Annotated in this window: 44 protein-coding genes (1 of these 44 running past the window's edge); 20 read left to right on the forward strand and 24 right to left on the reverse strand. The window is 68.1% G+C overall.

Annotated features, from left to right (window positions below):
• Positions 1 to 264 precede the first annotated feature (264 nt).
• Entirely contained in the window at positions 265 to 792 is a 528-nt protein-coding gene (locus tag V3B48_RS07690) for a GNAT family N-acetyltransferase (RefSeq protein ID WP_049422378.1), read from the forward strand.
• Between the two features lie 26 nt (positions 793 to 818).
• Here the strand turns inward: V3B48_RS07690 and V3B48_RS07695 are convergent, their stop codons facing one another.
• Complete coding sequence (locus V3B48_RS07695; protein WP_032128686.1) at positions 819 to 1,469, reverse strand: DUF480 domain-containing protein; 651 nt, start codon at positions 1,467 to 1,469, stop codon at positions 819 to 821.
• Between the two features lie 101 nt (positions 1,470 to 1,570).
• On the opposite strand from V3B48_RS07695, the gene V3B48_RS07700 reads away from it, so the two are divergent.
• The 4 genes from V3B48_RS07700 (at position 1,571) to plsB (ending at position 7,227) form a co-directional block, all read left to right on the forward strand.
• Positions 1,571 to 2,494 carry a 5'-nucleotidase, lipoprotein e(P4) family gene (locus V3B48_RS07700; protein WP_032128687.1) on the forward strand — a complete coding sequence of 308 codons (924 nt, stop codon included), beginning with the start codon at positions 1,571 to 1,573 and terminating at the stop codon, positions 2,492 to 2,494.
• Entirely contained in the window at positions 2,491 to 3,216 is a 726-nt protein-coding gene (gene pyrF / locus V3B48_RS07705) for an orotidine-5'-phosphate decarboxylase (RefSeq protein ID WP_032128688.1), read from the forward strand. The genes V3B48_RS07700 and pyrF overlap by 4 nt, the downstream gene beginning before the upstream one ends.
• 424 nt (positions 3,217 to 3,640) lie before the next feature.
• Positions 3,641 to 4,591: a hypothetical protein gene (locus tag V3B48_RS07710; RefSeq protein WP_107432560.1), complete on the forward strand. Its 951-nt coding sequence runs from the start codon at positions 3,641 to 3,643 to the stop codon at positions 4,589 to 4,591.
• On the forward strand, positions 4,591 to 7,227 hold the full coding sequence (plsB, locus tag V3B48_RS07715) for a glycerol-3-phosphate 1-O-acyltransferase PlsB (protein ID WP_032128690.1): 2,637 nt from the start codon (positions 4,591 to 4,593) through the stop codon (positions 7,225 to 7,227). Before V3B48_RS07710 ends, plsB begins: the two co-directional genes overlap by 1 nt.
• A 100-nt stretch (positions 7,228 to 7,327) precedes the next feature.
• Here the strand turns inward: plsB and V3B48_RS07720 are convergent, their stop codons facing one another.
• Entirely contained in the window at positions 7,328 to 7,531 is a 204-nt protein-coding gene (locus V3B48_RS07720) for a YdcH family protein (RefSeq protein WP_049461553.1), read from the reverse strand.
• Between the two features lie 91 nt (positions 7,532 to 7,622).
• Here V3B48_RS07720 and ttcA point away from each other — a divergent pair, with 91 nt between their 5' ends.
• From ttcA to V3B48_RS07735, 3 genes are read left to right on the forward strand one after another with little or no spacing between them, the layout of a single operon-like run.
• Positions 7,623 to 8,543 carry a tRNA 2-thiocytidine(32) synthetase TtcA gene (gene ttcA / locus V3B48_RS07725; protein ID WP_180837745.1) on the forward strand — a complete coding sequence of 307 codons (921 nt, stop codon included), beginning with the start codon at positions 7,623 to 7,625 and terminating at the stop codon, positions 8,541 to 8,543.
• 36 nt (positions 8,544 to 8,579) lie between these two features.
• A complete protein-coding gene (locus V3B48_RS07730; RefSeq protein ID WP_005411825.1) occupies positions 8,580 to 9,485 on the forward strand; it encodes a recombination-associated protein RdgC in 906 nt (301 codons plus the stop codon).
• Between the two features lie 59 nt (positions 9,486 to 9,544).
• On the forward strand, positions 9,545 to 10,324 hold the full coding sequence (locus V3B48_RS07735) for a SprT family zinc-dependent metalloprotease (protein WP_032128692.1): 780 nt from the start codon (positions 9,545 to 9,547) through the stop codon (positions 10,322 to 10,324).
• Between the two features lie 329 nt (positions 10,325 to 10,653).
• On the opposite strand, the gene V3B48_RS07740 is transcribed toward V3B48_RS07735, so the two are convergent.
• Positions 10,654 to 11,520 carry a methylglyoxal synthase gene (locus tag V3B48_RS07740; RefSeq protein WP_049422383.1) on the reverse strand — a complete coding sequence of 289 codons (867 nt, stop codon included), beginning with the start codon at positions 11,518 to 11,520 and terminating at the stop codon, positions 10,654 to 10,656.
• Positions 11,521 to 11,687: 167 nt separating this feature from the next.
• Between V3B48_RS07740 and V3B48_RS07745 the strand changes: the two genes are divergently transcribed.
• Positions 11,688 to 14,096, forward strand: coding sequence for an ATP-binding protein (locus tag V3B48_RS07745; RefSeq protein WP_197616749.1), 2,409 nt, complete (start codon positions 11,688 to 11,690; stop codon positions 14,094 to 14,096).
• Here V3B48_RS07745 and V3B48_RS07750 read toward each other — a convergent pair.
• The 3 genes from V3B48_RS07750 to V3B48_RS07760 form a co-directional block, all read right to left on the reverse strand.
• A complete protein-coding gene (locus V3B48_RS07750) occupies positions 14,082 to 15,527 on the reverse strand; it encodes an FAD-dependent oxidoreductase (protein ID WP_014035469.1) in 1,446 nt (481 codons plus the stop codon). The genes V3B48_RS07745 and V3B48_RS07750 overlap by 15 nt on opposite strands.
• An 88-nt stretch (positions 15,528 to 15,615) precedes the next feature.
• The gene (gltB, locus tag V3B48_RS07755) at positions 15,616 to 20,070 is read right to left on the reverse strand and encodes a glutamate synthase large subunit (RefSeq protein ID WP_329893474.1); all 4,455 of its coding nucleotides are present in this window, start codon (positions 20,068 to 20,070) and stop codon (positions 15,616 to 15,618) included.
• A 175-nt stretch (positions 20,071 to 20,245) separates the two neighbouring features.
• Positions 20,246 to 20,635: an I78 family peptidase inhibitor gene (locus V3B48_RS07760; RefSeq protein ID WP_004133799.1), complete on the reverse strand. Its 390-nt coding sequence runs from the start codon at positions 20,633 to 20,635 to the stop codon at positions 20,246 to 20,248.
• A 111-nt stretch (positions 20,636 to 20,746) separates the two neighbouring features.
• Between V3B48_RS07760 and V3B48_RS07765 the strand changes: the two genes are divergently transcribed.
• Positions 20,747 to 21,802, forward strand: a complete 1,056-nt coding sequence (locus V3B48_RS07765; RefSeq protein WP_329893475.1) for a DNA topoisomerase IB — start codon at positions 20,747 to 20,749, stop codon at positions 21,800 to 21,802.
• Here the strand turns inward: V3B48_RS07765 and V3B48_RS07770 are convergent.
• Positions 21,780 to 22,088, reverse strand: coding sequence for a hypothetical protein (locus tag V3B48_RS07770; protein WP_329893476.1), 309 nt, complete (start codon positions 22,086 to 22,088; stop codon positions 21,780 to 21,782). The genes V3B48_RS07765 and V3B48_RS07770 overlap by 23 nt on opposite strands.
• A gap of 194 nt (positions 22,089 to 22,282) precedes the next feature.
• Here V3B48_RS07770 and V3B48_RS07775 point away from each other — a divergent pair, with 194 nt between their 5' ends.
• Positions 22,283 to 23,389: an SDR family oxidoreductase gene (locus V3B48_RS07775; protein ID WP_329893477.1), complete on the forward strand. Its 1,107-nt coding sequence runs from the start codon at positions 22,283 to 22,285 to the stop codon at positions 23,387 to 23,389.
• Between the two features lie 33 nt (positions 23,390 to 23,422).
• Here the strand turns inward: V3B48_RS07775 and V3B48_RS07780 are convergent, their stop codons facing one another.
• Together V3B48_RS07780 and V3B48_RS07785 are read right to left on the reverse strand one after the other, a co-directional pair.
• Entirely contained in the window at positions 23,423 to 24,490 is a 1,068-nt protein-coding gene (locus V3B48_RS07780; protein WP_329893478.1) for a serine hydrolase domain-containing protein, read from the reverse strand.
• 144 nt (positions 24,491 to 24,634) lie between these two features.
• Positions 24,635 to 25,582, reverse strand: coding sequence for an AraC family transcriptional regulator (locus tag V3B48_RS07785; RefSeq protein WP_121504992.1), 948 nt, complete (start codon positions 25,580 to 25,582; stop codon positions 24,635 to 24,637).
• Between the two features lie 127 nt (positions 25,583 to 25,709).
• Here V3B48_RS07785 and V3B48_RS07790 point away from each other — a divergent pair, with 127 nt between their 5' ends.
• The 5 genes from V3B48_RS07790 to V3B48_RS07810 all read left to right on the forward strand — a co-directional run bounded on the left by V3B48_RS07790 (position 25,710) and on the right by V3B48_RS07810 (position 32,156).
• Positions 25,710 to 26,102 (forward strand): hypothetical protein, encoded by a 393-nt coding sequence (locus V3B48_RS07790; RefSeq protein ID WP_223224697.1) that lies wholly within the window; start codon positions 25,710 to 25,712, stop codon positions 26,100 to 26,102.
• Positions 26,092 to 27,312: an MFS transporter gene (locus V3B48_RS07795; protein ID WP_329893479.1), complete on the forward strand. Its 1,221-nt coding sequence runs from the start codon at positions 26,092 to 26,094 to the stop codon at positions 27,310 to 27,312. Before V3B48_RS07790 ends, V3B48_RS07795 begins: the two co-directional genes overlap by 11 nt.
• A 17-nt stretch (positions 27,313 to 27,329) precedes the next feature.
• Positions 27,330 to 29,585 (forward strand): TonB-dependent receptor, encoded by a 2,256-nt coding sequence (locus tag V3B48_RS07800; protein WP_329893480.1) that lies wholly within the window; start codon positions 27,330 to 27,332, stop codon positions 29,583 to 29,585.
• 105 nt (positions 29,586 to 29,690) lie between these two features.
• Positions 29,691 to 30,077, forward strand: a complete 387-nt coding sequence (locus V3B48_RS07805; RefSeq protein WP_004133922.1) for a BlaI/MecI/CopY family transcriptional regulator — start codon at positions 29,691 to 29,693, stop codon at positions 30,075 to 30,077.
• A gap of 3 nt (positions 30,078 to 30,080) precedes the next feature.
• Positions 30,081 to 32,156 carry a M56 family metallopeptidase gene (locus tag V3B48_RS07810; protein ID WP_285302660.1) on the forward strand — a complete coding sequence of 692 codons (2,076 nt, stop codon included), beginning with the start codon at positions 30,081 to 30,083 and terminating at the stop codon, positions 32,154 to 32,156.
• Between the two features lie 162 nt (positions 32,157 to 32,318).
• Here V3B48_RS07810 and V3B48_RS07815 read toward each other — a convergent pair whose 3' ends face one another.
• The 3 genes from V3B48_RS07815 to V3B48_RS07825 form a co-directional block, all read right to left on the reverse strand.
• A complete protein-coding gene (locus tag V3B48_RS07815) occupies positions 32,319 to 32,633 on the reverse strand; it encodes an I78 family peptidase inhibitor (RefSeq protein WP_088023101.1) in 315 nt (104 codons plus the stop codon).
• 66 nt (positions 32,634 to 32,699) lie between these two features.
• A complete protein-coding gene (locus V3B48_RS07820) occupies positions 32,700 to 33,725 on the reverse strand; it encodes a ribonuclease H-like domain-containing protein (RefSeq protein WP_285302659.1) in 1,026 nt (341 codons plus the stop codon).
• Positions 33,722 to 36,211 carry a DEAD/DEAH box helicase gene (locus V3B48_RS07825; protein ID WP_329893481.1) on the reverse strand — a complete coding sequence of 830 codons (2,490 nt, stop codon included), beginning with the start codon at positions 36,209 to 36,211 and terminating at the stop codon, positions 33,722 to 33,724. The genes V3B48_RS07820 and V3B48_RS07825 overlap by 4 nt, the downstream gene beginning before the upstream one ends.
• Before the next feature lie 212 nt (positions 36,212 to 36,423).
• Here V3B48_RS07825 and V3B48_RS07830 point away from each other — a divergent pair, with 212 nt between their 5' ends.
• Positions 36,424 to 36,942, forward strand: coding sequence for a hypothetical protein (locus V3B48_RS07830; protein ID WP_012509660.1), 519 nt, complete (start codon positions 36,424 to 36,426; stop codon positions 36,940 to 36,942).
• Positions 36,943 to 36,981: 39 nt separating this feature from the next.
• Positions 36,982 to 37,656, forward strand: a complete 675-nt coding sequence (locus V3B48_RS07835; RefSeq protein WP_329893482.1) for a hypothetical protein — start codon at positions 36,982 to 36,984, stop codon at positions 37,654 to 37,656.
• 70 nt (positions 37,657 to 37,726) lie between these two features.
• On the opposite strand, the gene V3B48_RS07840 is transcribed toward V3B48_RS07835, so the two are convergent.
• The 9 genes from V3B48_RS07840 to V3B48_RS07880 are packed head-to-tail and all read right to left on the reverse strand — an operon-like array spanning position 37,727 to position 50,090.
• A complete protein-coding gene (locus tag V3B48_RS07840) occupies positions 37,727 to 39,547 on the reverse strand; it encodes a hypothetical protein (RefSeq protein ID WP_329893483.1) in 1,821 nt (606 codons plus the stop codon).
• Positions 39,544 to 41,712 (reverse strand): hypothetical protein, encoded by a 2,169-nt coding sequence (locus V3B48_RS07845; RefSeq protein WP_329893484.1) that lies wholly within the window; start codon positions 41,710 to 41,712, stop codon positions 39,544 to 39,546. The genes V3B48_RS07840 and V3B48_RS07845 overlap by 4 nt, the downstream gene beginning before the upstream one ends.
• Positions 41,709 to 42,830 (reverse strand): BatA domain-containing protein, encoded by a 1,122-nt coding sequence (locus V3B48_RS07850; protein WP_329893485.1) that lies wholly within the window; start codon positions 42,828 to 42,830, stop codon positions 41,709 to 41,711. The genes V3B48_RS07845 and V3B48_RS07850 overlap by 4 nt, the downstream gene beginning before the upstream one ends.
• A complete protein-coding gene (locus V3B48_RS07855) occupies positions 42,827 to 43,723 on the reverse strand; it encodes a DUF58 domain-containing protein (protein WP_329893486.1) in 897 nt (298 codons plus the stop codon). Before V3B48_RS07855 ends, V3B48_RS07850 begins: the two co-directional genes overlap by 4 nt.
• 7 nt (positions 43,724 to 43,730) lie before the next feature.
• Positions 43,731 to 44,714, reverse strand: coding sequence for a MoxR family ATPase (locus tag V3B48_RS07860; protein ID WP_279913122.1), 984 nt, complete (start codon positions 44,712 to 44,714; stop codon positions 43,731 to 43,733).
• Between the two features lie 16 nt (positions 44,715 to 44,730).
• Positions 44,731 to 45,438 carry a DUF4159 domain-containing protein gene (locus V3B48_RS07865; RefSeq protein WP_329893487.1) on the reverse strand — a complete coding sequence of 236 codons (708 nt, stop codon included), beginning with the start codon at positions 45,436 to 45,438 and terminating at the stop codon, positions 44,731 to 44,733.
• Positions 45,438 to 46,772, reverse strand: coding sequence for a TldD/PmbA family protein (locus V3B48_RS07870; RefSeq protein WP_019336350.1), 1,335 nt, complete (start codon positions 46,770 to 46,772; stop codon positions 45,438 to 45,440). Before V3B48_RS07870 ends, V3B48_RS07865 begins: the two co-directional genes overlap by 1 nt.
• Before the next feature lie 21 nt (positions 46,773 to 46,793).
• A complete protein-coding gene (locus tag V3B48_RS07875) occupies positions 46,794 to 48,428 on the reverse strand; it encodes a TldD/PmbA family protein (protein WP_032128710.1) in 1,635 nt (544 codons plus the stop codon).
• A gap of 30 nt (positions 48,429 to 48,458) precedes the next feature.
• Positions 48,459 to 50,090, reverse strand: a complete 1,632-nt coding sequence (locus tag V3B48_RS07880; protein ID WP_329893488.1) for a TldD/PmbA family protein — start codon at positions 50,088 to 50,090, stop codon at positions 48,459 to 48,461.
• A 744-nt stretch (positions 50,091 to 50,834) separates the two neighbouring features.
• Here V3B48_RS07880 and V3B48_RS07885 point away from each other — a divergent pair.
• Entirely contained in the window at positions 50,835 to 51,449 is a 615-nt protein-coding gene (locus V3B48_RS07885; RefSeq protein WP_329893489.1) for a DUF938 domain-containing protein, read from the forward strand.
• Here V3B48_RS07885 and V3B48_RS07890 read toward each other — a convergent pair whose 3' ends face one another.
• The 3 genes from V3B48_RS07890 to V3B48_RS07900 form a co-directional block, all read right to left on the reverse strand.
• Positions 51,450 to 52,772: a type II toxin-antitoxin system HipA family toxin gene (locus V3B48_RS07890; protein ID WP_071228824.1), complete on the reverse strand. Its 1,323-nt coding sequence runs from the start codon at positions 52,770 to 52,772 to the stop codon at positions 51,450 to 51,452.
• Between the two features lie 3 nt (positions 52,773 to 52,775).
• A complete protein-coding gene (locus V3B48_RS07895; protein WP_004134030.1) occupies positions 52,776 to 53,033 on the reverse strand; it encodes a helix-turn-helix transcriptional regulator in 258 nt (85 codons plus the stop codon).
• Positions 53,034 to 53,190: 157 nt separating this feature from the next.
• Entirely contained in the window at positions 53,191 to 56,877 is a 3,687-nt protein-coding gene (locus V3B48_RS07900) for an indolepyruvate ferredoxin oxidoreductase family protein (RefSeq protein WP_329893490.1), read from the reverse strand.
• A 168-nt stretch (positions 56,878 to 57,045) separates the two neighbouring features.
• Between V3B48_RS07900 and V3B48_RS07905 the strand changes: the two genes are divergently transcribed.
• Positions 57,046 to 57,671, forward strand: partial view of a hypothetical protein gene (locus tag V3B48_RS07905; RefSeq protein ID WP_032128715.1) — the 5' portion only. 10 nt of this gene lie beyond the right edge of the window; only the first 626 of its 636 coding nucleotides appear in the window; the start codon lies at positions 57,046 to 57,048; its stop codon lies beyond the right edge, outside the window.

Raw genomic sequence — 57,671 nt, forward strand, 5'->3', positions numbered from 1 at the left:
GGACACGCCGTAAACCCGTCCATGGGGGCTCGGCCGCGGCTTGCTCGTGTGCGCTGTCCTGCGCACACGGCAAGACCGGGGTTGGGCGTCCTGCCCAACCCGCCCGCGGCATGCCTCGGGCCCATGCCGCGGACGGTCCCGCCCAGCCCACCCGTCCGGCCTCTGACAGGTTCCGTGCGCGCCAGCCACGGAAAAGAAAAAAGAAAATCAAAAGCAACAGCCGGGGGTTGAGGCAGAATCGGGGTTTCGGCTGGAGGTCTGCGCGTGCATCCAATTGAAAGTGAACGCCTGCGCCTGCGTGCGATTGAACCTGATCGCGATGCGGCGCCGATGCTGGCGCTGTTGAATGATCCGGGCTTCGTGCGCTTCATTGGTGACCGCAATGTGCGCAGTGAAGAACAGGCGCGTGAGTACATCGCGCTGCGGGTGCTGCACAGCTATGCGTTGAATGGGTTCGGCATGTATGCCATCGAGCGGTTGTCCGATGGGGCGTGGCTGGGCAATGCCGGGCTGGTGCGCCGCGATGGCCTGCCGGGGCCGGACATCGGCTACGCGGTGCTGTCTGAATTCGCCGGGCAGGGCTATGCCGGTGAGGCGGCGCGGGCGGTGTTCGCGCATGCGCGCGCTGAGCTGGGCCTGCAGGATCTGTACGGCATCACCGATCTGGACAACGTGGTGTCCGGGAAGATCCTGCTGGGCCTGGGCATGCAGGAGCGCGGGGTGATCCAGTTGCCGGGCATCGAAACGCCCAGCCGGCTGTACGCCACCTTGGGTGCGGCTGACGTCGGGTAGTGCCGGCCGCTGGCCGGCACCCACCATCAGCCGCGCAGTTCGGCCAGCTGCGCCTGCAGCTCGGCCACGGCCGCTTCCAGCTGGGCCACGCGCTCGGCCAGGCCCGGATCGGCCGCGTCGCTGCCACCGCCGCTGCTGGCGTATTTGGCCGCAAGCGCCGCGCCGTCCACTTCACCGCACAGCAGGTGCATGTAGCGGTCTTCGCGCTGGCCGCTGGCGCGCGGCAGCACCACCAGCAGCGCGCGCTGCTGCAGGCGCTCGATGGCGTGGCGGGCTTCGTCGGCGTCGGCGAAGCGGTGCAGTCGCTCGCTGCGCGTGACCAGTTCGCCCAGGGTCTGCGGCCCACGCAGCAGCAGCATCGCCAGCAGCACGGTCTGCTGCCGGGTCAGGTCCAGCGCGGCCTGCAGGCGGTGCTCGTAACGGTCTGCGCGCGAGGAGAAGTGCTGGCGGGCCAGGCCCAGTGTTTCCAGCTGGCGCAGCGCGTGCTGCACGCTACCGGCATCGACGTTCATCACCGGCTCGCGGGCGGTCTTCTGGTTGGCGGCCGATTGGGCGGCGTTGACCGTCAGCGGATAGGTGTCCGGGGTGGTTGCCTCCTTCTCCACCAGGCAGCCCAGCAGGCGGGCCTGCACGGCGTCGAGCAGGGGGACGTCGGGGGTCTGGGTGGAATCGGTCATGGCGGCCTCCGGAAGGGCAACGGGTCAACCGCCAAGCATAGCCGTCCAGGGACCGCCTTTGCCGGTAAAATGCGCCGGTATATCTGATTGCCGGTGAATCCATGCGTCGTCCCGTTTCCCTGTCCCTGACCCTGCTCGCCACCGCGGCGCTGGGCCTGTCCGCCTGCAAGCGCGTGGATGCGCCCGCCGCCGAAGCCGCTGCACCGGAGGCCCCGGCCGCCGCTGCCAAGGCCGACGGCGCGCTCGATGCCACTGCCAACGACAATCTCAATGCGGTGCTGTGGATGCAGCGCGCGCAGGAGTACAAGGCGATCACCGAGCAGACCTACCGTGCCGCCGCCGACCACCTGGATGCCGCGCTGAAGGAAGCCCACTGGGATGCGCTGGTGCCGGAAGAACGCGGCAACGAGGCCAAGGGCCTGAAGCCGGCCGTGGTGCTGGACGTGGATGAGACCGTGCTGGACAACTCGCCCTACCAGGCGCGCCTGGTGCGCGACGGCAAGGAATACGACGAGCTGACCTGGGACCAGTGGGTGGCCGAAAAGAAGGCCAAGGCCATTCCGGGCGTGGTTGATTTCGCCAAGGCCGCCAACGCCAAGGGCGTGACCCTGCTGTACATCTCCAACCGCGCCGTGCACCTGAAGGACGCAACCCTGGCCAACCTGCGCGAGCAGGGCCTGCCGGTGGCCGATGACAGCGTGTTCCTGGGCCTGGGCACCGTGGTCGAAGGCTGCGAGCAGGCCGGCAGCGAGAAGAACTGCCGCCGCCGCCTGGCCGGGCAGAAATACCGCGTGCTGATGCAGTTCGGCGACCAGCTGGGCGATTTCGTCGAAGTGACCGCCAACACCAACGACGGTCGTGACGCGCTGCTGCAGCAGTACCACGACTGGTTCGGCGAGCGCTGGTGGATGCTGCCGAACCCGACCTACGGCGGCTTCGAGCCGGCGCAGTTCAACAACGACTACAGCCAGTCGCGCCAGGCCCGTCACGACGCCAAGCGCGCTGCGCTGGACTACGCACCGTGAGCCGCGCGCCGCTGCCGCTGCGCGATGACGAGCGCCTGATCTTCGCGCTGGACGTGCCTGACCGCGTGCAGGCGCTGGAGTGGGTCGACCGCCTCGGCGACAGCGTGGCGTTCTACAAGATCGGCATGGAACTGCTCGCCTCCGGCGAGTACTTCCAGGTGTTGGACGAGCTGGCCCGCCGCGACAAGCGCGTGTTCGTCGACCTGAAGTTCTTCGACATCCCGGCCACCGCCGCGGCGGTGATCAAGCGCCTGTCGCAGTGGCCGGTCAGCTACGCCACCATCCACGGCTGGCACCCGGCGATGATGGAAGCCTGCGCCGCCGCCAACAGCAGCGACATGCGCCTGCTGGCGGTGACCGTGCTGACCTCGATGGGCCGCCCGGACCTGGCGCAGATGGGCATCGACCGTGAGCCGGTGGACGTGGTGGTCGAGCGCGCGCTGGCCGCGCAGGCGGCCGGTATCGATGGCGTGATCGCCTCGGGCCAGGAAGCCGGCCCGATCCGCGCCGCTACCGGCGCCGGGTTCTCGATCGTCTGCCCGGGCATCCGCCCCGGTGGCCCGGTCGGCGATGACCAGAAGCGTACCGTTGGCGTGGCCCAGGCCTTTGCCGATGGCGCCGATGCCATCGTGGTCGGTCGCCCGATCCGCCTGGCCGCCGATCCGCAGGCTGCGGCCCGGGCCATCCAGCAGGAAATCGCGTCGGCGTTGGCTACGCGCTGAGATTCCGCTGCGCAGTCTGCAGGCCCGAACGCCATCCCGACCCGCGCGGGATGGCGTTTTTGCATCCGCCGAAGGACCGGTTGTGCCCGAATCGCCGCAAAACCTGCCGTAGATTTCATGGCCCCGGCGCAAGGCATCAGGCTACCCAATAAAATCAATGATTTATATGACACTACGTGAAGTATTGCCTTAACTTGAGCGGCAGCGTAGGATCGCCGCCATCCGGTCCTCGGACCGGACATGTGCCACAACACTGTCCACCGGCCCTGCGCCGGCTTGAAGAGCCTGTGATCCTCGTGATCCCGGCTCTTTTTTTATTCCGATCAGTGACTTGCACAAGCAACTGCGGAAACCGTGACGTCCCGGCTTGCCGCTGTCACCTCGCAGGCCGCAAGATGCGGACCGGTCCGGGGAGTCCGAGTGCATGAGCGTGGCAGTGCGAGGAAGGTCTGCGCGTGGATGGGGGCTGGCAGTCATGCTGCTGGCCGTGGCCGCGTGCCGTGAACCGGCCAACGATCCGGCCAGGCCGGCAGCCGAACCGGTTGCGGCGGTGCAGGCGATGGCCCTGCGCCTGGCCGAGGACGATCTGGTCGGCTATGCAAAGCTGTCGGTTCCGCCCAGCCAGTACCAGCGCCTGCAGCAGGCCTGGGCCGAGGGCCACAGCCAGTGGCCGCTGACCGAGCTGCCGCTGGGCGACCAGCTGCTGCCGATGCTGGCCGCACTGCGCACGCCCAATGCCGGTGCCGAACTGCAACGCAGCTTCGACCGCCAGCTGGCCGGCCAGGCCGGTGCCGTGCGCCAGGCCGCGCAGTCGATGGGCAACTTCGGCGTGCAGTACCTGCGCCACCAGAAGGGCTATACGCCCGGCCAGCAGGCCCATTACATCGCCCTGGTGGAAACCCTTGCCAGCTGGGCGCAGGGCGCGCCGATCAGTGACCGTGCGCGTGCACGCAGCACGATCGCCGCGCTGGTTGGTGCCGCCGGCAAGGTTGGCTTCGACGATGAGGCCGGCCTGCAGGCCGCGGGCATGGAAGGCAGCCTGCAGCAGCTGGCGCCGTTCATCCATACCCTCAAGGCGGTGTTGGGCAGCTACGGGTTGGGCGTGGATGACGCACTGCGCAGCGTGCGCGGTGAACTGCTCTCGGTGGAGGGCGACAACGCGCTGGTACGCCTGCACTACGACCTGGCGGGGCGTGAGATGACCCTGCAGCTGCCGCTGAGCCGCCGCGAGGGCCACTGGTACCTGACCCGAACCCTGGCCGACACCGACGCGCTGCTGCGCAAGGCCGACGCGGCCCGCGCCGCTGCGTCGCCGTCACCGGCTGAAGCCCCCGCCGAGGGTGGGGAAGCGGCAACGCCGCCGCCTAAGCCATAATGGCGCCGATGTCGAAACAGAACCCGCTGCCGTTCCCCGGCGAAGAATCCCAGTCGACGCCCGCCGATACGGTGCCGGCGTCCCCCTCGACCGGTACCGGCCCGAACCCGGTACCGCCGCCCGCGCATGCGCGTCCGGCCGGCCGCCGCCCGCTGTGGGCTCGCCTGCTCGGCCGCCTGGTCGAGCCGTGGCTGTCGCTGAAGATCGAACCGGAAGACCCGGGCCAGTACAACGATGGCCGCCCGGTCATGTACGTGCTGGAAGACTACGGCCTGTCCAATGCGCTGATCCTGGACAAGGCCTGCCGCCAGGCCGGCCTGCCATCGCCGTTGGTGCCGCTGGCCGGTGACCCGACCGGCCGCAAGCGCGCCTACCTGGCGTTGTCGCGGCGCAGCTCCAGCAACTCGCTGATTCCCGAGCAGCGCGGCGCCAAGACCCATTCGGACTCGCTGGCCAAGGTCCTGCAGGCACATCGCGTGCGCGATGACCTGGACGTGCACCTGGTGCCGGTGTCGATCTTCGTCGGCCGCGCGCCGGACAAGCAGAGCGGCTGGTTCGCCGTGCTGTTCTCGGAAAACTGGGCGCTGGTCGGCCGCTTCCGCCGCCTGCTGGCGGTGCTGCTCAACGGCCGCAGCACCATCGTCCGCTTTGCCCCGCCGATCTCGCTGCGCAGCACCGTGGACGAAGGCCTTGAGCCGGAGCGCACGGTGCGCAAGCTGCAGCGCGTGCTGCGTACCCATTTCCGCCGCATCCGTGAATCGGTGATCGGCCCCGACCTGTCGACGCGGCGCCTGCTGGTCGACCAGGTGCTGGCCGCCGAACCGGTGCGCGAAGCGATCGCCGCACAGGCCAAGCGCGACAATTCGAAGCCGGCCGATGCCTGGAAGAAGGCGCACGCCTACGCCTGGGAAATCGCCGCGGACTATTCCAGCCCGGTGGTGCGCTCGGCCAGCTTCATGCTCAGCCACGTGTGGAACCGCATCTATGCGGGCGTGCTGGTGCACCACCTGGACAAGTTCAAGGCCGCCGCGCCGGGCCATGAAGTGGTCTACGTGCCCAGCCACCGCAGCCACATGGACTACCTGCTGCTGTCGTACCTGCTGTACGACCGTGGCATCGTGCCGCCGCACATCGTGGCCGGCATCAACCTGAACCTGCCGGTGGTCGGCACCCTGCTGCGCAAGGGCGGTGCGTTCTTCATCCGCCGCTCGATCCGTGGCAACGCGCTGTACTCGGCGGTGCTCAGCGAATACGTCGCGCAGCTGGTGGCCGGTGGCTACTCGCTGGAGTACTTCGTCGAAGGCGGCCGCTCGCGTACCGGCCGGCTGCTGCAGCCCAAGGGCGGCATGATCTCGATGACGCTGCGTGCGTTCCTGCGCCAGCCGCGCAAGCCGGTGCTGTTCCAGCCCATCTACATCGGCTATGAGAAGCTGATGGAAGGCGGCAGCTACCTGGACGAACTGTCCGGCCGGCCGAAGGAAAAGGAATCGATCTGGTCGCTGCTGTGGGGCATCCCCAAGGTGCTCAAGCAGAACTACGGCCAGGTGGTGGTGAACTTCGGCGAACCGATCGCACTGAACGACGTGCTCGCCGAGAAGGCGCCGGAGTGGAAGGGCGAGGCGGTCTCCGAGGACGAGAAGCCGGCGTGGCTGTCGACCACGGTGGATACGCTGGCCGAACGCATCCAGGTGCGCATCAACGGTGCCGCCGACGTCAACCCGATCAACCTGCTGGCGCTGGCCCTGCTGTCCACGCCGAAGCATGCGATGGGCGAGGCCGACCTGATCGCGCAGATCGAGCTGTGCAAGACCCTGCTGGTCGAGATGCCGTACTCGGACCGGGTGACGGTGACCCCGCACTCGCCGGAGCGGATCATCGCCCATGCCGAGGAAATCAACGTCCTCACCCGCATCAAGCACCCGCTGGGCGACGTGCTCAGCGTCAGCGGCGATACCGCAGTGCTGCTGAGCTACTTCCGCAACAACGTGGTGCACCTGTTCACCGCCTCGTCGTGGGTGGCCTGCTGCTTCCAGAACAACCGCCGCATGAGCCGCACCGGCCTGGTCCAGCTGGGCCGTACGGTATATCCGTTCCTGCAGGCCGAGCTGTTCCTGCCGTGGAGCGAGGACGAGTTCGCCCAGCGCATCGACCGGACCATCGACGTGTTCGTGCGCGAAGGCCTGCTGCAGAACGTCAACGATGACGATGGCGGCATCCTGGCGCGCAACACCGGGCAGACCGACGAGGTGTTCCGCCTGCGTGCGATCGGCCATTCGCTGCAGCAGGCGTTCGAGCGCTATTACATCGCCATCTCGGTGCTGGTGAAGAACGGCCCGGGCGTGCTCGGCGCGGCCGAGCTGGAAAGCCTGTGCCAGCAGGCCGCGCAGCGGCTGAGCCTGCTCTATGCACCGGCGGCACCGGAGTTCTTCGACAAGTCCCTGTTCCGCGGCTTCATCCAGAAGCTGCGCGAGCTGCGCCTGGTGTGGCCGGACGAGAACAGCAAGCTGCTGTTCGACGAACGCCTGGACGCCTGGGCCAAGGATGCCAAGTTCATCCTCGGCCGCGAGCTGCGCCACACCATCGAAAGGGTCAGCCCGGAAGCGGCCCGCCCGGACGAGCCTGCGCCGCAGGATTGAAGGCAGCGCCGGGCGATGCCCGGCGAACGGCATGCCAACCAAGGTTGGCATCTACCGTGGCGAAGCAGTAGATCCACGCCATGCGTGGATGGGCCACCGCTCAGGCCGGTTCGTCGGGAATCTGCAGGCTTTCCAGCTTGGCGATGCAGTCCTTCAGCTGAAGCTTGCGCCGCTTCAGGCGCTTGGCTTCCAGCTCGTCCTCGCCATTGGCGGCCATGCGGGTGATCTGTTCATCCAGCAGGCGGTGCTCGGCGCGCAGGGCGGCGAGGTGCTCGACGATCTCGGCGGGGCTGTAGGTGTCCACAGCCTCCGAGCATACACAGCGATGATGACTGCCGGGAGAGGGGAATTCCGACCCCCGGCCGTGGCCGCTCCGAGCCGTTAGAATGGAACCCATGAGTGCCGTGATTTCCCTTCCCGATCCCCAGCCGCGCATCGCCCGTGATCCGCGCGTGGCCGAGCGCGAGCAGCACAAGCTGGCCAAGCGCCTGCGCCGCCAGGTCGGCGAGGCGATTGCCGACTTCGGCATGATCGAGGCCGGCGACAAGGTCATGGTCTGCCTGTCCGGCGGCAAGGACAGCTACACCCTGCTGGACGTGCTGCTGCAGCTGCAGAAGAAGGCGCCGGTGCCGTTCGAGCTGGTGGCGGTGAACCTGGACCAGAAGCAGCCGGACTTCCCCGAGCACGTGCTGCCGGAGTACCTGGCCGGGCTGGGCGTGCCGTACCACATCATCGAGCAGGACACCTATTCGGTGGTCAGCCGGGTCATCCCGGAAGGCAAGACCATGTGTTCGCTGTGCTCGCGGCTGCGTCGTGGCGCGCTGTACAACTACGCCGAACTCCATGGCTTCACCAAGATCGCGCTGGGCCACCACCGCGACGACATGGTGGCCACGTTCTTCATGAATCTGTTCCACCACGCCAAGCTGTCGGGCATGCCGCCGAAGCTGCGCAGCGATGACGGCAAACACGTGGTGATCCGGCCGCTGGCCTATGTGCGCGAAAGCGACATCGTCGAGTACGCACAGGCACGCCAGTTCCCGATCATTCCCTGCAACCTGTGCGGCAGCCAGGAGAACCTGCAGCGCCGCCAGGTCGGCCTGATGCTGAAGCAGTGGGAAAAGGACCACCCGGGCCGCATCGAGCAGATCGCGCGTGCCATGGGCGAAGTCCGGCCCTCGCAGCTGGCCGACACCACCCTGTTCGACTTCATGGCGCTGGGCCGTCGCGACGACGCGCCGCTGCCCGACGCCCATGCCTGGCTGGCCGGCTCCCCGGCCGACGCCGACGCAGATCCCGAGACGCCCACCGTTTAAGGTCGGTCGCCCTTCCTCTTTGCCATCCGGAATTCCATGTTCTTTCGCAACCTGACGTTCTTCCGTTTCCCGACCACCACCGATTTTTCCGAAGTCGACACCCTGCTGCCGCACGCGCTGCTGAAGCCGGTCGGCGCGCTGGAAATGAATTCGCGCGGCTTCATCTCGCCGTTCGGTCGCGAGGAGAAGGAGCTGCTCTCCCACCGCATCGCCGAACACCTGTGGCTGACCGTGGGCGGCGAGGACAAGATCCTGCCGGCGGCGGTGGTCAACGACCTGCTCGAGCGCAAGCTGGAGGAGATCGAGGAGAAGGAAGGCCGCCGCCCGGGTGGCCGCGAGCGCAAGCGCATGAAGGACGACCTGCTGCATGAACTGCTGCCGCGCGCCTTCGTGAAGTCCTCGCGCAACGACGCCTTCATCGACCTGCAGCACGGCTACGTGGCGGTGGATACCTCCAGCCGCAAGACCGGCGAGTACTTCATGTCCGACATCCGCGGCCTGCTCGGCAGCTTCCCGGCGATGCCGCTGAATGCCGAAGTCGCGCCGCGCTCGATCCTGACCGGCTGGATCGCCGGCGAGCCGCTGCCGACCGGGCTGAGCCTGGGCGAAGAGTGCGAGATGAAGGACCCGGTGGAAGGTGGCGCGGTGGTCAAGTGCCAGCACCAGGAACTGCGCTGCGACGAGATCGACAAGCACCTGGACGCCGGCAAGCAGGTGACCAAGCTGGCGCTGATCTTCGAAGACAACCTGTCCTTCGTGATCGGCGACGACCTGATCGTGCGCAAGCTGAAGTTCCTCGACGGCGCCCTGGACCAGCTGGAGCATGCCGACGAAGACGGCCGCCGCGCCGAGTTCGACGCCCGCTTCGCCCTGCAGAGCGCCGAGATCCGCCGCCTGTTCCTGTTGTTGGAAGAAGCCTTCAAGCTCAGCAAGGCTGACTGAACAGGCAGCCCGACGGCCGCCGGTCATCCGGCGGCCCGAAGCGGCGCTATGCTGGGCGCATGAGCCGTCTGCTGCGCCGCCTGATCAGCCCGACCCCGCCCGCCACCGTACAGCGCGACACCGTTCGCCTGCGCCTGGAGGATGCCGAGATCGAGGTGCTGCGCGTGCGCGATCCACGTGCGCGCCGCATCAAGCTGAGCGTGGACGAGCGCGGCGCACGCTTGACCCTGCCGCCGCGCGCAAGCCTGGTGATGGGCGAACGCTTCCTGGAACAGCATCGCGACTGGCTGGCGCTGCAGCTGCGCCAGTACCAGGGCCAGGGTCTGCCGGCACCGCTGCAGCCCGGCGAAGACGGTGTGCTGCCCCTGCGTGGCGAACTGCTGCCGCTGCGCTGGCAGGAAGGCCGCTACGCGCGGCTGGAGATCGACGCGCACGGCGCCTGCGTGCAGTGGCCGACCCGCGGCGGTGATGCCACCCTGCGCCGCCTGCTGCGCGAGTTCTACGAAGCCCAGACCCGCGCCGACGTCGGCCGCTGGCTGCCGAAGTACCTGCCCACCCTGCCGCGCGCACCCAGTCGCCTGCGATTGAAGGTGATGTCCTCGCAATGGGGCTCGCTCGCCCCCGATGGCAGCATGGCACTGGACCTGGCCCTGGTGCTCGGTCGTTCGGAAGCGTTCGAGTACGTGCTGGTGCACGAGCTCTGCCACCTGATCCAGCCGAATCACTCACCCGCGTTCTGGCACGAAGTGGAACAACGCTTCCCCGCCTGGCGCGAACAGCGCGATTACTTCCAGCTGGAAGGGCGCCGCTTGAAAGCTATGCTCCGCCAGCTGCTGTAGAGCCGAGCCTATGCTCGGCTAACGCGCGTAGCGCGGATATTCAGCCCTCGCGATCAACAGCAGCCGAGCATGGCTCGGCTCTACAAAAGCGCGCGCAGCGCGCGACCCGCTTTCGCTCCTGCTCTTCTTTCTTTCTTCCGTGGTGGGCACACCGGAAACTGTCGAAGGACGGGATGGGTGGGATTGCGGGGGTGTCCGCGGCATGGATGCCGCGGCCAAGCCCCCATGGATGGGTTCACGGCGTCCCCCGCAATTCCACCCATCCCGGCCAACCTCATGACCGCGCAGGCCCCACCCACCACGAGGGGCTCAGCCGTTGGCCGAAACCCTCACCCCGCCCGCAACGCCGCCGCCGCCGCCCACCGCGCCGCCACCCGCGGCGCCGTAATGCACACCGCCTGATCGGTCACCGTCGTCACCGCGCGCTCCAGCAGCTGGATATCCGCCTCATGCTGGCGCGCCACATGCGGATCCTCGAAGAAGATCGCGCGCTGGCAACGCCCCTCCAGCACCCGGTCGGCAATCTGCGCATCACCGCCCATCGGGCCGCTCTGGTAGCGCGTCACCCACGGCGTATCACGCGGCCAGCCCCGGCTCCAGGCCAGCTCGTTCAAACGCTGGCCGGTGGTCCCGGTGGCCACCCGCTCACCGAACCGGGCCAGCACATCGAAGTGCTCATCGGCGAAGGCCAGCATCGCCGGCTTCATCGCATCGTGCGCGATCAGCGCCAGCGTCTGGCCTTCGAACGCATGCAGGTCGTCGGCGCCGGCATCGGCTGCCAGCCCGGCGTGGACGCGCTCCACCTCCACCCAGTCGCGTGCGGTGGCCACGGTCGAAATGAACGGCTTGCCGTGGATCACGCACTGCCGCTTGAGCGCGGTTGCTTCCGGAAACACCGAGGATGGATCGACCGGGTCGATCAGGTAGATCGCGCCATCCAGTGTCCGATCCGGACCCATGCCAACGACTTCGGCGACCAGCTTCATCAGGCCACCCTCGCGTCCGTAGGGATAACGGTGCAGGCCCGCGTACCCGGTCAGGAAGCCCTGCCGTTCGATCGCGTCATGGGTGCGGCCGACCGCATGCAGCGACACGCCCAGCTCGCGCAGGCCGGCCTCGCTGCTGCGCAGCCAACGGAACAGCGCAGCGCGCGCGTCGTGGTGATGAAGACGGTTGGCAGCCAGGCCGATGCGCATCGAACGCTCCGCAGGTACGGGTGAAGGCGGCAGTGTATGTCGGCATTCCCCCATCTGGATGCTTTTACAACTTTCTTCATTGCCGTCGGCCCGCGCGTCGATAGCGTGGCAGGCAGCGGTACCGCAGCGCGGCCGTTCCTTCCGCCCGCGAGATGAGGATGCCTACCGTGAATGTCGCCGGCTTCCCGGCAGCCATTGCTGTCATGGCCAGCCTGCTGCTGCCTGCCGCGGCCTCCGCCACGGGCTGCAGCACACCGCTGCGCATCGCCTGGCCGTCCGACCGTGCTCCTTTGTCGTCCAGCGAACAGGGCGAAGCCCGGGGGCTCGGCGCGGCGTACCTGAAGCTGCTGGGCGGGCAACGGCCACTGCAGCTGTTGCCCGTGCCGGCCACCAGCGTGGACCGGGACGAGCTGCCGGCCGGCACCCAGGCGCTGCTGGGATGGCCACGCTCGCAACTGCCTGCCGGATGGGTGGTCAGCACGCCCTACCTGCAGCTGCCACAGGTGATCGTGCGCCGGGAGGATGCGCCGCCGGTGCTGGGCCTGGAAGATCTGCGTGGACGCATTGTGGCCAGCCCCAGCCGGATGCCGCTGCAGGGGCTGCTGGCCGAGCAGGCAGCGGGTGCACAGCTGCTGCCTCCGGCAGCGCTGGACGATGCACTCCCGCTGCTGGGCACCGGATTGATCGATGCGGTGGTGGCCAACCTCGGCGACGTCGAGGCGGCGTTGCGCCGCTACCAGGGCGATGCACTGCTGATCGCCGCGCCGGCCGGTTTCGATGATGCCCTGGTGCTGGCGGCCACGCCCGCCTGCGCCGATGTCATCGCCGGCTTCGAACAGGCGCTGTCGCAGCTGACCGATACCGAGCGCGATCAGATCCGCGCGGCCTGGCTGCCGGACCGGCCGCGCAACGCTCCGTCATCGTCGCCCCTGCGCTGGCTGGTGCCGGCCTCGCTGATCCTGCTCGCCCTGGCGCTGGTCCATGCCTTCGGCTACTGGCGGGTCCATCGCGAGAGCGTGCGCCGCCGAGGGGTGGAGCAGCGCCTGCAGGAGGTGACCGCGAACCTGCCGGCGGTGGTCTACCAGGCGCGTCGTTCGGCGGGCGGCCACTACAGCTTTCCGCAGATCGCCGGGGACGTGCAGGCCCTGTTCGGAATCAGCGTGGAGACCGCGCGGATCGATCACCAGCGGTTGTTGGCCGCGGTCCACCCGGATGACCGCAACCAGGTGATGGCCTGCGTCGAGATGGCTGCATTGGCGCGTGGCCCGATCGACGTCACCTTCCGCACCCGCTCGCCACAGGGCTGGCGATGGGTGCGCTCGCATGGGCGGCCGTTGTCCTGCGACGACAGCGACGTCGAGTGGAGCGGCTACTGGATCGACGTCAGTGAGGTGCAGTCACGTACCCGCGCGCTGGCCGAAGCGCGCCGCGAGGCCGAGCAGGCGGCACAGGCCAAGGCGCACTTCCTGGCAACGATGAGCCACGAGATCCGCACCCCGATGAGCACGCTGCTGGGCATGCTCGAACGGCTGGCGGGCAGCAGGCTCGAGGCGCGCCAGCAGCAGGTGCTGGCCACCGTCGATGATGCCGCGCGGATGCTGCGGCAGATCCTCGACGATGTACTGCACAGCCAACGCCTGGAGGGCGCACCACTGCAGCTGCGGCCCACCGACCTGGCGGCACTGGTGCGCGCGGTGCAGCAGCTGCTGATGCCGGTGGCCGCCAGCCGAGGCCTGCACCTGCAGGTGGTGCTTGATCCGGAGATGCAGCCGGGATCGCTGGCTGATGGCCTGCGCCTGCGCCAGATCCTGTTCAACCTGGCCGGCAACGCGTTGAAGTTCACCCGGCACGGCCACGTGGAACTGCAGGTGCAGGTACTGCAGCAACGTGACTGGGGCCAGCGGCTGCGCCTGCAGGTAAGCGACAGCGGCGTGGGCATCAGCGAGGAGCGCCAGCAGGCGGTGTTCGCTGCCTATACCCAGGCGGAGCGCTCGACCACGCGGCGCTTCGGCGGCAGTGGGCTGGGCCTGGCGATCTGCCGTGAGCTGGCGATCTCGATGGGGGCGGAGCTGCAGCTGCGCAGCTCGCCCGGGAAAGGCACCACGGTGTGGCTGGATCTGGACCTGGATGCCTGTGAGGCACCCGTGGCCGAGCCCGCGCCGGCGGTTGCGGACGAGCGTCCATTGCCGGCGGCGCGCGTGCTGATGGCTGAAGACCATCCCACCAACCTGCATCTGCTGGAGCAGCACCTGTGTGCGCTCGGGCTGCAGGTCCACGCCTGTACCGATGGACGGTCGGCGCTTGAAGCATGGCAGGCGCAGCCGTTCGACCTGGTCATCACCGACTGCCACATGCCGGGCATGGATGGCTTCGCGCTGGCACGGGCGATCCGTGCCGATGCCTGCCCGGCGCGTGCGCAGGTGCCGATCATCGCGCTCACCGCCAGCGTGATGGAAAGCACCCGCGAAGCCTGTCGTGCGGCTGGCATCGACCACTTCCTGGCCAAGCCGGTGGAGCCGCACGCACTGCGGGCGCTGCTGGCGGCATTGCTGGTACCGGACTCAGTGGGCCAGTAGCCGCACGATGCTGGCGGCGGCATCGCGGCCTTCGGCCACGGCGGTCACCACCAGGTCAGCACCGCGCACCGCGTCACCACCGGCGAACAGGCGCGGATGCGCGGTCTGGAACGGCAGGCGGTCCTTGCCACCGGCCACGATGCGGCCGTTGGACTGGCCTTCCACGCCCAGCTCGGCCAGCCACGCCGGCACGCTCGGCGAGAAGCCGAAGGCGATGATCACCACGTCCGCTTCCAGCAGCGATTCACTGCCTTCGATCGGCACGGCGTTCTGGCGGCCGTTGGCATCGGGCTCGCCCAGCCGGGTTTCCACCACGGTCACGCCGATCACTTCATCGTCGGCGCCGGCTTCGATCGACAGCGGCTGCCGGTTGAACAGGAAGCGCACGCCTTCTTCGCGGGCATTGGCCACTTCGCGCGCGCTGCCGGGCATGTTGGCTTCGTCGCGGCGATAGGCGCAGGTGACCTTGGCCGCGCCCAGCCGCACCGCGCTGCGCACGCAGTCCATGCCGGTATCGCCGCCACCGAGCACCACCACGCGCTTGCCGTTGAGGTCGGGCAGGGCAATGGTGTCTTCCCAGCCGGCAATCGGCCGGCCCTTCGGGTCATCGCCGCCAACGATGCGGCTGTTCTGCACCAGGAACGGCAGGGCCGGCAGCACGCCCTTCAGGTCCTGGCCGTCGAGGCCACCATCGGTGTAGCGGTAGGCGCCGGTGCCGACGAACACCGCGTCGTGGCTGTCCAGCAGCTGCTGCACGCTCAGGTCACGGCCGATCTCCACGCCGAGGCGGAACTGCACGCCCATGCCCTCCAGCACTTCGCGGCGGCGATGGATCACGTCCTTGTCCAGCTTGAAGCTGGGAATGCCGAACTGCAGCAGGCCGCCGATCTGCTCGTAGCGGTCATAGACCACCGCGGCAATGCCGGCGCGGGCGAGGCGATCGGCACAGGCCAGGCCGGCCGGACCGGCGCCGATCACCGCCACGCTGTGGCCGCTGGGCTGCACCGCGCCCAGATCCGGGCGCCAGCCGCTGGCCAGCGCGGTATCGACGATGTACTTCTCCACCGCACCGATGGTGACCGCACCGAATTCCTCCAGCGTGCAGCTGCCCTCGCACAGTCGATCCTGCGGGCAGACCCGGCCGCACACCTCCGGCAGCGGGTTGGTGCTGTGGCACAGCGTGGCGGCTTCATGGATGCGGTTCTCCTGCACCAGCTGCAGCCACTGCGGAATGGCGTTGTGCACCGGGCACTTCCAGCTGCAGTAGGGGTTGCCGCAGTCCAGGCAACGGCCGGCCTGGTACTGGGCGTCCTCCTTGCCGAACTTGCCGTACAACTCGCCCCAGTCGCCGGACGTACGCAGTTCCACCGGAATGCGCTGCGGCATGGTGCGGGGCAGGTCGAGGAACTGGAAGGCGTGCTTGCGGCTCATGGCGGGCTCTGGAATGCGGGGGGAACGTTGCCGGCCAGCGGCCGGCACTACGTGATCCTGGGATGCCGGCCAGCGGCCGGCACTACCGTTACGCGGCGCGTCGCAGGGTTTCGGTCAGCGACTCGATGCTGGCGGCCTTCGGTTTGACCAGCCAGAACTTGCCGATGTAGTCGCGGAACTCGTCCAGGATCTGCTGCGCCCAGATGCTGCCGGTCAGCTCGCGATGGCGGCCGATCAGGCGGTGCAGGTGCTGGCGGTAGTTCTCGAAGCCTTCGGCGGACACGCGATGGATGTCGATCAGCTCGTGGTTGTAGCGGTCGACGAAATCGCGGTCGACGTCCAGCACGTAGGCCAGCCCGCCGGTGAAACCGGCACCGAAGTTCAGGCCGACCTTGCCCAGCACCAGCACCACGCCATCAGTCATGTACTCGCAGCAGTGGTCACCGGCGCCTTCCACCACCGCCAGCGCGCCGGAATTGCGCACGGCGAAACGTTCGCCGGCACGACCGGCAGCGAACAGTTCACCGCCGGTGGCACCGTACAGGCAGGTGTTGCCGATGATGGCGGTGCTGCGTGCCTCGAAGCGGGCGCCGCGCGGCGGACGCACCACCAGGCGGCCGCCGGCCATGCCCTTGCCGACGTAGTCGTTGGCTTCGCCTTCCACTTCCAGGTGCAGGCCGCCGACGTTGAACGCGCCGAAGCTCTGCCCGGCACTGCCGCGGAAACGCAGTTCCAGCGGCGCCTCGGCCATGCCCTGGTTACCGTGTGCGCGTGCCACCGCACCGGCCAGGCGGGTGCCGATGCTGCGGTCGGTGTTGTGGATCAGGAAGCGGTGTTCGCCACCGCGCTTGTGTTCGATGGCCGGGGCCAGCAGGCCGTCCATCTGCGTGGCCAGGCTGTCCGGCGATTCGTACAGGCGCTGCGCGGCACAGTGGCTGCCCTCATAGCGGCTGTCGGCCAGCAGGCGTGACAGGTCCACGCGCACGCCGTCGCGCGGCGCCGCCTCGATCTGCCGCAGCAGGTCGGTGCGGCCTACGATTTCTTCCAGCGAACGCGCACCCAGGTACGACAGCCAGCCACGCACTTCCTCGGCCAGCAGGCGGAAGAAGTTCTCCACGCGCTCGGGCTGGCCGGTGAAGTGGTTCTCGCGCAGGCGCTCATCCTGGGTGGCAACGCCGGTGGCGCAGTTGTTGAGGTGGCAGATGCGCAGGTACTTGCAGCCCAGCACGATCATCGGCGCGGTGCCGAAGCCGAAGCTGTCCGCGCCCAGCAGTGCGGCCTTGACCACGTCCAGGCCGGTCTTCAGGCCGCCATCGGTCTGCAGCAACGTGCGCCCGCGCAGGTCGTTGGCCAGCAGTGCCTGGTGTGCTTCGGCAATGCCCAGTTCCCACGGCACGCCGGCGTAACGGATCGAGCTGACCGGTGACGCACCGGTACCGCCGTCGTGGCCGGAGATGGTGATCAGGTCCGCACCGGCCTTGACCACGCCCGCTGCGATCGTACCGACGCCGGCGTGGCTGACCAGCTTCACCGACACCAGCGCGGTCGGGTTGACCTGCTTGAGGTCGTAGATCAGCTGCGCCAGGTCTTCGATCGAATAGATGTCGTGGTGCGGCGGCGGCGAGATCAGGCCGATGCCTGGACGCGCGTAGCGCAGCCGCGCGATCAGTTCGTTGACCTTGTGCCCAGGCAGCTGGCCGCCTTCGCCGGGCTTGGCGCCCTGCGCGACCTTGATCTGCAGCACTTCGGCATTGACCAGGTATTCGGCGGTGACGCCGAAGCGGCCCGAGGCCACCTGCTTGATCTTGCTGCGCTTGGCGGTGCCATAGCGGGCGGGATCCTCACCGCCTTCGCCGGAATTGCTGCGACCACCGAGGCGGTTCATCGCAATCGCCAGCGCCTCGTGTGCTTCTGGTGACAGCGCACCGAGACTGATCGCCGCGGTATCGAAGCGCGGGAACAGTTCGCTGGCCGGCGCCACGTCATCGAGTGGTGTCGGCGCAGCGGCCGGCACCAGTTCCAGCAGGTCGCGCAGTGCAGACGGCGGGCGCGCATGCACCGCATCGCAGTACTGCTGCCAGGCACGCGGATCGCCGCTGCGCGCCGCGCGCTGCAGGGTGGTCACCACGTCCGGGTTGTACATGTGGTACTCGCCGCCGTGCACGTACTTCAGCAGGCCGCCGACATCCACGTCCTGCTGCGCATCCCAGGCCTGCGCGCACAGCTCGCGTGCGTCGGCATCCAGGCGCGCGAAACCGGCACCACCGATGCGCGAAGCGGTATCCGGGAAGCACAGGTCCACGACTTCCGGTTCCAGGCCGATGATCTCGAACAGCTGCGCGCCGCGGTAGCTGGCCACGGTACAGATGCCCATCTTCGAGATGATCTTAGACAGGCCCTTGTAGACGCCCTTGCGGTAGCGGCGGCCGATCTGCGACTGCTCACCGCCCTTGCTGAGCTTGAGGATGCCGCGTCGGCCCAGGTCGAACAGGGTCTGGTAGGCCAGGTACGGGTACACCGCGGTAGCGCCGAAGCCGAGCAGGCAGGCCATGTGGTGCGGGTCGCGCGCGGTGCCGGTCTCGACGATGAGATTCACGTCGCAGCGCAGGCCCAGCCGCGAGAGGTGGTGGTGGATGGCGCTGGTGGCGAGCAGGGCATGCACCATCGGCCGCCCGGCCACCGGGTAGCGGTCGGACAGCAGCAGCATCACCATACCCTCGCGCGCGGCCTGTTCGGCCTCGGCACAGATGCGCTCGATGCCGGCGCGCAGGCCCTCGTCTTCGCTGTAGGACAGGTCCAGCAGGCGGTTGGCCTGCACGTACTGGTCCATCTTCAGCAGCTGGCGCAGCTTGCGCTGGCTCAGCACCGGCGAGTTGAGGATGACGTGGTTCACCGTCTCCGGGCCGGCGTGGAAGATGTTGGTCTCCCTGCCGAGCTGGGTGGACAGCGACATCGCGCAGTCTTCGCGCAGCGGATCGATCGGCGGGTTGGTGACCTGCGCGAACGCCTGGCGGAAGTAGTCATAGAGCGGACGGCTGCGCTGGCTCAGCACTGCCATCGGCGTGTCGTCGCCCATCGAGCCGGTGGCTTCCTGCTCGGTCTCGGCCAAGGGCCGCAGCACCTGCTCCACTTCCTCGCTGCTGAGCTGGTAGAGCTTGTGGTAGCTGCGCAGCGTGCCTTCGTCGAAGGGTTCCTCCACCAGCGAGGGATCGATCAGTTCGGTCTGCAGGTAGGTCACGCCCTGCTGCAGCCATTGCTTGTACGGCGCGCGACCGCGGTTGATGCGATCCACCGCATCGGAGTCGAGCAGGTCACCGCGCTTGAGATCGATGGCCACCATTTCGCCGGGGCCGAGCTTGCCCTTGCGCACCACGCGCTCGGTCGGCACTTCCCACACACCCGCTTCGGAGGCGACCAGGAAGTGGCGGTCGGCGGTCAGCATCCAGCGCGCCGGACGCAGGCCGTTGCGGTCCAAGGTGCACACCGCATAGCGGCTGTCGCAGGCGACGATGCCGGCCGGGCCATCCCACGGCTCGCTGTTGAGCCCATGGAACTCGTAGAAGGCGGCCAGGTCCGGATCCTTGAATTCGAGCGACTGGGTGGCCGGCGGCACCAGGATGCGCAGCGCCTGGATCAGCTCCATGCCACCGGCCACCATCAGCTCCAGCATGTTGTCCAGGCTCTGCGAGTCAGAGCCGTGCATGGAGATGACGGGGTCGAATTCACCGATGTCGAAGCGCGGCGTCTTCCACACCTTGCTGCGCGCCTGCGCCCAGCGCCGGTTGCCTTCGATGGTGTTGATCTCACCATTGTGGGCGAGCATGCGGAACGGGTGCGCCAGCGGCCAGCGCGGCAGCGTGTTGGTGGAGAAGCGCTGGTGGAACACGATCGCGCTGGAGGCCAGCTCGCGGCGCTGCAGGTCCGGGAAGAAGCGGCTGAGCTTGTCCGGCAGCACCATGCCCTTGTAGCTGATCGCATCCGGGGTGAGGGTGGTGACGTAGAAATCGGCATGCTCGCGCAGCTGCTGTTCGCTGCGACGGCGGGCCAAGAACAGCGCCAGTGCGAAACCGGCGTCATCCTGGCCGATGCCCGCGTCGACGAACACCTGCTCGATGCGCGGCAGCGTGTCGCGCGCCAGCTGGCCGCAGACGCTGTCATCGGTGGGCACCTCGCGCCAGCCGGCGACCTTGCAGCCGACCGCTTCCACCTGCGCCTGCAGCTGCGCGCGGCAGGCCTGCGCCGCGTCGGCGTCGTGCGGCAGGAACACCAGGCCGGCGGCGAAACGCGCAGCGACCGCGATGCCGGCTTCGCTGGCCAGCAGTTTCAGGAACGCATCGGGGCGGCGCAGCAGCAGGCCGCAGCCATCGCCGGTCAGGCCATCTGCGGCGACACCGCCACGGTGGGTCATGCGCGAAAGCGCGGCGATGGCGGTATCAACCAACAGGCGCGATGGTTGATCGTCGAGCTGGGCGACCATGCCAAATCCACAGGCATCGCGCTCGGAGCGCGGGTCGTAAAGCCCTTGGCGGTTGCGGGGGGCCATCTCTACCTCGATGCGGAATGAATTGAACGGGGACACTCAAGCCCGCTCAATCCCTGGAGCGCATCGTGAGGCCACCGGATGCCTCGACTAGATCACAGGTTGCTGCAACGCCGCAATACACGGTTGCAGGTGCAACAGAACGCGCCGGCAACCCAGTGCCGGCGCGGGGCCGGACTCAGCCGCAGCGCGCGCCGCTGACGGCGCCCTTGGCGTCCACTTCGATGTTCAGGCGGTCGCCGAGGAACTCCATCGTGGCCACGTCGTTGGGCTTGAGCACGCGCACCTGGTTGGCGCCGGCATCTTCCTGCGCCTGCTTGCCCAGCGCGTCGGTGTAGGTCTGGCCGACCAGGCTCTGCACCTGGCTGGCATCGCAGGTGCCGACCGGCGGAGCCTCGGTGGCCTTGCCGGCTTCGTCGGCCGGCGCCTTGGCGGCTTCGGCGGCCTGCTGGGCGTGGGCCGTGGCCGAATCCTGTTCATCCAGCGCCGGTGCCTGGCAGGCGGTCAGCGCCAGCACGGCCGGCAGCAACAGGGCGGAGAGCGAACGGGCGCGAATCGGGAACGACATCATGACTCCGGAAGGGGTTGTGAAGACCCGAGCATAGCGGCGAACCGGCCCTCACGTGTTTGTCTTGTGTTATCGACAGGATCGCGGCATGGCGACGGCGACACTACCGACATGCCAACCCCCTCCACCCCCGAACGACAGGCCGCGCGCGCGGCCGGCCTGCGCTATGTCGATGACACCCAGCCGGGCATCAGCCGGCGCCGCGCCGGCAAGGGTTTCAGCTACCGCGATGCCGATGGTCACGCGATACGCGACGCCACCACCCTGCAACGCATCCGTGCGCTGGCGATTCCGCCGGCGTATACCGCCGTATGGATCTGCGCCCACGCCAACGGCCACCTGCAGGCCACCGGCCACGATGCACGCGGACGCAAGCAGTACCGCTACCACGCCGACTGGGCCAAGGAGCGCGACGCCGGCAAGTTCGACCGCATCATCGCCTTTGGCGAGGCCTTGCCCACGCTGCGGCGGCGGTTGTCGCGGGATCTCAAGCGACCTGGGTTTCCGCAGGAAAAGGTGCTGGCCATGGTGGTGGCGCTGTTGGCGGACACCCTGGTGCGGGTCGGCAATGAAACCTATGCACAACAGAACCGTTCGTTCGGACTGACCACACTGCGCAACCGCCACCTGGAGCTGCTGCGCGGCGGCCGGGTGCGCATGCGCTTCCGCGGCAAGTCCGGGCAGCTGCAGGAGGTGACCGTGGGCGACCGCAGGCTGGGGCTGCTGGTGCGGCGCCTGCAGCAGCTGCCGGGGCAGGCGCTGTTCCAGTACCGCGATGATGACGGTGCGCTGCAGCCGGTGGATTCCGGCGCGGTGAACGACTACCTGCGCGAGGTGATGGGCGAGGACTTCACTGCCAAGGATTTCCGCACCTGGGGTGGCACGGCGGCGGCGGTGCAGGCGTTTGCCGCCACCGAACTGCCGGAACCGGCCAGTCAGCGCGCGCTGGCGCAGGCGCAGCGCGCGGTGGTGTGCGAAGTGGCATCGCTGCTGGGCAATACCCCGGCGGTGTGCCGCAAGGCCTACATCGACCCGTGCGTGTTCGCCGGCTGGGAACGCGGCGAACTGGCCACGCTGGCCGGCCTGCGCGGGCCGCGCCAGTGGGAACAGGCCACCCTGCGCGTGCTGCGCAGGGCGCGCAGGCTCAGCCGCAGTAGATTGCGGTGATGTTGTTGGTGCGGCCCTTTTCGATGGTCAGGCGGTCGCCGCCTTCGTGCGCCGGTGGCACCCGCGGGCCGTCGTGGCGCAGCACCCGCACATGCAGGCTGTCGCTGTCCACGCGTGCGCGGGCCACGGTGGCATCCGAAGCGGCCAAGCCCAGTGCGCCGCGCACCATGTCGCTGTGGCACTGCCCGGAAATCACGCCGTCGATCGGCTGCACCTGGGCCATCGGTGTGCTGCTGCAGGCGGCGAGGGCGAAGCAGACGGCGGTGGTAGCGATGGCATGTTTCATGGCGGCGTTCCTTGTGTGGTTGCGTGCAGCGTGCGACGTCGCACGTGGTGGCGGAATGAATACCGTGCACATCGTGGACACGGTGCGCTCACTGCCGCCAACAGCATAGGTGGAGACACTGCAGGCGCGGCGGATGCCGCCCCGGGTAGTGCCGGCCGCTGGCCGGCAACCCCATTCCCCCCGAGGAGACCTGCATGGCCACCGCCAAGAAGACCCCCGCCCGCCGCAAGGCATCGCCGAAGGTGCGCAAAGGCAGCACCGCAACCAAGACCGTCGCCGACCCCGATCGCCCGCGCGTGGTGAAGACCGCAACCCGCAAGGCGGCCGCCAGCGATCCGCGGGCAGCGCGCGTCGCGGCCCGGCAGCGGCGCCTGCAGGACCAGGAAAAGGCCAAGGATGTGCGCGCGGCGAAGAAGGCGACAAAGAAGACCGCGACCCAGGCAGGTGCACGCCGTCAGCCGGAGGCGATGCCGGCGCAGCAGCTGGCCAAGCCAGGGCACGAACACGAACTGGAGCTGGCGCCGCGTTTCCTTGCACCGGACTACACCGGCAGCGGCAAGCTGCAGGGCATGCGTGCGATCGTCACCGGTGGCGATTCCGGCATTGGCCGTGCAGTGGCGGTGCTGTTCGCACGCGAAGGCGCCGATGTGGCGGTACTGCACCTGGACGAGGCTGAGGACGCGGACATCACCCGCCAGCACGTGGAGCGCGAAGGCGGCCGCTGCGTGGTGATCGCCGGCGACGTGCGCGATCCGCGCTTCTGCAACAAGGCGGTCAAGCAGGTGGCCAAGGCGTTCGGCGGCATCGACATCCTGGTCAACAATGCCGCGTTCCAGCTGCATTGCGAGCGGCTGGAAGACCTGGAAGACGCGCATCTGCAGGAAACCCTGCAGACCAACATCGGCGGTTACATACAGATGGCGCGCGCGGTACTGCCGCATCTGGGCGAGGGTGCCAGCATCATCAACACCGGTTCGGAAACGGGAATCTTCGGCAGCAAGGCGCTGATCGATTACTCGGCCACCAAGGGCGCGATCCATGCGTTCACCAAGGCGCTGGCCAGCCAGCTGCTGCCGCGTGGCATCCGGGTCAACTGCGTGGCGCCGGGGCCGGTGTGGACGCCACTGAACCCGGCCGACAAACAGGCCGAGGACGTCGCCGAGTTCGGCAAGGACAGTGACATGGGGCGGCCCGCACAACCCGAAGAACTGTCGCCCGCCTATGTGTTCCTGGCTTCGCCGGTCTGTGCCAGTTACATCAGCGGGGTGATCCTGCCGGTGATGGGCGGGCCGCGGGGGTGAGCCGACGGTAGTGCCGGCCGCTGGCCGGCAGCCTCAGGGCACGGTCACCGCAGGCGCATGGAGATCGGCAATGCGCGGAATGAACTGCTGTGGATTGGCGCCGACCAGATTGGTCAGCACCACCACCGCCACGCCGCGCTCGGGATAGACCACGAAGGCCGAGCGCGCACCGCCGATACCCGCCACCTGAAGGTCGGGCGATGCGCGCAGCACCGGCCAGCCACCCGCCCATGGGCCGGCACGGCCATCGGTGAGGCGCTCTGCGGTCCACATCCTCTTCCGAGCTGCATCCTGAAGCAGGCGCCCGTCGGTCAGCGCGACCAGCCAGCGCGCGGTGTCGTCGGCGGTGGTGAGGATGCCGCCGCCGGCCCACAGCGAAGGCGGCATGTCGTAGAACCAATGTGACAGGCGGGACGGTGCATCCGCAGCGTCGGTGGCACGCGGGGCCAGGCTGTACATCGTCGCCGCATCCGGAATCAGGTCGTAGCTGTCGCCGAAGGTGGTGCGGGCCATGCGCGCGCTGCTGAACTGGCCGGTGGCGAGGAAACGTTCGTAGGGCATGCCGGATTGCTGCGCGATGATCCGTGCCAGCAGTACGTAGTTGGTCTGGTTGTAGGCGAAGCGCTGCCCGGGTGCGGCTTCGACCGGCCGCGCAGTGACGGCTGTCCACGCCTGCGCTTCGGAGCCACCACCCAACAGCCCGTTCGCATCAAGGATGTCCGGAAGGCCTGAGGTATGCGCAAGCAACTGGCGTACGCGTACGTCTCTCCACGCTGGTGGAAGATCATCCAGGTAACGCGAGGCCGGCGCGTCCAGATCCAGCTGCCCCTGCTGGGCCAGCTGCGCGGCAGCCACGCCGGTGAACGCCTTGGTGGCCGAATTGAGCGGAAAGCGGGTGTCGCGCGAGGCAAGCACACCGTTCTCGACATTGGCCAGGCCGTAGGCCTCGGACAACACGATCTGCCCGTCTTTGATCACCGCGACCTGCAGCCCGGGAATGCGCTGCTCCAGCATGATCTGGCGGATCAGGCGGCGGGTCTGGTCGTTGGCCTGGTCCTGGCTGGCGGAGATGGCGGCGAAGGGCAGGGCAGTGATGAGCATGAGCATGACTCGAAGCGTTGGGCGGAACATGCGGGATTCCGGCGGGGCGTCGAGGATCGGATGCAGCGGGTGCGTAAAAGGTTTAAGCAGTACCTGCGCTGCGTGGCAGGTACTGGTTGTGCGCGCGGGGCGTGCCTGCTGCGGCTAGCGGATCCGGGAAGGAGACCTTCCGAACTGCCGCTTGAACGCGGCACTGAAGCTGCTGGTATGGGCGTACCCGGCCACGCTGGCCGCCACGTCCACTGACACCCGTCGTTGCAGCAGGGCATCGTGCGCCCGCTGCAGGCGCAGTGCACGCAGCCAGGCGGCGATGCTGCTGCCGTGCAGCTGCTGGAAGGTGCTTTGCAGGTCAACGGCGTTCGTACCCAGCCTGCGCGCCATCTGGTTGATGGTCAGGCCATCGGCCTCGCCGCTCTGCAGCCACTGTTGCAACTGGTCCACGCAACGCCGCAGATGTGCGCTGGGGGCAGGCGCCTCGCGTTCGGCGATCACGGATCGAACCACGCTGGCCGCGACTTCCAGCGCAAAGCTCTCGCGTTGCAGGCTGGCCAGCAGAGGCGGCTCCGCCGTTTCCGCCCCGAACAACGCTGCGGCCCGCCGCAGCAGTGGCGCAGGCGGTTGCCACGCCTGGTTGCGTGCGTGGCTCAGTCGCAGGCGGGTGAGTCCGGCCGATGCAATGCCATCGAGCTGGCGCGACAACCAGTCCTGGCCGAGGTGCAGGCTGACCTTGGTTTCCTCGCGACCCGCCTGCCAATGGCGCTGGAACGCTTCCTCCTCACGAAGGTGGACCAGCATCGCCGGGCTCCCGGTCCGGCGGCTGTCCATCTGCAGGCGCTGGTTGGCGATGACCACTTCGGCCTGCCCCTGCAGCAGGAAGCTGGCGGTGAGGCCCGCAGGCAGGCAGTTCTGGCTGCGGCCGCCGACCATGTCCTGGCTGCGGCTGAGGTAGAGCACCAGGCCGCTGTCCATCGACTGCACCTGCTGCCAGCCGGCCAGCACCGGCAGCGCATCGGGGAGGCCCGATTCAAAGTCGACCCGGCCGCCCAGCGCGTGGGCGGCGCTCATCAGTTCGGCGCAGGAATAGACCTGCATGCAAGGCACCCGCGAATGCTGTCGTGCCTAAATTTTCTTTCGTCGCGCCTAAACTTTCAATGGTATTGCAAATTATTCTCATTTGCGGGGGCTCGCTGCCCCTTTCCCCTGTTCAGTAAGAAGGTCGATGGCGATGGGTCTGGTGATCAACGAGGCGGTGGTGCTGCGTGCCGTCTTCCATGGCGCGGTGGATGCGCACCAGATCCGGTACTGGCTGGACCGTGTGCAGGCGCTGATCGATGCCCACCGTCCCTTCTACTTCGTTGCCAGCACCGCGCCCGGTGCCACCTTCTGCGACGATTACCGTGCCCTGCAGGCGGTCTGGTACAAGCAGTACAAGGCCGCCTTCCGGCAGTACTGCCGGGGCCTGGTGCGCATCGCCAGCGATGCCGCCGAGCAGCAGCGGCTGGACACTCCGGCGCTGCATGCGGCCTGGGCCGTGCCGTACTTCGTCACCGCCGATGCCGGCGCGGGCATGCGCTGGATTGGCGAGCACCTGGAGCAGGCCGATGCGCACTGAGCGCACCGCTGCTTCGCCATTCGGCCTGGGTGTGATCGTCGCGCTGTACATGGCACATGCCTTGCCCCTGTATTTCTACAACGTGGCGGTACCGGCCATCCTGCGCAGCCAGGGCGTGGATCTGCGCTGGATCGGCATGTTGTCGCTGCTGTACCTGCCGTGGGCGCTGAAGTTCCTGTGGGCGCCGCTGGTCGACCGCTGGCACCTGCCCGCCCTCGGCCGCCGCCGCAGCTGGCTGTGGCTGACGCAACTGTTGCTGCTGGCCGGGATCCTGGTGCTGGCGTTCACCGGCCTGGATCATGGCCTGGTCGTGTTCGTGCTGGTCGGCATGTGGATCTCGACCATTGCCGCCACCCAGGACATCGCCATCGACGGCTATACCGTGGAGGCGCTGGCGCCGGCCGAGCACCGGCTGGGCAGCATGGCGCAGAGCGTGGGCGTGGCCCTGGGCAGCATGATCGGTGGCGCCGGTGTGCTGTGGCTGTTTGAAACCCGCGGCTGGAGCGTGGCCCTGCTGAGCCTGGCGGCAATGAGCGCACTGACCCTGCTGGCAGTTCAGCAGATCAATGAAACGCCGGCCAGGCCCGACGCGCCGCGGCCGAGCATCCTGCGTGCGCTGCGTCGCCCCGAACTGCGCTGGGCGCTGCTGCTGATCGTGCTGTACCGGCTGGTGGAAGCGCCGGCCATGGCGATGATCAACCCGCTGCTGGTCGACCAGCAGTTCAGCCTGACCGAGATCGGATTGCTGATCTCGGTGGGCGGTGCCGGTACCGGCATGCTGGCTGCGGTGGGCACCGCCTGGCTGCTCAAGCAGCGCCGGGCCGAGCAGTTGCTGATGCACGCTGGCTGGTGGCGCACCGTGTTCTATGTACTGCTGGCGTTGATGCTTTACAGCGGTGCGATGGCGACGTCACGGTGGGGCCTGGGCGCGCTGGTGATCGCGCTGCTGGCGCTGCGCTATGTGGCGATGACCAGCCTGTATGCCCTGTTCATGCGGGTCAGTTCGCGTGCCCAGGCCGGCACTGACTTCACCCTGCTGGTGTGCTTCGAGCTGCTGGTCAATTTCATCGGCGGTGCATTGTCCGGCTTCCTCGCCAAGGGCCTGGGCTACCCCATCTACTACATCGCGCTGGCGGCAGTTTCGGCGCTCGGGTTGCTGCTGTGCCGGCCGCTGATGCGCCGCTTCGCAGCACCCACGAACTCCCCCTGATACGCAACGAGGACACCATGCGGCATACCGCAGCAACCTTTCCGCTGGCGATGCTGGCGTTGGCCATCAGTGGCCAGCTGGCGGCGCAGAATACGTCCGCTACGGCTGGCACCCGGCAACTGGATGCGGTGAGTGTCACCGCCGTGCGAGGCGCACGCAGCGTGGCCGAGATCGCCGGCACCGTGTATGCCATCGAGCGCGAGCAGATTGCCCAGCAGATCACCGCCGGGCGCAGCACCGCCGACATCCTCGGCCAGCTGGTGCCATCGCTGGCGCCGGCCAGCGGGACCACCAGCAACTACGGCATGACCATGCGCGGTCGCAGTGTGCAGGTGATGATCGATGGTGTGCCGTTGACCGGCGCACGCGATGGGTCGCGTCAGCTCAACAGCATTTCGCCAACCATGATCGAGCGCATCGAGGTGATCTCCGGCGCCACCGCGCTGTATGGCGCCGGTGCCAGTGGCGGCATCATCAACATCATCACTCTGCAGCCCGGTGAGCAGCCGGTGCAGCTGGCCAGCCAGTTCGGCCTGCGCAGCCCCTCGCATCTGTCCAGTGACACGCTGGCCTGGAACGCCGCGCAGACCATGACCGTGCGCGGCGATCAGTTCAGTGGCGCGTTCGGCGTCGCCTATGGCCGGCAGGGCGCATCGCTGGATGCGCATGGCCGCCGTGTCGGCCCGGAGATCGCGCAGACCGATCGGCAGGACACCGAGACCCGCGAACTCAATGCGCGCTTCGACTGGACCCCGACGGACAGCCAGCAGTTGAGCGTGGGCGTGCGCTGGTTCGACGATCAGCAGGACAGTGATCATGGCCCCGACTATGGCCCGCGCCTGGCTGCGCTGTTCAACCCAGCATTCACGCCCAGCCACCAGGCGCTGCCCGGCCTGCTGCTGGAGGCGCAGCCGCGTACCCGGCACCAGGGAGTGAATGCGCAGTACCGCAACCGCGATGTACTGGGCGGGCAGGAACTGAGCGTGGAAGCCTATTACCGCAACGAGCAGGGACGCTGGTTCCCGTCGGTGTCGACGCTGGTGCACCCGGCACTGCGCGGTGGCTTCGCCTATGTGGCGATGCAGTCCAATACCGATATCGATGTGTGGGGCCTGCGCACGGCGCTGCACAAGGGTTTCGACGTGGCGGGCCGCAGCCTGCAGCTGTCGTACGGCGTGGACCACGAGCGCGAGCAGGACAGCCAGCGCGGGCAGATGTATGACATCAACCGCTTCATCGCCAGCAACGGTCTCGATTACCAGCCCACCGCGCAGTACGCGATGGGGCCGGACGTGCGCGTGGATACCACTGGCCTGTTCCTGCAGGCCGACCATTCGCTGAGTGAGCGCTTCAGCGTGCAGGCCGGCGTGCGCCACCAGATCCTGCGCAACCGCGTAGAAGACTCGCTTCCCTACACCGAAGCGATCACCGCCGATGCCGTTGCCGGGTATCAGCCGCACCTGCTGCGGGGCGGCCGCGTGCGCCACTCGCAGACCCTGTTCAATGCCGGCGTGGTGTACCGGCTGGATGCATCGCAACAGCTGTTCGCCAACGTCTCGCAGGGCTTCAGCCTGCCGGACACCCAGCGCATGCTGCGCGATGTACCGGCAAGCTTCGTCATCGACAGCCGCAACGTCGGCCCGATCAAGGTCGACAGCTATGAGCTGGGCTGGCGCCGCAGCGATGCATCGCTGCAGAGCGCGGTGACCGCGTTCTACAACCGCTCGGACAAGACCGTGCAGTTCAACCGCGACTACAGCGTGTCGGTGGCCGACACCGATGAGCGCGTGTGGGGCGTGGAGGCCAACCTGCGCTACACACCGACGGCGCAGCTGGAGCTGGGCGCAAGCCTTGCCAGCACCCGGGGCCAGTACCGCGATGCTGCCGGACGTTGGCGTGAGCTCAATGCGTTCCGCGTTTCACCCTTGAAGGCGGGTGTGCATGGGCAGTGGCGCTTCGCCAATGACAGCCTGCTGCGCTTGCAGGGACAAGTGGTGGGCGGGACCGATCGTGCCTGGCGCGATGCACCACTCGCAGCGATCAGTCCCAGCATCCGCGCTACCCCGGCGGCGAAGGTCCACGGCTATGCGGTGTTCGACCTGATCGGCGAGCTGCCGCTGGCAGGCGGCCGCTTCAGTGTCGGCATCTACAACCTGGCCGATCGTGACTACCGCACGGTCTATGGCCAGCAGGCCGAGGCGACCTACGGGAAGATGTCCAGCCTGCCGGCGGCAGGGCGGACCTTCTCGATCGGGTATCGGGTGGAGTACTGAGGGGCACGCCCCCCCTACCGTTCGTCGGCCCATGACTTCCGGGGGGTTGACTACAGTTGTCGTCACACTGAAAGTGGCGACACGTGTAGTCAAGGGAGTGGTGTCATGCGTGGCAAGACGATCGGGGACCAGGAACTGGCCCTGCTGCAGTACATCGATGAACATGCGCCGGCCAGCGTCGGTGAGGTCGCCAGTGGCTATGGCGAGGCCCGTGGCCTGGCCCGGTCCACCGTGCTGACGATGATGGAGCGGCTGCGGGCGAAGGGGTATCTTCGTCGCCAGCAGCAGGACGGCGTCTACCGCTACCAGGCCACGCGTGGCCCGGAAAGCGTGCTGCAGGGTGCGGTGGCCCAGTTCGTCGACAACACCCTGCAGGGCTCGGTGTCGCCGTTCGTGGCCTACCTGTCGCAGCGCCAGCAGGTCAGCGACAACGAGCTGGCCGAGCTGGAAGCGCTGGTCGCCGAACTCCAATCGCGCCGCCACGAGGGCTGAGCCATGGACACCACGATGCTGATCCCGTTGTTGGAACGGCTGGGCTGGACCAGCCTGCAGACCGTGCTGCTGGTGGCCCTGGTGTACGGCGTGTGCCGCGCGCTGCCGTCGCTGTCGGCGGCCACCCGCTGCCGCCTGTGGTGGCTGGTGTCGCTGCAGGCCGTGCTCGGCCTGTTCTGGAGCCAGCCGCTGCAGCTGGCCTGGCTGCCGGCACCGCAGGCGGTGGCGATGACCGCCACTGACGTTGCCGCAGATCTGGTCTACCCGCTGGCGCCGGAAGCCTCGGCGCAGCTGCTGGCGACGATGCCGGTGCCTGCAGCGAACGTGCCGGCAGTGGCGTGGTGGGCCGTTGCACTGGCTGCGCTGTGGGCATCCGGTGTGCTGCTGATGGCCCTGCGCACCTTCGGTGAGTGGCGCCGCTGCCGGGCGCTGCTGGCCGCCGCCTATCCCTGCGAGGACGAGGCGCTGGTGCAGGCGCTGCAGCTGGCCTCCGATGCCCACGGCGTACGCCCTGCGCCGCGGCTGTGGATGAGCGCGCAGGTGGACGCACCGCAGCTGGTCGGGCCGTTCCGCCCGGTGCTGCTGCTGCCGGCCGGCGACAACGCCCTGCAGGGTGATGCGCTGGACCTGGCACTGACTCACGAACTGCAACACCTGCAGCGGCGTGACCTGCAGTGGGGCCTGCTGCCCGCACTGGCCCAGCACCTGTTCTTCTTCCACCCGCTGCTGCGCCTGTCGGTGCGCGAATACGCACAGGCCCGCGAAGAAGCGGTGGATGCGGCCGTGGTTGGCCAGCATGGCGCGAGCCGTCAGGCCTATGGCCGCCTGCTGTTGCAGCTGGGCGTGGCACCGCAGCCACACCTGGGCGTGGCCAGCGCCGCGCCGAACACCACCAGCCTCAAGCGTCGCCTGCTCTCGCTGCAGCCGCGCCGGGCCTGCCCGCGCATTCTGGCGATGGCACTGACCGCCGTCGTGGTGCTGGTGGGCGTGGCACCGATGCGGCTGGTCGCTGCGCCAGTGCCACCGGCACCGCCCGCGCCGCCGGCCGCACCGAAGGCCGTGGTGCCGCCGCCGCCGAAGGCTCCGAACGCGCCGCCCGCAGCGCCTTCGGCCGCGCGCGTTCCGGCCGTGCCGGTGGCGCCCGCGCCGCCTGCCGAGCCGGCCGATGTCGAGGCGCTGTCAGGCCCGGACGATGCCGATGTGGCGGTCGACGTGGATGTCGATGTGGATACCGACATGCACAGTGAACATTCGACTTCCCACACCACCTCCATCACCACCTACGGGCGCCTGGACCTCGGCAAGTCGCCGTCGCAGGCCTACGTGCTGGTCGATGGTGATTCGACCTTCGCCAATGGCGGCATCGACGATGTAACGGTGGCCCGCAGGCAGCTCGGCAAGGGGCCGGCGCTGTGGTTCCGCCAGGGCGACAAGCGCTATGTGGTGCGCGACCCGATGCTGATCCAGACCCTGCAGCGCGCCTACAGCGGCGCCGCAGACCTCGGTCGCCAGCAGAGCGAACTGGGCCGCCAGCAGAGTGCGCTGGGTCGCCAGCAGGGCGAACTCGGCAGGCAGATGGGCGAGATGGGCCGCCTGCAGGGCGAGGAGGCGCGTCGCATCGCACTGGCCGCCACCGAGGCTGCGCGCAGCGCGATGGCCGCGCATGACATCAACCGCGAAGCGGCGGCGGAAGCGGCGAAGGCGGCGCGCGGTGCGGCCCACGATGCGGCTGCTGCCGCGGAAGCGGTGAAGGCGGTGCGTGGCTTGACCGTAGACGTGGCCGGTGTGCGTGAGGCGGCGCGCAGCGTGACCAACGACATGGCGGGCGCGCGTGAGGCCGCCGCCGAGGCACGTCGTGCGATGCAGGAAGCCCGCAGCGAGGCCGCGCAATCCGGCCGCACCCGTGACATGCAGCGCCTGGCCAGCCAGCAGTCTGAACTGGCCAGCCGACAGGCGGCACTGGGCAGCCAACAGGCCGCGTTGGGCGAGCGTCAGGCACGCGTGCATGCGCAGGCGTCGCAGCAGGCACAGCAGGTGATCGCGCGCGCACTGGCCAGCGGCAAGGCCGAGCGCCTCTGAGCGGTAGTGGCGGGCGCGGGGCGGGCGGGGGGGGGGGGGGGGCGGCCCCCCCCCCCCCCCGCGCCGGGCAAAACCCCCCGGCCCGCCCGATCGCGGCGGCCCGCCCGGCGGGGGCCGGCCCCGGGGGGCCCCCCCCCCCCCCCCGCCACTACCCTGAGGCGATCAACCGCAGCTGGCGCGCTCGATGCGGTTCTGCGCATCCACCTGCACGGTCACGCGGTCCTGGCGGAAGTCCATGGTCACCGCCATGCCCGGCTTGACCACCCGTGCACCGCGCGCGCCGCTGTCAGCCACCAGTTTCTTGATCGTGGCTTCGTCGGCGGTCTTGCCGGTGAAGGCATCCAGCGCCTCCGGCCTGCATTCGTGCGCGGCATCGGCCACGGGCGCTGGCGCGGGATCGTGGGTGGTGCTGCTGCCGGCGTGACTGCAGGCGGCCAAGGGCAGGATGGCGAGCAGGACCAGGGGATTGAGGCGCATCGTCGGGCTCCAGGCATGGATGGTGGCGGCAGTGTCACCGCTGCCACCGTCAGGCTGCGTCAACGCCTACTGCCCGACCAGCGCCAGGGTTTCGCGCTCACGTTGTTCTTCCCGTACCAGCCGCTGCAGCAGCAGGGCCAGGGTCACCACGTCCTGGTGGTTGTGGTCGGCCACCCGGCGCAGGTTCACCGCGTCGCCGCCGCGCAGGAAGCGCAGCCATGCGCCCGGCGCTTCAGAACCGGGCAGGTCGTCCTCGCGCACCACGCGCAGCAGCTGGCGCTCGATGGTGGACAGCTTGCAGTTCTCCCACGTGCCGCGATAGCGGCGACGGGTCGGATAGAGCAGGTCGACGTGATCCAGCGCGCTGATCGGGCAGCGCTGGCGGGCCAGCCGGTAGCGCGCCTTCAGCAGCGGCGCATCGTAGCTGCGGCCGTTGTAGCTGCAGAACACGGTGGACGGCTGCAGCCAGCGGGCGAAGGTGGCCAGCATCGCGTCCTCGGCGGCCATCGTGGCCATCAACAATTGGCGGATGCGCAGGCCTTCGCCGCGTTGCGGGCACGCATGCCAGTCGGCGGCCCCGATCATGAAGGCGCGGGTGCCGGTGCCGCCGGCCAGGCCGGTGGTCTCGGTATCGAAGAACAGCAGGTCGAGCGGGGATACGTGTTCGCCTTCGCGGCGGGCGAAATCCAGTGACAGCGGCTGTGCCGGAATGGGCTGCGGCTGCAGCGATTCGATCAGGAACAGGCCCGGTGCGATCTCCTCACCGGGCAGCTGGCGATCCTGCGCGCTGGCGCGTGCCGGCGCGGCTCCACCCCGCGAACGCAGGCCGAGCAGGCGATGCAGGCTGCCCACTTCCGGCCGACGCAGCGGTGCGGGTGCCGGTGTGGAGGCCGCTGCACCGGTCGGCTTGTGGCGGATTTCCTGTTCGACCCAGGCGAACACCGAACGCTCGGCCGGTGGTTGCCGCGCATCGTTGGCGGCAACCGGTGCCGCAGGTGCTGCGGGCGGCGGCTCGGGCGCAGCCGGCGTGACTGCCTTCGGGTCACCGGCCTGCTTCCGCAGCAGGCGCAGCTTGTCCAGGCTCAGGCTCACGGGGCCAGCAGCTCCATCGGGTCGCGGGTGGTCACCACCACGTCGGGCACGTGCTGGCAGGCCTCGGCATCGAACAGGTCCAGCACACGCAGCGCCAGCGCGCGCGGCGAGGTGTCATCCTCTTCCTGCGCGGCCAGCACCGGGCCGACACAGGCCGGGCAGCCGGCCTTGCAGTCGCAGCGCTGCACCAGTTCGCGCGCGCGCTGCACCAGCTCGGCCTGGCGCTGCCACAGCGGTTCGCTGAGGCCGACGCCGCCGGGGAAGTTGTCGTACAGATACACGGTGGGCACGAACTCCTGCAGCAGTTCCACCACACCGGGATCACCTTCGCTGCCACGCAGCTGGCCACGGCCGCTCTGGTCGGCAATCGCGAACCAGGCACCATCGCCGTTGCCCACGGACTTCTGCAGGTCGCGCGCATCGGCCATCACCGCCACGGTGGCGACGATGTGCAGCGCATACGCGGCGCCGAGGAAGCCATCCAGCGCATCCTGCTTGCTGGCGAACGCGCGCAGCAGCAGCGCCTGCGGCAGCTGCCACCACACCGCAGTGGTGTGCAGTTCCTGGTCGGGCAGGTTCACCGGGCCGTAGCCGATGTTCTCGTGGGTGTAGTAGCGGATCTTCTTGTAGCCGGCCACGCGGCGCACCACGTGCACTTCGCCATGATGCGAATCCCCCCGGCCGGCCACGCCGCCGTCGAAGCGGTCCAGCACCTTGAGCTTGGTGAAGTCGATGCTGTCGGTGTAGTAATCCACATGCGTGCGGGTGACATAGGCCTTGCGGCCGTCCCAGTCGAGCGTCTCCACCTGGTAGGGCGTGGACTGCACCATGTGGATGGCACCTTCATACAGGGTGAGTGCGGCAGCGGAATAGTCGACCTCGGCGATGATCTGCTGGCGGCCATCGCTGCGATCGACCACCACGAAGTTGCCATCGGCCACCGCACGCAGGCTGACTGCGTTCGCCGGATAGCTGTCGGCGATCCATTCCCAGCGTTCGCCTTCGCGGTGGATCACCTCGGTTTCAGCCAGCGCTTCCAGGAACACTTCCGGATCGATCGGGCCGAAGCCATCGCCGACCCGGAACGGCAGCTCGAAGGCTGCGCAGCGGATGTGGTCGAACAGGATCAGCGGCTGGTCCGGCGCGATGCGCGCGTGCTCGGGCGAGGCCTCGGCGAAGAAGTCCGGATGCCGCACCACGTACTGGTCCAGCGGCTGCGAGCTGGCCACCATCACTCCCAGTGCCGGCTGCTGGCGGCGGCCGGCGCGACCGAAGCGCTGCCAGGTGGCGGCCACGCTGCCGGGGTAGCCGTTGAGGATGACCACGTCCAGGCTGCCGATATCCACGCCCAGCTCCAGCGCCGAGGTGCTGACGATGCCGTCGATGTTGCCGGCGCGCATCGCACGCTCGGTCTCGCGGCGCTCGGTGGGCAGGTAGCCGCCACGGTAGGCGCGGATGCGCGGCGGCTTGCGCGGGTCGTGGTCGAAGATGTCCTTCAGGTACTTGGTCAGCACCTCGACCATCAAGCGGGTCTGCGCGAACACCAGGGTCTTCAGCCCGGACTTGATCGCAATGCGTGCGATGCGGTTGCTCTGCGAGCGTGCCGAGGCGCGCAGGCCCAGGTCCGGATTGATCACCGGCGGGTTCCACAGCAGCACCTGCTTGGGCCCGCTGGGCGCGCCGGATTCGGTGATGGCGGTGACCGGTGCCTCGATCAGCGCCTCGGCATGCGCCTGCGGGTTGCCGATGGTGGCCGAGCACAGGATGAACTGCGGTTGCACGCCGTAGAACGCGCAGATGCGCTTGAGCCGGCGCAGCACGTTGGTGACGTGGCTGCCGAACACGCCACGATAGGTGTGCACTTCGTCGATGACGATGTAGCGCAGGTTCTCGAAGAACTGCGCCCACTTGGTGTGATGCGGGAGGATCGCCTGGTGCAGCATGTCCGGGTTGGACACCACGATGTCGCCGTGCAGGCGGATGGCCTGGCGCGCATCGCCGGGAGTGTCGCCATCGAAGGTGAAGGCCTTCACCCCGAGGTCGCCGGCGCGGTTGAGTTCCAGCAGCTCGGCCACCTGGTCCTGGGCCAGTGCCTTGGTCGGAAACAGGTACAGCGCCTTGGCCTTGTCCTGCATCGCCGCGCTGACCACCGGCAGGGTGTAGCACAGCGACTTGCCGCTGGCGGTGGGGGTGACGATGGCCACGTGCTCGCCGCGCTGGCTGGCGTTCCAGGCCTCGGCCTGGTGGCTGTAGAGCTGTTCGATGCCACGCGCCTTCAGCGCTGCAGCCAGGGCCGGCGGAACCGAATCGGGAATGGGCGCATAGCGGCCTTCGCGGCCGGGAATGGCAAAGCTGCCGGTGATGCGGTCCTGGTAGCGGCGCTGCAGGCGCGCGCTGAGCAGTGCGCCGTCGCGGGCGGGCAGGCCATCGCGGGTGGCGAGCTTCTGCTCGGCGTCGGCGGTGCGCTTGGCGAGTTCGTAAGCCATGGAAGATCGAGCCGGGACGTTTTTCGAGGGGTCACATGGCACCACATTCACGTCTCAGGATGTGAGACACCGCACACGGAGCGCGTGAATCGTTCAGTGCTCGCGTTCCGTGGTATCGCCGCATCTCCCCTGGCTGAACAGCTGCCAGGGGAGCAACGAAATCTGAAGCCGGTATCCGTATCCTTGGGCGCTGGACGCAACCAACAGGGTGGATGGCTGTGGCACGACGTGGAACGCAGGGAGCCGTCCTGGCCAGCATGCTGCTGGCCGGTATCGCGCAGGCGCAGCAGGCCACGCCGGTAGCGGTGCCCGACCCAGCGCCCGAACCTCCTGCAGATGCGCCGGCGGCAACCACCGCGCCGATCTCCACCACCCTGCCGCAGGACAACGTCACCACCCTTGGCGAAGTGCGTGCGCTCAAGCCCGAAGACGAGCCGCTGGATCTGTACCGTTTCAAGAACCCGGTGAAGTTCGGCGACAACCGCTTCAGTCGCGACTGGAGCGAACCGCCGTCGCCGGAGCAGGTCAGCATGGGCGGTGGTTACATCATGATGGGCGTGGTCAAGGGTGTGATGGCGGCGGCCAAGGGGATCAACAAACTCACCGGCGGACCGGCGCAGATCCAGGCCGCCGTGGCGCGGCCACCGCCGGAGCTCAGTGCCGAACAGCAGCAGCGTGCGCTGCGGTTCTCCCAGGAGCAGGATGCCGGCGATGCACCGCCGGTGAAGTAGGCCGGTATATCCTGCCGGCTCCCCACCGGTAGTGCTGCCATGTTCCTGCGTTCGATCTGCCTGCTGGCCGCATCGCTGCCGGCGTCCCCCTTCGCTGATGGCATCGCCGGTGATGGCGCCTGCCGCAATGGCGCGTTTCCCTCTGAACAGAGCCGGTTCGCCCTGGCGCGGGTGGTCGATGCGCCCCGTCTGTACCTGCTTGGCGACATGGACGGCTGCCCGGCGAAGGGCGAACCGGCCTGCCGACAGCGCAGCTATGTGGTCAATGGCGATACCGTGGTGACCGGGCGTGATCTTGGCCGCTACCGCTGCGCGTTCTTCCCGAACAAGGTGGGTGGCAGTGCTGGCTGGGTGGACCGCAGCAAGCTGCAGGCGTTGCCGGTGGTCGTGCCGTCGCTGCAGGATTGGGCGGGCCACTGGAAGGACGGCGACAACGGCCTGCGCATCACCGTGCAGGGCGGGCAGCTGCATGTGGAGGGTGACGCCTACTGGCCCTCCGCCAACCCTACGCCGGAGCAGCGTCCCTACGGGCCGAACATGGGCCAGGTGGAAGCGCGCGCGGCGCCGCGTGGTGCCGATGTCGAGTTTGTAGAGGACACCTGCAAGGTGCGCGTGCATTCGCTGGGGGAGGTGCTGATCGTGGTCGACAACAGCGAATGCGGTGGCATGAACGTGCGCTTCAACGGCGTGTACCGGCGCGCGGGTTCGCGTTGACAAGCGCCAACCAAGGTTGGCATCTACCGGGGCAACCGGAGGGATCCGACCCCGGGATCAATCCTCGGCTTCAGCGTCGCCGTTCCAGCCACCACAGCAGCGATGCGCACAACACGAACGCCAGCCACCACGGCCAGCGTGGGCCTGCCACGGGTTGCATCACTGACGCGTCTGCCGGCGTGCTGGCAGCCAGTGCACGCGTGGTCGCATCGATCATCGCCTGCCGATGCAGCGTCGGTGCATCCTTCGGATCGAACACATAGCGCCAGACAACGATGTCGCCGTGCTGCAGGCGCTGCCAGCCCGGTTCGCGGGGCCACCAGCCAGCGCAGCGCAGCGCCGACGTCGCGCCATCGACGATCAGGGGTACATCGTCGCCACGCCTGTTGAAGACCTGCAGCGGCGCCTGCACACCGCACAGCGTCTGTCGTTCGCCTGCCCAGCCGATCGGTTGCGGTGACCACAGCGCATCAGCGCTGCCCTGTGCACGTGCCAGCGTGGCCACCACGCCGCTCCACAGTTCGCCGTGGCGGTCGTCGCGCCCGGCCAGTACCCAGCGCCAGCTGTCGGTCAGCGGCAGCAGGCCGATGCGGCCCTTGCCGGCAGCGCGCCAGCCACCGACAGCCTTGCCCGTGCCATCCTGCAGCAGGGCGGTGCTGCCCGGTGCCTGCAGCGCGAGTGCTTCCAGCGCAGGCAGGGGAGCATTGTGCGAGCTGCGGTCAGCCTCTTCGCCGTAGCCGGTTGGCAGCGTACCCGCGGCGAGCGGGCCACGCCGTGCGGCGAGGACCGCGCTGTCGCCGTCGCCGGGAAGTTCGAGGGTGCGGCTGCTTCCATCGCCCTGCACCGGCAGGCCCAGATCGCGGAGGCGCTGGCGCGCGCTGGCCGAAGGTGCGCCCGCACCGCGTACCAGCACGCCTAGTCCCTCGCGCAACGCCTGCCGCACGGCAGCCAGCTGGCCGGCACTCAATGCGGCCAGGCTGCGCTCGTCCAGCAACAGCAGATCGCTGCGCGCGAGTGACGCCGCATCCAGCGCGACCGCGCCATCTCCCACGCTGACACCCGCCCCGGTATCGGCCTGCACCTGCACGCGGATGCCGGCATCGGCCGCCCAACGCCGCAGGTACTTCAGCTCTGGACCCGGCGCACTGGCGCGCACCAGCAGGCGCAGCGGTGCGGCCGGCAGGGTCTGCTGCGGCACCGGTACGCTGTCCACCACATGGCCGTCGGCATCGAGCAGGCGCAGCTGGAACACGCTGCGGCCTTCGGCGCGGGCGATGCCGCTGAGCTTCACGCGCCCGTCCTCGGCAACGTCCGTGCGATCAACCACGCTGTCGGCGGGGTCGAGCAGCTCTGCTTTCGCTTTCGCTTTGGCCGCGCCACGCGCCTGTGCCTGGACGTCAAAACGAGCACCGGGAGCGACATCGGCCGGTGGTTGCAGTGCGATCCAGCCGCGCGGCTCCGGTGCGGCCTGCCAACGTACATCCGGTGGCAGCAGCGCGTCACGGTCACGTGCGGCCAGGCCCGCACCGACCAGTGTCAGTGTGGACGCCGGATGCTGGCGCAGCGCGGTGGCCAGGTCGGGAACGCGCTGTGCGCCGGGAATGTCGGCAGCTTCGGGCAAAAGCAACAGCGGGCCTTCGCTGGCCGGGAGCGCGCCGGCCTTGCCGGCATCGGTTCCGAGCACGACCAGCCCGCCTGCGGGTTGCTGGCGGGTGGGCGGTACCAGGCAGAAATACAGCAGCGCGGCGACGATGATCTGCAGTGCGATCACGATCCACCGGCGGCCAGGGTGCGCGGTGTTTCCACGCAGCTGGCGCACGCTGGCGATGACCACGATCAGGGCGAGTGCCAGTGCCAGTGCAATCCACAGGTTCACAGCGGAGGCGTTCATGGCTGCGCCTCCAGCGCATCAAGGTACCGCTGGCCCATCGCATCGGCGGCACTGCGCCGCATCGCCTGCGGCAGCGGACGCTGCAGCGCCCGCCACAACTGTGCACGCAGGCGCTGGCGACAGTCGTGGCAACCGGGCTCGATGCGCAGCTGCTCGATGGCCGCAGCCAGATCGAGTGCATCGGGCAGGTAGGCCGCGTTGCTCTGCTGCCAGGTCGCGAGCGCGTCCAGATCCGGCGCGCCGGTGTCGTCGCCGAGACGCTGCCAGGCTTCGACGATGGCCGGATCGGGCGGGGTGCGGGCGGCCAGCGGCAGTTCACGACTGGCCAGTCCGGCACGGTCACCGCCGAGGCGGCGGCCCTCATCGATCGGTGGCAGCTCCGGCCCGACCCGGGCCAGATAGATGCGTTCGGCCTGCTGCACCTGCTTGATGAAGCCCAATGCCTTGTAGGCGAAGGGCAATGCCTGCTCCGGACGGCCCTGGCGCAGCTCGCCTTCGGCCGACCACATCTGGTCCAGCGCGGCCTTCAGCGTGGCACGGGTCTGCGGATCGAGCAGAGTGGCCGCCTCGGCATGGTCATGGGTGTGTCCGTATTCCGAGAGCACGTCGGTGGCGCTGCCGAACACCGGCGGCGTATCGGCATTGGTCGCCTTGCCACCGTGATCGTGGTCATGCTCATCGTGCGCTCCGGCCTCGGCGCCATGGTCGTGATCGTGATCTTCGTCGTGGCTGTCTGCAGCCGGTGCATCGCTGGTGGGCAGGTCGCTGATCGGCGGCGGCTTGGGTGCGCCCTCGCTCTCCTCGCCCAGGAACTGGCCGTAGCGCAGGCGCAGGATGCGCTGGTCGACGCCGATCGCATCGCTGCGCTTCACGAAGTCCTCGGCGGCGAGGCTGCGACGCTGCCGGATCAGTGCTTCGGCATCGATGATGATCTGCCGCTGGCTGCGGAAGTAGGCTGGAAGGGTCTTCTTGATGCGGCCTTCCAGTTCGGCACCGAGCGCGACTTCGGTGCTGGGCAGGCGCAGGATCACGCTGCTGCTGCGCCCGGTCTGCGGTGTTGGCGCATGATTGTCGCGCACTTCCAGCTGGGCGATGACATCGTTGCCGGGCTGTGCGCCCAGCGCAGCAAGATCAAGGGTATGGGCGAAACGCCGCGCGGTGGCTTCGCCGCTGCCGGCAAGCGTGACGCTGCGCTTCACGAAGGTGATGTTCTCACCGCTGCCCTGGGTGGTGGTGATCGACAGCGTTGCCTGCGCCGCGACACCGTAATCGTCGCTGGCCTCGAAGCGCAGCGCCCATTGCCGTTGCCCGGGCGTGCCCAGCACCAGGCTGGCGGCCGGCTCCAGCACGCGCACGCTGGGCGCGCGGTCGGCCACAACATCCAGCCGGTACAGGCGGGTTTCGGCCAGCGCCGGTTCGCTCACCACGCGGTACAGCACCGGCGTGCGCGCCACATCCTGTGCCTGCCACTGCCCATCGCGCTCGCTCAGCGGCAGCCGTCGACCATCGTGGAACTGCAGCCATGCCTTGGCCGGTGCGTGGTCGAAGCGCAACGACCACGACAGCCGGCTGTCGGCGGCGACCTTGGCATCCAGTGCGTTCTGGGTGAGCGTGGACTGGCCGGTATAAGCCGGTGCGTCGATGCGCAGGCGGGTGGACTGCAGGTGCAACGGGCCTGCGGACGCCGTGCTGCCGGTCGTGGCGGAATGAACGGCTGCCGGGTCTGGGTTCGAACGCGGCCAGCCGAACGCGAGCAGGGCAACGGCCAAGCCACCGATCCAGCACAGCATCACCGCCAGGTGCGGCCAACGCGGACGCAGCTCCGGCATCGCGCGTTCAAGCGTGGCCAGCACATGCACACGCTGGCGCTGCTGCAGCGGATTGAGCGTGGTGGCGTCGGCGAACAGCAGATCGGCGCTGTCTTCGCTCGTACCGCTGCCATCGAGTTGGCGCTGCAGCCACTGGCGGTCCAGCTGGCGGGCACGTGCAGTGGCGAAGGCCGCGCAGGCGAGCAGGCTGACCGTGGCGACCACGCAGGCGATATCGAAACCGGACAGCCGCAGTGCGAGCGCCGTCGCAGCCAACGCCCACGGCAGGCCCAGCAGCAGGGTGATGGCGGCGCGGCGACGACGCGCACGTTGCCAGGCATGCTGCAGCGTCTTCATGCGATCGCCCTGCGCCGCGCGCTGCTGGCCATCCAGCGTTCCAGTGCGAACAGCAGCACGATTGCCAGCAGAAGCCACGCTGTGGGCTCACGCACCGGCGATGCTGCGGCGGGCAGTGCAATCTGGCGCGGCGCCTGGTCCTGTGCATCGCCCACGCGTGGCGACGGTGGCGGCTGCAGGGCCAGCAGCAGGGAACGCGGCAGCTGTGGATCGCGCAGCGCGGTGTTGCTGGCGGCATCCCAATCACCCGGTAGTGACAGCAGGCGGCCAAGGCCGACACGTTGCTGCCACAACAGCGGCACGCCTTCGGCGCTGCGCAGCAGGACCTGGGCTTCCGTGGCGGGCTTGGCGGCGATCAGCACACTGCCGCCGTCGCGCAGCCAGGCCTGCCAGTTCGCCGGCAGTGCGTCGTTGCGGTTCCATACGCCGATCTCGCCGCGTTCGGGCAGGGCATCCGCCACCAGAGGAGCGAGCGGCGCCTGCACGCCCCATGCGCGCTGCAGTGCATTCAACCAGTGCTGGGCAGCGGCCGAAGCATCGCTGTGCACGCGCAGGCGCGGCGACGTTGCGGCACGCGGTTGCGCAGTGACCGGCATCGGCTGCGTGTGCCATTGCACCTCACGCGACAGCTGCAGGCGGGCACCATCCAGGCCGGGCAGGGGATCGGGAACGTGCACGGTCAATGCGGTGCCAACGGGCAGCTGCGCGTCCAGTTCGCGCAGCAGGCTGGGCAGGGATGCACTGGCTGCAGGTGGCGCCTGATCAATGGCCGGGAAGCCGGGCGCCAGCCAGTGCCAGTTGCGATCCGCAGCGGTACCGCGCAGTGCGGCGGCATCCAGTCCCGGGGCCACCACCGTCCATGCACTGGAGGCCGGCACGGGGCCGGTCAACGCAGGCCGTGCCAGCAACAAGGCCAGCGCGGCCAGCAACAGCAGGCGCACCAGCAGCAATGGCCAGTCATCGAAGCGGATGCGCTGGCGTGGCCGGATCTGTGCGCGCAGCCAGCGCAGCGCGGCGAAATCCAGCGGTGTGTACGGATGGCGGCGGGCGAGGTGGATCAGCAGCGGCAGCAGCCATGCGGCGAGCGCGGCCAGACCCAATGGGAACAGCAGGGTCATGCACCGCCCCCACGGCCAAACAGCGCCTGCAGTGCCTGGTCCAGCGGCTGGTCGAGCCAGCCGGTGGCACTGGCGATGCCGCTGGCCTGCAGGCGCGACTGCAATGCGTTGCGTGCGTCAGCGAAGCGCTGCAGGTAGTCGCTGCGGATCGCCGCGCCATCGCCCAGCAGTTCCTCGCCGGTCTCCGGATCGCGGAAGCGATGGCCGGCGTCGAACGGGAAGTCGCGTTCGTCGGCAGTCAGGATCTGCAGCAGGGCCACTTCGCGGCGCGCGCTGGCCAGTTGTTCCAGCAGCACGATGCCGGCCTCGTCGAAGCCATCACCGATGGCCAGCAGCAGGTCGCCCGGACGCACGCGCTCCCACAGCGGGCGCAGGCGATCGGCCGCAGGCCAGCCACCGCGCGCCTGCAGCGCATGAAGTTGCAGACGCACGCGGTCACGCTGGCGTGCGCCGTTCGCTGCGGGCACCAGTTGCAGTCCATCCCCGTTGATCGCCAGCAGGCCGAAACGGTCGCCCTGCTGAAGGGCCAGTTCGACCAGGCAGGCGGCAACGCCGCGCATGTGGTCCAAGCGCGTGCGTTCCGGCGCGGCGCGATCTGCCTGGCCGGCCGAGGCGGTGGCATCGAGCAGCAGCCAGACCGTGATCGGGCTTTCGCGTTCGGATTCGCGCACGAAGAAGCGGTCCGAGCGTGCATACAGCTTCCAGTCGATCTGGCGCAGTTCGTCACCCGGCTCGTAGGCCCGGTACTGGGCGAACTCCAGGCCGGCACCACGGCTGCGGCTGGCGTGCTGGCCGATGCCGCTCGCACCGCTGGCCAGGCGCGGCCGCAACCGCAGCAGGCGCAGGCGCGCGCGCAGTTCGGGTGGCAGGGTCAACGACGTACCAGCGTTCACGCGTGGATCAACCCGGGAACGGCACGGCCTGCAGCAGGGCGGCGACCACGTCGTCGGCACGCTTCTGCTCGGCCTCGGCGGCGAACGACAGCAGCAGGCGATGGCGCATCACCGGTGCGGCCAGTGCCTGCACATCCTCGCGGGTGGCGGCGAAGCGGCCCTGCAGCAATGCGCGTGCCTTCGCCGCCAGCACCAGCGACTGCCCGGCGCGCGGGCCGGCACCCCATTTCACCCACTGGTTGATCGCCGCCGGTGCGCCTTCGCCTGGGCGGCTGGCGCGCACCAGGCGGGTGATCCAGGCCAGCACATCCGGGCTGACATGCACCTGGCGTACTGCGGCCTGCAGCGCGATCACCGCTTCGGCATCCATCACCTTCGGCACCGCGTCGGTGGCACCGCCGGTGGTCTGTTCCAGGATCTGCCGCTCTTCGTCCTCGCTCGGGTAATCCACCAGCACGTGCAGCAGGAAACGATCCAGCTGTGCTTCCGGCAGCGGGTAGGTGCCGGCCTGCTCGATCGGGTTCTGCGTGGCCAGCACGAAGAACGGTGCAGGCAGTGCATACGTGGTGCCGGCGTAGCTGACCGTGCGTTCCTGCATCGCTTCCAGCAGCGCGGCCTGGGTCTTGGGCGGGGTGCGGTTGAGTTCGTCGGCCAGCAGCAGGTGGGTGAAGATCGGGCCCTGCTGGAAACGGAAGTGGCGATGGCCGGTGCCGTGGTCTTCCTCCAGCAGCTCGGTGCCGAGGATGTCGCTGGGCATCAGGTCCGGGGTGAACTGCACGCGCCGGAACTGCAGTTCCAGCGCCTGCCCGAGCGAGCGCACCAGCAGGGTCTTACCGAGCCCGGGCGCACCTTCCAGCAGGCAGTGGCCGCCGGCCAGCAGGCCGATCAGCAGCTGTTCGACCACGGTGTTCTGGCCCACCACTGCGCGTGCAAGCGCGGCGCGCAGCGCATCCAGGCGCGGCAACAGGGAATCGAGGTCGGGGGAAGTCATGGTCGTGCAGGTCCTATCAATTGTTCAACGCGTACATCACGATGTTGACGCCGAAGCGGGTGTTGTCTTCGGCCAGGAAGCGCTTGTTGCGCCAGTCGTAGTCCCACTCGCAGCCGTAGTCCTTGTTGCTGTACAGCAGGCCCAGGCGGCCGTCGACCTCGATGCCCTTCAGGTAGTCGTGCACCAGGTCGTCGCCCCAGCCGTTGAGTTCGAAGCTGGTGGCAGGCGGGCCATCCGGGAAGCGGAAGAAACTGCGGTACAGCGGGTGGCTGTTGGGCAGCTTCTGCAATGCCCTGGACCCGAACAGGCGACCCATCTGCGCCTCGAACGAGGTAGCGAACAGGCCGTCGATATCGTGGTTGCAGTCGTCGACGAAGACGAAGCCGCCATTGCGCACGTAGCGCACGAAGTTCTGTCGCTCGGCGGCGTTGAACTCCACCAGCGTGTGCCCGGCCAGGTAGCAGAACGGCGCTTCCAGCATGCGTGGGTCGGCCAGCGCCACCACGTGTTCCTGCGGGTCCACGCGCAGCGAGGTGTAGTCGATCAGCGAGGTGATCAGGTTGGACGGCATGCGCGCGTCCACGTCCCAGTCACCGGAGTCGTACTGAAGGCGGGTGAACCAGAAGTCGTAGCGCGAACTGCGCGGGCCTGACTGCGCCAAGGCCGGCAGCACCGCCGCCGAAGCGGCAGCGGCCAACCAGCGCAGGCAGGCCCGGCGATCCATCAGACCGCGTCGGACAGCGAGGTGAAGGTGAAATCGCGCAGCTTCATCGGCGGGATCATCATCACGTAGCTGGATTCATCACCGGCCACGCGCACCGGCTTGCCCAGCTCTTCGATGTTGTTGAGCATGATCACCGGCGATTCGTTGAAGCGGAAGTTCTTCACCGGGTGCTTGATCTGGCCGTTCTCGATGTAGAAGGTGCCGTCGCGGGTGAGGCCGGTCAGCAGCACGGTCTGCGGGTCGACCATGCGGATGTACCAGGTACGGGTGACCAGGATGCCCTTCTGGGTGCCGCGCACCAGCTCGGCGGTGCTCTTGTCGCCACCGCTCATCAGCAGGTTGCCCGGCGTTGCCTTGGCGGTCTTGCCCTGCTTCTGCGCCCAGAAGCGCGAGTAGTCCAGGTTGGCGATCTTGCCGTTCTCGATGATGGCCATGCGCTCGCGTGGCATGCCTTCGCCGTCCCACGGCAGCACCGGTGCGTCCGGATGCCACGGATCGGCAATCATGGTCACGCGCGGGTCGTAGACCTGCTCGCCCAGTTTGTTGCCACCGCCTTTCTTCGACAGGAAGCTGCGGCCTTCATCGGCCGAGCGTGCGCTGAAGAAGTTCATCATGAAGCTGATCAGGCCCGCGGCCGCGGCCGGTTCCAGGATCACCGTGTACTTGCCCGGCTCCAGCGCTTTGGCTTCGGCCGATTCGGTGGCCTTGCGCATGGCGATGCGGATGTCCTGGTCGGCCTTGAAGTCGGCGGCATCCTTCAGGTTGCGGCCGACCCAGCCCGAACCGCGGCCATCTTCGGTACGCACGGTGCAGGTGTAATCGAAGTTGGTGGTGCGCTGGTAGGCGAAGTTGCCGTTGCTGTTGGCGGTGGCCTGGAAGCCCTGGCCGTCCTCGAGGAAGCCGGCGGCGATCAGGCCGTGGCCACGGCACGGGGCGATCGAATCGGCGGCGACCTTGGCGCGGAAAGCCGGATCGATCGCTGCAGTGGATTCGCTGAAGGTCGGGCTGGCGCGATAGCTCTGCTTGCCGATGGCCGGCATGAACTCCGGGTTCTCCGGCGCCAGGCGCGCCAGGTCTTCGGCGCGGCGTACCACGCGTTCCAGCGCGGCATCGTCGAACTCGTTGATCGATGCGGTGCCGACGCGCTTGCCGAAGGCGACGGTGACCGCCAGCTCGGTGTTGTCGACGATGCCGCTGGTGGAGACGTTGTTCAGCGCGAAACGGATGTTGCCGCTGATCGCGCCGGCCAGCACGGCGGTGCATTCGTCGGCCTTGGACAGGGCGATGACCTTGTCGAGGATGGCCTTGGCCTGGGCTTCGGTGAAGATACTCATGGTGTAAGGGCTCCTGACCGATCAGCCGAGGCTGCGTGCGGTGTTGATGACGTTGATGCCGTTGAAGCGCGCGGTCGACGAACCGTGCGAGACCGCCGAGACCTGGCCCGGCTGGCCCTTGCCGTCGAAGAACGAACCGCCCAGGCGGTAGTCGCGCTCGTCGGCGACGGCGGTGCAGGCGTTCCAGAACTCCGGTGTGCGGATCTGGTAGGCCACGTCTTCCAGCATGCGGGTGATCTGGCCGTTCTTGATCTCGTAGAACAGCTGGCCGCCGAACTGCGCGTTGTAGCGCTGCTGGTCGATCGAGAACGAACCATCACCGATGATGTAGATGCCGTTCTCCACGTCCTTGATCAGGTCCGGCACGCTCAGCGGCTTCTTGCCCGGTGCCATCGACACGTTGGCCATGCGCTGGAACTGCACGCTGGACCACGAGTCGGCGTAGCAGCAGCCGTCGGACTCGGTCTTGCCGAGGATGTGGGCCTGGTCGCGGATGGTCTGGTAATCCACCAGTTTGCCGTTGCTGATCAGGTCCCAGCGCTTGCACTTCACGCCTTCATCGTCGTACGCCACCGCACCGAGGCTGCCCGGCTGGGTCTTGTCGGCGAAGATGTTGACCAGTTCGCTGCCGTACTGGAAATGCTGTTCGCGCTTGTCCAGGGTGGCGAAGCTGGTGCCGGCGTAGTTGGCTTCGTAGCCGAGCACGCGGTCCAGCTCCAGCGGGTGGCCGATCGACTCATGGATGGTCAGCCAGGTGTGCGACGGGTCGAGCACCAGATCGTACTTGCCCGGCTTCACCGACGGGGCCTTCAGCTTCTCCTGCGCCTGCTTGGCGGCGGCGATGGCATCTTCCTTCATGTTGTAGGAAGAGCTGTAGTTGACCACGCCATTCGGGCTGACCACCTTGCCGGCAGCCGCGCCGTCCAGATACTCGTAGCCCAGGCCCATCGGCGAGGACAGGCCTTCGCGGGTACGGAACTTGCCGCTGGACTTGTCGATGGCGGTGATCGTCATCGGTGCCCAGATGCGGTGCACGTCCTGGTCGATATAGGAACCATCGGTGGAGGCGAAGTACTTCTGCTCGTTGACCAGGAACAGCATCGAATTGACGAAGCTGGCGCCGGCGCCCATCGCCGCAGCGTTGACATCCAGCAGCAGGCCGACCTTGTCCTTGATCGGCACTTCCATCGCATTCTTGCGGATAGGCGTGCGCCAGCTCACCTCACCCACGCCCGGCGCCTTGGCCAGCTGTACCGGTGCGGTCTGCACGCCGGCATTGGCCTTGGCGATTGCTGCGGCCTGCTGCGCGGCCTTGGCTACATCGGCTGTACCCAGCGCATTGGTGGCGGCGAAGCCCCAGGCACCGTTGACGATCACGCGGATGCCCACGCCGGTGGACTCGGTGTTCACCACGTTCTGCACCTTGTCCTCGCGGGTGATCACGAACTGCCGCAGGTAGCGGCCGATGCGCACGTCGCAGTAGGTGGCACCGGCCTGGCGGGCAGCGGCCAGCGCCGCATCGGCCAGGCGCTTCTTCAGCCCCAGGTCCAGCGTGCTCTGCAGTTGTTCGGCGGCAATCGCCTTGCCGAAGAAGGAAGGCACGATCAGCCCGCCCGCGGTAAGCCCGGTCAGGGCCAGGAAGTCACGTCTTTGCAAGGCTGCTCTCCATGTCGAAGGATGGGTGGCTCAAGCGCCGAGACTGCGCGCGGTGTTGATGATGTTGATGCCGTTGAAGCGGGTGGTGGACGAACCGTGCGAGACCGCCGAGACCTGGCCGGGCTGGCCCTTGCCGTCGAAGAACGAACCGCCCAGGCGGAAGTCACGCTCGTCGCAGATCGCAGTGCAGGCATTCCAGAATTCCGGCGTACGGATCTGGTAGGCCGCATCCTCGACCATGCCGGCGATCTTTCCGTCCTTGATCTGGTAGTACAGCTGGCCGCCGAACTGCGCGTTGTAGCGCTGCTGGTCGATCGAATACGACCCACGGCCGTGGATGTAGATGCCGTTCTCCACGTCCTTGATCATGTCTTCGACGCTGAGCGGCTTTTTGCCCGGCGCCAGCGAGACATTGGCCATGCGCTGGAACTGCACGCTGGACCAGGAATCGGCGTAACTGCAGCCATGCGAGGCATCGCGGCCGAGGATGTGGGCCTCATCGCGGGTGGCCTGGTAATCGACCAGGATGCCGTCGCGCACCAGGTCCCAGCGCTGGGTCTTCACGCCTTCGTCGTCGTAGCCGACCGCACCGAGGCTGCCCGGTTGGATCTTGTCGGCGAAGAAGGTGACGATGTCGCTGCCCCAGCGGAAACCGGCATCGCGCTTGTCCAGCGTGGCGAAGCTGGTGCCGGCGTAGTTGGCTTCGTAGCCGAGCACGCGGTCCAGCTCCAGCGGGTGGCCAACGTTCTCGTGGATGGTCAGGAACAGGTTGGACGGGTCCAGCACCAGGTCGTACTTGCCCGGCTTCACCGACGGCGCCTTCAGCTTCTCGCGCGCGTGGCGGGCGGCGGCGATGGCGTCCTCGACCGGGTCGTAGGAATCGCGGTAGGCGGTGATGCCACCGGGCAGCTGCACCTTGCCGCGCGCATCGCCATCAAGGAACTCGTAGCCCATGCCCATCGGCGAGGACAGGCCGGCACGAGTGCGGAACCTGCCGCTGGCCTTGTCGATGGCGGTGGCAGTGAACGGCAGCCAGATGCGATGGATGTCCTGGTCGATGAACGAGCCGTCGCTGGAGGCGAAGTACTTCTGTTCATTGACCAGGAACAGGGTGGAATTGATGTAGTCGGCGCCCGCATTCAGCGCGGCGGCGTTGAGTGCCAGCAACAGCTCGACCTTGTCCTGGATCGGCACCGCCATCGCGTTCCTGCGCACTGGGGTCTGCCAGCGCACCTCGCCCACCGACGGCGTCGGTGCCAGCTGCACCGGCCGGGTCTGGATGCCGGCGTTGGCGCGGGCGATCGCTGCGGCCTGCTCGACCGCCGCGCGCACGGCAGCCTCGGTCTGCTGGTGGGTAGCGGCAAAGCCCCAGGCGCCGTTGACGATCACCCGCACGCCGACACCGGACGATTCGCGGTTGGTCACATTGCCGACCTGGTGCTCGCGGGTGATGACCGACTGGTTGAGATAGCGGCCGATGCGCACGTCGCAGTAGCTGGCCTTGGCGTTGCGTGCGGCGGCGAGCGCAACGTCCGCCAGGCGTCTGCGCTGGGCGGTATCGACCGGGGCGAGCAGCTGCTCGGCGGCGATGGCACGGGAATGCGGCAGCAGCAGGCCCGCCAGGCCCAGACCGGAAAAAGCCAGGAACTCACGTCGTTGCACAGCGTTTCTCTCTCTCGCTTGCGTGCGGCTGGCAACAGGCCGAGCCGATCACGTCAACCACTCGACTTTCGCCAGCGCAGCGCGTCCGGGCAAGTGACTGCAGTCATGGTTGGGTGGGTTTCGGCAGGGCTTGCAGCCCTGCACCTGCTCAATGCAACGGCAACGGCAGCGGCAACGGCAACGGCCAAAGCCAGAGCGGCATTCCGTGGGTTGATGGGGCGGTGTCGGACTGCGGGGACGCCGCAAGTACGTCCCTGTAGGCTTGGCAGCCGCATCCATGCGGCTGACACCCCGCAATCCGACACCGCCCCACCTTCGACAGGTTCACTCGGCTGTTGGTAGGTGTCGACCTTGGTCGACACGTCTGTCAGATATCGAAATGTATCCGGGGTCAGAGCCTTTCCGACCGACCGCAGAAAACTGTCGAAGGCGGGATGGGTCCGGTTGCGGGGGCGTGAGCGCCATGGATGGCGCGACCGAGCCTCCATGGGTGAGGGCGCTTTGCTTGCGAAGCACCGCTTCGCAAGCGCCCGAACGCACAGCCGCCAGCGGCTGGGCCGGACCCCGGAGGGGGATTCACGGCGTCCCCCGCAACCGGACCCACCCCGCCATCCCCCAGGAAGCCCGCTGTTGCAGTTGCTTTGGCTGTTGCTGTTGCTCCGGCTCCTGCGGGTGCAGGGCTGCAAGCCCTGCAGACACCCCCTCGTGCACAATGGGGCCGACCCCGCCTGGACACCGTCCCTGATGTCGAGCAAGCCGTATTCAGAAGCCTGCGAGCGCAACCGCGAACCCATCGCCACCGCACTCGACCCGTGGATGGGCGACCGCCATCGGCTGCTGGAGATCGGCAGTGGCACCGGCCAGCACGCGGCGTTCTTCGCCGAGCGCTGGCCCTGGCTGCGCTGGCAGCCCAGCGATCATCCGGACCATCTGCCGGGCATCGAGGCCTGGCGCGCGGAGGCGGCGTTGCTGAATCTGCTGCCGCCGGTGGCACTGCAGGTGGAACTCCCCCCGGCGCCGGGCCTGTCGTTGCCCGAGGGCAGCACGTTCGATGCCGCATTCAGTGCCAACACGTTGCACATCATGGGCTGGGAGCATGTGCAGGCGCTGTTCGCCGCGTTGCCGTCGGTGCTGCGGCATGGTGCGCTGCTGGCGGTATACGGCCCGTTCAACTACGGCGGCCACTACACCAGCGACAGCAACGCGCAGTTCGATGCCTGGCTGAAGGCGCGTGATCCACGCAGCGGCATCCGCGATGTGGAAGCGGTGCAGGCGCTGGCGGCGGACAACGGCTTCACCCGCCTGGGTGATGTGGCGATGCCGGCCAACAACCGGTTGCTGCTGTGGCGGCTGGGGTGATCAGGCGTCCGGCGACATGCTGGAAAGGCGTGCCGCCGCAGCGCGCAGCCCGTTGAAAATGGGTTCGGACACGTTTACGGGGAAATCACTTGGGAGCTGACGCGTGACCTGCTCGATGGCGGGTTCGACGGCTGCGATCAGCGCTTCGATCCACGGCTCCGCACCATCAGCGACACCACAGGCGCGTGCGGTTTCGTTCCAATGGCGTCGTCGCACAAGGTGCAGCTTCCGGTGGCGATTCTTGCCCTGGACGGACATGGCGAGCTGTGCATTCCGCGGGTCGAGCTGGTTTGGCCCCCTACCCAGGATGGGATGCACCGACAATACGTCGTAGACGGGTGTCAGGCGGAAGCGTCCACCGGCTTCGAGGTAAACACTGAAGTTCTTGGCATGTCCATCGGTTGCAGCCAACATCCAGAAAAGAATCTGCGTCTTGAAGAAGGTCGCCCGATCCTCGAAATGCTCGGATTGTCGAAGCAGATCCATGATGGTCACGATGCCTGGGCCGCCATCGGATTCATACTTCCTGGCAGCGGGCAGACCGAAGACCTGGCACATGTCTTCCTGCGGCAGCCGCAGCCACCATCGGCGATCCGCAGAAAGGCGGCGGTCGAATCGCTCCACAATAAGCGCGCGTTCGTCCTTGAAGCGTCCCATCTGCGTATTCGCAACGGGGATTCCAAAGGCGGAAAGCAGTTGCATGCACAGCCATTCGTTCTCGACGGATTGGTGCATGTCCGCCCGCATGTTGCCCACAATGCCAAGCGGCAGCTTGAAGATATGGGTGGATGGGGTACTGCCGGTAGGAATGCACCACTGGCCAGCATGCAGCAGAAGTCCCGTCTTCTCCTGCGCACCGGCGATGGATATGCGGAACGCATCATCACTGGTGGGTGCGCCAGGTAGATTCCCTGCCGTCACCTGACGCAGGATCGCAGCGACGCCTGATTCGTCCAACGCTTCGCACGTAATCTGCTGGATGTCCCCCGGTGTATGCGAAAGCGGCAGCAGTTGCACTGCGCCGACGCAATCCCGGCCAATGGCTTCGAGAAGATCGAATGTGTCGCTGCTGCGCGTGGAGAACCTGTCGCGGATCCGGTTGCGGATGACGGCGTTGTCGGGAAGAAGGTTGTCGAAGTAGTTGTTGACGACATCGCCCCGATGGCTCTCACCCTCCGGGAGCAGGGGCAGTGAGAGTGACAACGGCCGGGACTGGGCGGAGCTGATCCACGAGTCGACGTACGAAAGCCGGGAAGAGCCGCTCCGGACATCATCCCAGAGCGCGACCTCGACACCATTCATCCAGACCCGCAGCGTACCCATGGCTCACCACTCCAACGTTGACGTTGTCTCCGGGGGGCTTCGCTGCTGCAATCTGACTTCCAGACCCAGCACTGCCCAGACCCGCATCAGCCGTTCGAAGCTTGCCGATGCCGGGTCGCGCTCCAATGCGCCTACTGCCTGGCGGCTTATGCCGAGCTGTGCCGCCAACTGCGCCTGGCTCAGGCCCGCCTGGCGCCTGAACGCACGCATCAGCGGTGCCAGTTGTTGAGGTGTCCTCACCGTGTGCAGCGGCCTGTCCATATCGGCAGTCCCCTAGAAAGTGACCGTACGCGAACGTGTACGCAAAGGATAGGTTGCATTACGACAAGCAACCTATCTCTTTCCTTCGCTGGAGGCAACCTATCGATTGCTATCTCAATGTGCAATCAATAGGTTGCTTTCGTGCCGTCAGCGGTGCTCAAGCCACCTGCACGATGTGCAGCGCCTTTGGGTTCCGCCACTGCGCCAGCAGGGCGGCTTCGCGCGCCTTGGCCTGCTCGAAATGCGCTTCCTTGACGTGGCCGAAGCCGCGGATGTGCTCGGGCACGCTGGCGATCTCCACCGCCAGCGCCAGGCGGTCGTCATCCAGGCCGTCCAGCAGCAGCTGCACGGTGGCCTCGTAATCGCCGATCAGCTTGCGCTCCATGCGGCGTTCCTCGGTGCGTCCGAACACGTCGAAGCGGCCACCACGCAGGAACTTCAGCTTGGCCAGCAGGCCGAAGGCCTTGAACATCCACGGGCCGTATTCCTTCTTCAGCAACCGGCCCTGCTCGTCCTTCCTGGCGAACAGCGGCGGTGCCAGGTGGAAGCGCAGCTGGTAATCGCCCTCGAACTGCTGCTGCAGGCGGCGCTGGAAGTCGCCACTGGTATACAGGCGGGCCACTTCGTACTCGTCCTTGTAGGCCATCAGCTTGAACAGGTAACGGGCTACGGTCTCGGTCAGCGCGGTGGAACCGCCGATGCGGTCGGCTTCGGCGGCGCGCACGCGCTCGACCAGGCTGCGGTAGCGGTTGGCGTAGGCAGCGTCCTGGTACTCGACCAGGAACGCGGCGCGACGCTCGATCATTTCATCCAGCGAACGCGACAGGCGGGCGTCGTCCAGTGGCAGGAACGCAACATCGCCACCGTGCGAGGGCAGGCCACGCAGTTCGCGTTCGTCGCCGGTGTTGCGCGGTGCGGCGGTGGCACCCCATTCGTTGCCCTCCCACTCGCCCGGCGGCAGCGGGTGCAGCGGGCCCGGAGTGGATTCGGTATCGGTGTGGCGGTTGCGCACCAGGCCGGCGGCCTGCTGCACGGCCTGCGGGTCGACCACGGCCAGGCGGCCCCAGGCGAAGGCCTGCTGGTTCATCGCCACGGCCGCACCGTTGAGCTCGATGGCGCGCATCAGCGACTCGAACGACAGCGGCACCAGGCCCTGCTGCCACGCATAGCCGAGGATGAACAGGTTGGCGGCGATCGCATCGCCCAGCAGCGCGGTGGCCAGCTGGGTGGCATCCAGCAGCAACGGCTCCTGGCCGCCCAGCGCCACGCGCACACCGGCCACGATGTCGGCGGCGGGGAACTGCATGTCCGGGCGGGTGGTGAAGGTACCGGGCATCGCTTCGTAGGTGTTCAGCACCACCTGCGAACGGCCGGCACGCACCTTCGACAGGGCCCAGTAGTCGTTGACCACCACCATGTCGCAGCCCACCACCAGGTCAGCCTCACCGGCGGCGATGCGCACGGCGTGGATGTCTTCGGGACGACGGGCGATGCGGATGTGCGTGGTCACCGCGCCGCCCTTCTGTGCCAGGCCGGTCTGGTCGAGCACGGTCGCACCCTTGCCTTCCAGGTGGCCGGCCATGCCCAGCAGCGCGCCGATGGTCACCACGCCAGTACCGCCGACGCCGGTGATCAGGATGTTCCAGGGCTGTTCGAGGGTGCCGCGGATGGCCGGTGCCGGCAGGTTGTCCAGCAGGGTGGAAGCATCGCGCTTGCTGCCCTTGCGCGGCTGGCCACCGTGCACGGTGACGAAGCTCGGGCAGAAACCGTTCACGCAGGAATAGTCCTTGTTGCAGTTGGACTGATCGATCTCGCGCTTGCGCCCGAACTCGGTTTCCTTCGGCAGCACCGACACGCAGAAGCTCTTCTTGCCGCAGTCACCGCAGCCTTCGCAGACCAGCGAATTGATCAGCACGCGCTTCTGCGGATCTTCCAGCTTGCCGCGCTTGCGGCGGCGGCGCTTCTCGGTGGCGCAGGTCTGTTCGTAGATCAGGATCGAAACACCCTTCACCTCGCGCAGGCGCTTCTGCACCTCATCCAGCTCGCTGCGGTCGTGGAACTCGACGTCGCTGGGGAAGTGCTCGCGCTGGCCGGTCCACTTGCCGATGTTGTCCGACAGCACCACGATGGTGTGGATGCCTTCGGCGCGCATCTGCTTTGCGATGTCCGGCACGCTCAGCGGGCCGTCCACCGGCTGGCCGCCGGTCATCGCCACCGCGTCGTTGTAGAGGATCTTGTAGGTGATGTTGACGCCGGCGGCGACCGCCTGGCGGATCGCCAGCGAGCCGCTGTGGAAATAGGTGCCGTCGCCCAGATTCTGGAATACGTGCGGGGTGTCGGTGAACGGCGCCTGCCCGGCCCAGGTCACGCCTTCGCCGCCCATGTGGGTGAAGGTGTCGGTGCTGCGGTCCATCCAGGTCACCATGTAATGGCAACCGATGCCGGCCAGCGCACGCGAGCCTTCCGGCACCTGGGTGGAGGTGTTGTGCGGGCAGCCCGAGCAGTAGTGCGGTACGCGCGGGAAGCTGGCGCGCGGCAGCGCAAGCTCGGCTTCCTTCTCCTGCATCCACTGCAGGCGCTGCTCGATCGATTCGTTATTGAAGAACTTCTGGATGCGGCGGCCGATCACGCCGGCGATGGTGGCCGGCGTCAGCTCACCGGTGGACGGCAGGATCCATTCGCCGCTCTCGTCGTACTTGCCGACGATGGACGGGCGCTGGCCCCAGCTGGCCGGCCAGTTGAAGAACTGTTCCTTCATCTGGCGCTCGATGAAGGCACGCTTCTCCTCCACCACGATGATGTCTTCCAGGCCCTGCGCGAAGCGCGCGATGCCCTGCGGTTCCAGCGGCCAGGTCATGCCGACCTTGTACACGCGGATGCCGATGTCGGCGCACGCGGCTTCGTCCAGGCCCAGGTACTCCAGCGCCTGCAGCACGTCCAGGTAGCTCTTGCCGGTGGTGACGATGCCCAGCCGCGCGCGCGGCGCATCCATCACCACCTTGTCGATGCCGTTGGCGCGGGCAAACGCCTGCGCCGCCTTCACCGCATAGCGGTGCAGGCGCATTTCCTGGTCCAGCGGCGGGTCCGGCCAGCGGATGTTGAGACCACCCGACGGCATCTCGAAGTCTTCCGGCAGCACGATGCGGCGCGCCATCGGATCGACCTGCACCGACGCCGACGATTCCACCGTCTCGGCGATGGTCTTGAAGCCGACCCAGCGGCCGGTATAGCGGCTCATCGCCCAGCCCAGCAGGCCCATGTCGAGGATGTCCTGCACGCCGGCCGGGTTCAGCACCGGCATCATCGCGCTGACGAACTCGTCCTCGCTGCCGTGCGGCAGCGTCGAACTGCGGCAGGCATGGTCATCGGCGGCCAGTGCCAGCACGCCACCGTAGCGCGAGGTGCCGGCGGCATTGGCGTGCTTGAACACGTCGCCGCAGCGGTCCACGCCCGGGCCCTTGCCGTACCACATGCCGAACACGCCCTGCACGTTGGCGCCGGGGAACAGGTTGGTCTGCTGCGTGCCCCACACCATGGTGGCGCCCAGGTCCTCGTTCAGGCCCGGGGTGAACTTCACCTTGGCTGCTTCAAGGTGCTTGCGCGCGCGCCACAGCTCCAGGTCGAAGCCACCCAGCGGGCTGCCACGGTAGCCGCTGACAAAGCCGGCGCTGTCGATGCCTTCGGCGGCGTCGCGCAGCCGCTGCATCAGCGGCAGCCGCACCAGCGCCTGCACGCCACTCAGATAGATCCGCCCCTCGCTGCGGGTGTACTTGTGGTCGAGCGTGTAATCACGGTCGAGCAGGTCGGCGGACGAGGGCGAAGTGAGTTGCGCGGTACTGGTCATGGCTGGCCCGGTAGGATCGGCTGGCACCGGCCGCGTGCAGGCACGCGGCGGGAAAGGCGCGAATTGTAGCAGCGGGGCCGCGAGGCCCCGGCACTCGCGCCCGCGGCGGTGCTGGGGTTAGGATCGGGGAGAGAGAGGGAGGCTGCAGTTGCGGCCTGGGGAGAAGGGATGTCAGTTCCAGGAAAGATCCTGGCCAGCGTGCTGCTGGCCTCGGGAGTGGCCACTGCGTGGGCCGCGCCGGCCGTGCCGGCACCACAGGAGTTCTACTTCGACAACGACCTGGCGGCAACGCCGATGGTGGCGGTGCAGGGCGAGGGCGATGAGCTGGTGGCCCAGCTGGTCAAGCTGCGTGAGCGCGGCCGCCGCGCGGTGGAAGCGACGGTGCAGCTGGCATCGGTGGCCGGCGCGCAGGGCCGTGGCGAGCTGGCCGAGCAGCTGTATGGCGAGGCGATGAAAGAGGCGCCGGCACAGAGCAGCAGCGGCCGCAGCGTGCGCTGGAACTACGGTTGGGACCTGCTGCGCCAGGGCAAGCCGGAGGCGGCGCTGGAACAGTGGCTGGTATCGGCCAGCAACGCCCGTACGAAGCCCACCTGGGTGCCACCGACCTATGCGTTGGCATTGTGGCGGATGGGGCAGAAGCAGGAGGCGGTGCAGTGGTATGCGGCTGCGGTACGCACCGAGCCGACGCAGTGGAGTACCACGGCCAACTATGGGCAGCTGCTGCCGCAGTGGCGTGAGGATGAGCGCGCGTCGCTGGCCGAGGTGCAGCAGGCCTGGGCGGCCGCACCACCTGC

The organism is Stenotrophomonas sp. SMYL20 (genome assembly GCF_036320045.1).
In the GTDB taxonomy this organism is placed as follows: domain Bacteria; phylum Pseudomonadota; class Gammaproteobacteria; order Xanthomonadales; family Xanthomonadaceae; genus Stenotrophomonas; species Stenotrophomonas maltophilia_A.

Coding starts and splice junctions, on each gene's coding strand:
- V3B48_RS07695 (WP_032128686.1), bottom strand. CDS start 1,469: ATGACCGATTCCACCCAGACCCCCGACGTCCCCCTGCTCGACGCCGTG.
- V3B48_RS07700 (WP_032128687.1), top strand. CDS start 1,571: ATGCGTCGTCCCGTTTCCCTGTCCCTGACCCTGCTCGCCACCGCGGCG.
- V3B48_RS07710 (WP_107432560.1), top strand. CDS start 3,641: ATGAGCGTGGCAGTGCGAGGAAGGTCTGCGCGTGGATGGGGGCTGGCA.
- plsB (WP_032128690.1), top strand. CDS start 4,591: ATGGCGCCGATGTCGAAACAGAACCCGCTGCCGTTCCCCGGCGAAGAA.
- ttcA (WP_180837745.1), top strand. CDS start 7,623: ATGAGTGCCGTGATTTCCCTTCCCGATCCCCAGCCGCGCATCGCCCGT.
- V3B48_RS07730 (WP_005411825.1), top strand. CDS start 8,580: ATGTTCTTTCGCAACCTGACGTTCTTCCGTTTCCCGACCACCACCGAT.
- V3B48_RS07735 (WP_032128692.1), top strand. CDS start 9,545: ATGAGCCGTCTGCTGCGCCGCCTGATCAGCCCGACCCCGCCCGCCACC.
- V3B48_RS07740 (WP_049422383.1), bottom strand. CDS start 11,520: ATGCGCATCGGCCTGGCTGCCAACCGTCTTCATCACCACGACGCGCGC.
- V3B48_RS07750 (WP_014035469.1), bottom strand. CDS start 15,527: ATGAGCCGCAAGCACGCCTTCCAGTTCCTCGACCTGCCCCGCACCATG.
- gltB (WP_329893474.1), bottom strand. CDS start 20,070: ATGGCCCCCCGCAACCGCCAAGGGCTTTACGACCCGCGCTCCGAGCGC.
- V3B48_RS07760 (WP_004133799.1), bottom strand. CDS start 20,635: ATGTCGTTCCCGATTCGCGCCCGTTCGCTCTCCGCCCTGTTGCTGCCG.
- V3B48_RS07765 (WP_329893475.1), top strand. CDS start 20,747: ATGCCAACCCCCTCCACCCCCGAACGACAGGCCGCGCGCGCGGCCGGC.
- V3B48_RS07770 (WP_329893476.1), bottom strand. CDS start 22,088: ATGAAACATGCCATCGCTACCACCGCCGTCTGCTTCGCCCTCGCCGCC.
- V3B48_RS07775 (WP_329893477.1), top strand. CDS start 22,283: ATGGCCACCGCCAAGAAGACCCCCGCCCGCCGCAAGGCATCGCCGAAG.
- V3B48_RS07780 (WP_329893478.1), bottom strand. CDS start 24,490: ATGCTCATCACTGCCCTGCCCTTCGCCGCCATCTCCGCCAGCCAGGAC.
- V3B48_RS07785 (WP_121504992.1), bottom strand. CDS start 25,582: ATGCAGGTCTATTCCTGCGCCGAACTGATGAGCGCCGCCCACGCGCTG.
- V3B48_RS07790 (WP_223224697.1), top strand. CDS start 25,710: ATGGCGATGGGTCTGGTGATCAACGAGGCGGTGGTGCTGCGTGCCGTC.
- V3B48_RS07795 (WP_329893479.1), top strand. CDS start 26,092: ATGCGCACTGAGCGCACCGCTGCTTCGCCATTCGGCCTGGGTGTGATC.
- V3B48_RS07800 (WP_329893480.1), top strand. CDS start 27,330: ATGCGGCATACCGCAGCAACCTTTCCGCTGGCGATGCTGGCGTTGGCC.
- V3B48_RS07805 (WP_004133922.1), top strand. CDS start 29,691: ATGCGTGGCAAGACGATCGGGGACCAGGAACTGGCCCTGCTGCAGTAC.
- V3B48_RS07810 (WP_285302660.1), top strand. CDS start 30,081: ATGGACACCACGATGCTGATCCCGTTGTTGGAACGGCTGGGCTGGACC.
- V3B48_RS07815 (WP_088023101.1), bottom strand. CDS start 32,633: ATGCGCCTCAATCCCCTGGTCCTGCTCGCCATCCTGCCCTTGGCCGCC.
- V3B48_RS07825 (WP_329893481.1), bottom strand. CDS start 36,211: ATGGCTTACGAACTCGCCAAGCGCACCGCCGACGCCGAGCAGAAGCTC.
- V3B48_RS07830 (WP_012509660.1), top strand. CDS start 36,424: ATGGCTGTGGCACGACGTGGAACGCAGGGAGCCGTCCTGGCCAGCATG.
- V3B48_RS07835 (WP_329893482.1), top strand. CDS start 36,982: ATGTTCCTGCGTTCGATCTGCCTGCTGGCCGCATCGCTGCCGGCGTCC.
- V3B48_RS07840 (WP_329893483.1), bottom strand. CDS start 39,547: ATGAACGCCTCCGCTGTGAACCTGTGGATTGCACTGGCACTGGCACTC.
- V3B48_RS07845 (WP_329893484.1), bottom strand. CDS start 41,712: ATGAAGACGCTGCAGCATGCCTGGCAACGTGCGCGTCGTCGCCGCGCC.
- V3B48_RS07850 (WP_329893485.1), bottom strand. CDS start 42,830: ATGACCCTGCTGTTCCCATTGGGTCTGGCCGCGCTCGCCGCATGGCTG.
- V3B48_RS07860 (WP_279913122.1), bottom strand. CDS start 44,714: ATGACTTCCCCCGACCTCGATTCCCTGTTGCCGCGCCTGGATGCGCTG.
- V3B48_RS07865 (WP_329893487.1), bottom strand. CDS start 45,438: ATGGATCGCCGGGCCTGCCTGCGCTGGTTGGCCGCTGCCGCTTCGGCG.
- V3B48_RS07870 (WP_019336350.1), bottom strand. CDS start 46,772: ATGAGTATCTTCACCGAAGCCCAGGCCAAGGCCATCCTCGACAAGGTC.
- V3B48_RS07885 (WP_329893489.1), top strand. CDS start 50,835: ATGTCGAGCAAGCCGTATTCAGAAGCCTGCGAGCGCAACCGCGAACCC.
- V3B48_RS07890 (WP_071228824.1), bottom strand. CDS start 52,772: ATGGGTACGCTGCGGGTCTGGATGAATGGTGTCGAGGTCGCGCTCTGG.
- V3B48_RS07895 (WP_004134030.1), bottom strand. CDS start 53,033: ATGGACAGGCCGCTGCACACGGTGAGGACACCTCAACAACTGGCACCG.
- V3B48_RS07900 (WP_329893490.1), bottom strand. CDS start 56,877: ATGACCAGTACCGCGCAACTCACTTCGCCCTCGTCCGCCGACCTGCTC.